Here is a 57,671-nt window from a genome sequence, read left to right as displayed (position 1 = left end):
CCTGTCGGACTCCTGGGTCGGCCAATCGCGCTTCCTGGTCTTCGTCAACCTTGAGAAAGTCACTGCCGCCATCGATGCCCTCGACACCCTGGGCAAGGTCCGGGAGCATCAACTGCGCGCCGATCTTCAAGACAAGACGCGCGCCACCTTGATCTTCGTCGGCTCGCTGGCCGGGGTGGTACTGGTGCTTGGCTTCCTGGCCAACGCCCTAGTGATTCAAAGCATCCGCCGGCCGATCCTGGCGCTGAACGAGGTGATGCAGAACCTTGCCGGCGGCACCCTCGACCGCGCCGTCGAAGGCCAGGAGGCCGCCGACGAGATCGGGGCGATGGCCCGCACCCTGGAGATCTTCAAGCTCAATACCCGGCGAATGAACGAGCTGGAGGTTGAAAAGCGCGAAATCCTGCGCCGGGAAAACGAGGAAATCGCCCAGTCGCTGGCCCAGCTTGACGAGGCGCACCGGGAAATCAGCGCGCTCAACACCCGCTTGAACTCGGAAAACCTGCGCCTGGGCGCCGAACTGGACGTGTCGCGCCGCATTCAGCAGATGCTTTTGCCGCGCGACGAGGAATTGAGCGAGATCACCGCGCTCGATATCGCCGCCTTCATGGAATCGGCCGACGAGGTCGGCGGCGACTACTACGACATCATGAAACACGAGGGCGGCGTGCGCATCGGCATCGGCGATGTCACCGGCCATGGCCTGGAAAGCGGCGTCGTCATGCTGCTCACCCAATCGGCGGTGCGCACCCTGACCACCGATGGCCGCGGCGACCGCGCCAGCTTGGTCGATGTGCTGAACCGCTCGCTGGCGGGCAATATGCGGCGCATGGGCAGCGGCAAGAACCTGACCTTCGCCCTGATCGACTACCAGCCCCGGCCCGAGGGCGGCGGCGCCATGCGGGTGATCGGCCAGCACGAAAGCCTGATCGTCATCCGCACCGATGGCCGGGTCGAGGAACTCGACACCCTGATGCTCGGCATGCCGCTTGGGTTGGTCGACGATATGCGCACCTATCTCGACGAAGCCGCCCTCAGCCTGGAGCCGGGCGATATGGTGGTGCTCTATACCGACGGCATCACCGAAGCCGCCGATACCGGCGATCGCCTGTACGGCATGGACCGCCTGAAGGCCACCTGCCTTGCCCATCGCACCGAAACCAGCGGCGCCATCAAAGACGCGGTGATCGCCGATGTCCGCGCCCATATCGGCGAGCGGGCGGTGCTCGACGACCTGACCCTGATCGTCATCAAGCAACGCTGAGGGCGCGGTTTACGCCCTGATTTTTGCGTGATAGCGTTTCAATTCACACACATCGTCTGTAGTGATAGGGACAAGTCATCGTGAAACCCGGTCCTTTCCCCCCCTTGGCCCAGGCCACCCTGGCCCTGCACGCCGGCACCACCGACGAGTCGGACGGCGCCCAGGTGCTCAATCCCCTGGTTCCGGCCACCAGCTTTTTCACCAAGCCCGAGGCGGTCGGCTTTTCGGCCAATGACATGGCCGAGGACACGCCGTTTTTGTATACGCGCTGGAACAATCCGACCAACGCCCTGCTCGAAGAGCGGCTGGCGGCCCTGGAGGGCGGCGAGGCGGCGGTGGTCTTCGCCAGCGGCATGGCGGCCCTGAGTGGCCTGTTCCTCTCGCAGCTGAAGGCCGGCGATCATCTGGTGATCTCGAGCGTCTGCTACGCCGGCCTCGCCGAGGTCGCCCACGATATCCTGCCCGGCCTGGGCATCGCCACCACCGCCGTCGATACCTCCAACCTCGAGGCCGTGCGCGCCGCCCTGCGCCCGGAAACCCGGCTGATCCATATCGAGACTCCGGGCAATCCGATCCTGCGGCTGTCCGACATCGAAGCCCTGGCGGCGATCGCCCATGCCCACGGCGCCTTGCTGTCGGTGGATTCGACCATGGCCACGCCGATCGCCACCCGGCCGCTTGCCCTGGGCGCCGATTTCGTCGCCCATTCGCTGACCAAATACGCCTGCGGCCATGGCGACGCCCTGGGCGGCGCCATCATCGGCAAGGCCCAGGCGATGGCCGCCTTGCGCAAACACGCCCTGATCCATTTCGGCGGGGCGATCAGCCCCTTCGCCGCCTGGCTGATTCTGCGCGGCCTGGAAACCCTGTCGCTGCGCATGGCCGGCCATCAGGCCGGGGCGGCGGCGGTGGCGGCTTATCTCGAGGGCCACCCGCGCCTGCGCCGGGTGCTGTGGCCGGGCCTGCCCTCCCATCCCCAGCACGCCCTGGCGTGCCGCCAGATGAAAAACTTCTCGGGCATGGTGTCGTTTTCCGCCGACGACGGCCCGGCGCTGGCCCGCCAGTTGGCCGAGCGCCTGCAGGTGATCTCCTATGCGGTATCGCTGGGCAAGACGCGCAGCCTGTTGTTCTACATCCCGACCGAGGCGCTGATCGCCTCGTCGTTCCACCTCGATGGCGACGACGCGCGCAGCTACCGCGACTGGACCGGCGACGGCACCTTCCGTCTGTCCGTCGGCCTGGAGGACCCCGCCGATCTGATCGCCGATCTCGAGCGGGCTTTGGCCCCATAAAGAAGTGGGCGGAAAATCGGATACCGGTTTTCCGCTTACCGCTTTAGGATGGGCCGATGATTCCGATCACCCCCACCATCGCCCTCGACGACGCCGAAATCGAGGAACGCTTCATCCGGTCCTCGGGACCGGGCGGACAGAACGTCAACAAGGTATCGACCGCGGTGCAACTGCGCTTCGATGTCGCCGGCTCGCCCAATCTACCGGGCTGGGTCAAGCATCGGTTGAGCGTGCTGGCGGGCAGCCGGCTGACCGGCGAGGGCGTGCTGGTGCTGACCGCCCAAAGCCAGCGCACCCAGGAAGCCAACCGCCGCGAGGCGGTCGAGCGGCTGGTGGCCTTGATCCAGGCCGCCTGCCATCGCGACAAGCCCCGCCGGCCGACGCGGCCGACCAAGGGCAGCCAGACCCGACGCATGGACGGCAAGACCCTGCGCGGCGCCATCAAAAAGGGCCGACAGTCCAAACCGTCCTTGGATTAACGACGTCCCTGCCCGCTTTCCCGCCAAAGCCCCGAAAACAACGATTGAACGGTCTTTCGGCGGGTGCCCATACTGACCCAGCCCGGGTCCTCGGCGGATGGTTTTCTCCCCTCCTTTTTTCCGACCGGGCTTCATTTTTCCCTCGGGACCGCTCCCATGAAACTGTCTTCTCTTTTGCTCGCCCTGCTTTTGCTGATCGTCGTCGGCGGCGGTGGCTGGCTGGCCTGGAACCGGCTGATGACCCCGCGCCTGCCCGAGGGCATCGTCGTCGGGTCCGGCCGCATCGAAGCGCGCGAGATCACCCTGGCCGCCCCCCTTGGCGGCCGGATCGAGACCGTGCTGATCGAGGAGGGCGCCGTGGTCGAAGCCGGCCAGCCTTTGGCGCGCATCGACAGCCCCACACTGGCCCCGGCGCTGTCGGAGGCCCGCATGCGGGCGGCCGGTGCCCAGGCGGCGCAAGCCGAGATCGCCGCCCCGCTGGCCGAGGCCGAGGCCGCCATGGCCGCCGCCCACCAGGAAATGGAACGGGCCCTGGTGCTGCAAAGCCGCCGTCAGATGTCGCGCCAATCGGTCGAGCAACGCCGCCAGGGCGAAGAGGCCGCCCGCGTCGCCTTGGCCGAGATCACGGCGCGGGCCGAAGCCATCGACCGGGAAAAGACCTTGGCCGAAGCCGAGGTAAGCCGTCTCAAGGCCTTGATGGAGGGGGCCGAGATCCGGGCGCCGATCGGCGGACAGGTGCTTTACCGGCTGGTCGAGCCGGGGGACCGCCTTGAGGCCGGTGATCCGGTTTTCACCCTGCTCGATCCGGCCAAGGTGTTCATGACCTTCTTCCTAGACGCTGAAAACGCCGGGCGCGTTCCCAAGGGGGCGGAGGCGCGGATCGTGCTTGAGGATCATCCCGACCGGGTGCTGGCCGCCACGCTGGCGTTCATCGCCCCCGACGCCCGGGTTCCCTCGGGGGTCGGCGGATCGGCGGCGCCAATGGTTCGGGTCAAGGCCCATCTGGTTCCCGATCCGATGGGTCTACCCTTGGGCAATCTGCGCACCGGCTTGAGCGGTCACGCCTTCGTGCGGCTGACCGACACCTTGCCTTGGCCCGACCGGCGGGCCTTGCGGCCGTAAGCCGCTCCCTTCACAGCCGGCGTTCGGTGTCCGGGTCGAACAGCGAGGCGGCGGTCATATCGAAGGCCAGGGTCGACAACGCTCCCGGACCAACGCCGGGGATGGCCCGTGGGGCGACGCGGGCCGAGGCCGGGGTGCCGCCAAGCTGGAAGAACACCATGGTGTCGGCCCCCGTCGGCTCGATCATATCGACCCGGCGCTCGACCGCCACCAGCCCCGGCGGCAGGCCCGCCGGATCGGCCGCCCCGATGTATTCGGGCCGCAAGCCCAGGATCACCGGCCGGCCAAGGTGCGATCGCCAACCGTTGCCGGGCCGGGCGAGCGGCAGATCAAGCGGCCCCTTGGCCTCGTCCAGGCGCACTGCCATGCCGCCGCCCTGGCTGTCGCCGACCAGCAGGCCCTTGGCGAAATTCATCGATTGGGCGCCCATGAAGCCGGCGACGAACAGATTGGCCGGCCGCTCGTAAATCTCGGCCGGGGTGCCATAATGCTGGATGACGCCCTGATGCATCACGGCGATGCGGCTGGCCAGGGTCATCGCCTCGACCTGATCGTGGGTGACATAAACCATCGTCCGCGCCACGGCGCGGTGCAGGGTCTTGATCTCGTGGCGCATCTCGACGCGCAGCTTGGCATCGAGATTGGACAGCGGCTCGTCGAACAAAAAAATCTGCGGATCGCGCACCAGGGCCCGGCCCATCGCCACGCGCTGGCGCTGTCCGCCCGACAACTGGCCCGGCTTGCGATCAAGCAGCGGCCCGATCTGCAGCATGGTGGCGACCTTGGCCACCGCCCGCTCGCGCTCGGGCTTGGCCACGCCGCGCATGCGCAGGCCGAAGGTGATGTTCTCGCGCACGGTCATCGTCGGATAAAGCGCATAGGACTGGAAGACCATGGCGATGTCGCGGTCGCGCGGCGCCACGTCGTTGACCACGGCGCCGCCGATCACCACCTCGCCCTCGCTGGGGGTTTCCAGGCCGGCGATGATATTGAGCAGGGTTGATTTGCCACAGCCCGAGGGCCCGACAAGAACCAGGAATTCGCCGTCGTCGAGATCAAGATCGATGCCCTTGAGCACCTCGGTGGCGCCAAAGCGCTTGGTGATGCCGCGAATGCCGAGTGATGCCATCGCCCGCTACCCCTTGACCGCGCCGGCCGAAAGCCCGCGGATGAAATACTTGCCCGCCACCGCATAGACCACCAGGGTCGGCAGGGCGGTGAGGATGGCGGCGGCCATATCGACGTTGTATTCCTTCACCCCCGTCGAACTGGCGACCAGATTATTGAGCGCCACCGTGACCGGCTGCCCGCCGCTGACCGTGAAGGACACGCCAAACAGGAAGTCGTTATAGATCTGGGTGAACTGCCAGATGATGGTGACGACGATGATCGGCGGCGACATCGGCAGCAGGATCGAAAAAAAGATGCGGAAGAAGCCGGCGCCGTCGATGGTCGCCGCCCGCACCAGCTCGTCGGGGACGGTCATATAGAAATTGCGGAAGAACAGCGTGGTGAACGACAGCCCATAGACCACATGCACCAGGATCAGCCCTTGGATGCTGCCGGCCAGCCCGGCCAGTCCCAGCACCCTGGCCATCGGCAACAGCACCACCTGAAAGGGAATGAAACAGCCAAACAGCATCAGGGCGAAGATCAGCTGCGAGCCGGGGAAGCGCCATTTGGTCAGGGCATAGCCGTTGAGCGCCCCCAAAACCGTCGAGATCGCCACCGCCGGCACCACCAGCAGCAGGGAATTGAGGAAATAGGGCTTGAGCCCAGCGCATTGCACGCCAACGCAGGCCGAGTCCCAGGCCTTCAGCCAGGGTTCAAACGTCAGGGTTCGCGGCAGGGCGATCAGCGACCCGGCGCGGATATCGTCAAGCGTTTTGACCGAGGTCAGCAGCATGACGAACAGCGGCAAAAGGTAATAAAGCGCAAACAGCACCAGAACCGCGTAAAGACCGATGCGCAGCGCGAGACGCCCCCCGGCGCTTTGGCCGGCGATCGGCGCGGCGCGCGGTGGCGGCGGTGCGGGCAAGGGCGGCCCGGCGTCCCTGATACTGCCATCCCTCATGACCGGCGCTCCCGCAATTCGGAATAGAGATAGGGCACGATGATGGCCATCACCGTCATCAGCATCATCACCGCGCTGGCCGCCGCCGTGCCAAGCTGGCTGCGCTGGAAGGCCATGGCATACATGAAGGTCGCCGGCATATCGGTGGCATAGCCCGGCCCGCCACCGGTCAGGGCCACCACCAGATCGAAGCTTTTCACCGCCAAATGGGCCAGCACCACCACCGCCGACAAGAACACCGCATGCAGCGACGGCAAGATGATGCGGAAATAGACGGTCGGCATGCCGGCGCCGTCGATGGTCGCCGCCTTGATCACCTCTTGATCGAACGACCGCAGGCCCGCCAGGAACAGCGCCATGACGAAGCCCGACGACTGCCAGACCCCGGCGATGACCACCGTATAGATCGCCCTCTCGGGGTTGATCAGCCAGTCGAAGGAAAACCCCTCCCAGCCCAGGCCGTGCATGACCTTATCAAGGCCCAGGCCGGGGTTGAGGATCCATTTCCAGGCGGTGCCGGTCACGATGAACGACACCGCCATCGGATACAGATAGATGGTGCGCAGCACGCCCTCGGCGCGGATCTTCTGGTCGATCAGAATCGCCAACAAGATGCCGATCACCAAACACAAGGCGATGAACAGCCCGCCGAAAACGAACAGATTGCTCACCGCCACATCCCAGCGCGGATTGGCGAACAACCGGGCGTATTGCCCAACGCCGTCCAATTCATAGCGTGGCAGGATGCCCGATTTGGTGAACGAGATGTAAACCGTCCAGCCGATGAAGCCATAGACGAACAGCAAGGCGGCGGCGAACGACGGGGCGATGACCAGCTTGGGGATCAGACGATCAAGGTCGCGCATGGGGGCTCCCCTCCACAACCGGTACCCGCTTTTGCGCCCAAAGCCCTAACGGGCCTGGGCGATGGAGTCGGCGAGATGGGCCACGGCCTCGGCCGAGGATTCGCTTGAATTGAAATGCGCGGTGACCACATCCATGATCGCCCCGCGCACCGAGCGTGGAACGGCCATTTCATGGGCCATGCTTGGCTCCAGGCTATCGGCGGCGATGGCTTTGGTCAGGTCGGCTTGGGATTTCTGGGCGCAAGCGTCGAAATCGGCCAGATCCATGCCCTGACGGGCGGGGATCGAGCCCTTCAGGGTGTTGAAGGTGCGTTGGAACGTTTCGCCCAGCACCAAGCGGGCCAGGGTCTTCTGACCCTCGATCTTATCGGCGCCCTTGACGTCGAACATCACCAGACTGTCGGAATTGAGCAAGAAACCCTTGCCCGGCGCGGCGATGCACAGGAAATCCTTGCCCGGGACCTTGCCCGCGCCCAGGAATTCGCCCTTGGCCCAGTCGCCCATGATCTGGAAGCCGGCCTCGCCGTTGATCACCATGGCGGTGGCAAGGTTCCAGTCGCGGCCCGAGAAGTTGGGATCGACGAAGCCGCGCAGGCGGCGCATCTGGTCGAACACCTTGACCATGGTATCGCCGCGCAGGGCGGCGTCGTCCAATTCGACCAGGGCCTTGTGGTAGAAGGCCGGCCCGCCCAGGCCCAGAACCACCACTTCAAACAAGGTGGCGTCCTGCCAGGGCTGGCCGCCATGGGCCAGCGGAATGATCCCCTTGGCCTTCAGGGCCTCGGCGGCGGTATTGAACTCGTCCCAGGTGGTCGGCACGGCGACGCCGGCCTTGGCCAGAACCGCCGGATTGGCCCACAGCCAATCGACACGGTGGATATTGACCGGAACGGCGACGTAATGCCCCTCGTAGGTCACCACCGACTTCAGCAGGGCGGGCAGCAGCTTGTCCCAGTTTTCGGCCTTGGCGATGTCATCGAGATTGGCGACCACGCCCTCGGCCGCCCATTCCTGGATCGACGGCCCCTTGAGCTGCACGGCCGAGGGCGGATTGCCGGCGATCACCCGCGAGCGCAAAGCGGTCATCGCCGCGTCGCCGCCACCGCCGGCCACCGGCGAATCGATCCAGGTGCCGCCCTCGGCCTCGAACTGATCCTTCAGCGCCGAAACCGCCTTGGCTTCGCCGCCCGCCGTCCACCAATGCAACACCTCGACCGAACCGCCCGCCGCCGCCGGTTTGGGCGCGGCGATCGCCAGCCCGGCGACCAGCGCCAAAGCACTCAAACACGAGACACCGAACCCGCCACCCGTGGTCTTGCGCATGACATTCCTCCACTGGATTTTTTTCCCGGCCGGTCGACCGCCCGCCTAAGGGATCTCAAGGCTGTCATTGAAACAGTTGGTTTAGAGTTTTGCGAGAAAAAGCCATAGGGTTATGGTTTTTTCACGCGAGAGCGGCGAACGGAAAAGGGAACGCCGGTTTTCCGCGTCGTCGCCGCTCTGATCTATCCCTCGTGAAAAACGACCCAGGCGACGTTTTTCTCGCACCGCCGAGAGAATTGGACGACAGCCTCTCCTGAAAAGATGGTCACGAGTCCGCTATAACGCAACTCCACCGTTTGCAGCCGGTCGTCCAGGCCCGCGATGTCAGCCCCCACCCCAGGGAGGGGCTGCGGACTGCCAGAGGTTTTTTTGTGGTTACCGGGGCAACGCCGCGAAGGGATCGATCACCGGCACGCCCAAGCGGTCGAAGTGGCGAACGTTGCGGGTCAGGATCGTCAGGTCGTGGTGTTTGGCCGTCGCCGCGATGGCGATGTCGGCAAAACCCGGCGCCTGGCCTTGCGCCCGCGCCCGGTCGGAAAGCACGCCGGCCAGGCGCGCGAGGGTCGTGTCGAACGGCAGGATGCGGTTGCCATAGAGATGCAGCAGCGCGTCCAGCCATGCCATCAGATCGGCCGCCTTGCGCGTCGCGCCTTCGCGACGCAGCTTGGCGATGCCGTCCTCGATTTCCGCCACCGTCACCGCCGAGAGGAAAAGCTCCGCCGAATGGGCGTCCATCCAGGCGATCAGTTCGACCGGGGCGACCCGTGACGGCGCCCTGGCCGACAGAACGTTGGTGTCGACCAGATACAAGGTTCAGAGCCCGGCATCGCGCAGCGGCGCTTCGTTTCGGGGCGGCAGATCGTCGGGCGCCAGCGGCGCGCTCATCAGCAAACGGCCGAAAGAGGGCACCTGTGAAAGACGCTCCCACTCGGCGAAGCTCAGAACCACGGCCTCCCGCTTGCCATGCCGGGTGATGATAGCCGGCTCGCCGCGCACCGCGTCGTCAACCACCGCCGACAGGCGGGCCTTGGCGTCCCGAAGCTGAATTTCGCGCATGCAGGCCTCCCGTCCTTTTGTGACCACTGTGGTCATATGAGATCCGAGGGACAAGAATCAAGCTTATGGTCGCACCCGGTGTGAAGTCCGGATCACCCCAAATCAATCCTATGCCAATCTCTCGATCGATCTTGGAAGAGGGCACTGGATCGAGAGGGCGCCGTCTGGTCGGACAGATCGGAGGTTGTCCATCCAACGTCCTCGCCCCTCCATGCTGACTTTCACCCCGGCGGTTTTCAGAACGCCGGGGGACTCGGCACCGGTGAATCGGCGCCTCAGCCGGCGGTGATCACCTCGAGGAAGGCCGCGCCGTAGCGGGCGAGCTTGCTTTGGCCGATGCCGTGGATCTCGCGCATGGCGTCAAGGCTGGGCGGGCGTTTGGTCGCCAGTTCGATCAGGGTGCGATCGGCGAAGACCACATAGGCCGGCACGTTTTCGGCCCGCGCCAGCTCCTGGCGCTTGGCGCGCAGGGCGTCGAACAGGGCGCGATCGTCGGCCTCGAGCTGGACGGCCGGAGCACTGGCCCGGCGCTCCTTGTCCTTGCGCTCGCCGCGGCCGGCGGCTTCGAGCACATCGGAGCGCAGCGCGACGCCCGCCTGTCCGCGCAGCACCGCGCGGCCGGCCTCGGTCATCAGCCAGCGGCCATGATTGGCGATATCCAGGCTGATCAGGCCGCCGGCGCTGATCTGGCGGAAGATCGAGCGCCAGACATTGCGCGTGTGATCCTTGCCCACGCCGAAGGTCGGCAATTTATCGTGACCGTACTGGGTGATGGCGTCGGTCTGGGTGCCGACCAGGATATTGATCAGATGCTCGGTGGCGAAGCGCTGGCCGGTGCGCAGCATCGCCGACATCGCCTTCTGGGCCTCGATGGTGCCGTCGAAGCTTTCCACGCCATTGATGCATAGATCGCAATTGCCGCACGGCTCGGTGCGTTCGCCGAAATAGCCGAGCAGGGTCTGGCGCCGGCAGCGCGGCGCTTCGCACAGCGCCAGCAGGGCGTTCAGCCGCTGGATCTCGACGCGCTTTTGCTCGTCGCCGGCCTGACTTTCCTCGATGCGCATGCGGTGCAGGCGGACATCGTCCAGGCCATAGAAGGTCAGGGTATCGGCGGCCAGACCATCGCGGCCGGCGCGGCCGATCTCCTGATAATAGGCCTCGATCGAGCGCGGCATATCGGCATGGCAGACGAAGCGGACATCGGGCTTGTCGATGCCCATGCCAAAGGCGACGGTGGCGACCATCACCAGCCCGTCCTCGGCCAGGAAGGCATCCTGATTGGCGTCGCGCACCGGCTTGTCGAGGCCGGCGTGATAGGGCAAGGCCCGGTGGCCGGCGCCGCGCAGGCCCTCGGCCAATTCCTCGGTGCGCGCCCGGCTGCCGCAATAGATCACGCCGCTTTCGCCCGTATGGGCGGCGACGAACTCGAACATCCGCCGCCGGGTGTCGCCCTTGGGCCGCATGGCAAGGCGCAGGTTGGGGCGATCGAAGCCGCCGATGAACAGGCGCGGCGGCGCCGGGAACAGCCGTCCGGCGATATCATCGCGGGTGGCGGCATCGGCGGTGGCGGTGAAGGCCACCGTCTGCACCCCGCCCAGATCCTCGCGCACCTTGCCCAGACACAGGTAGTCGGGGCGGAAGTCGTGGCCCCATTGGCTGACGCAATGGGCCTCGTCGATGGCTAGGGCCGTCACCCCGCTGTCGCGCAGCAGGGACAGGGTATCGGGGCGGGCCAGCCGTTCGGGGGCGACGTAGAGCAGCTTGAGACGGCCGCCGCGCAACCCATCCATCACGCGGCGATAGCCGTCCATGTCGATCGAGGAATTCAGCGCCCCGGCGGCCACCCCCAGGGCGTCAAGCTGGGCCACCTGATCGCGCATCAGGGCGATCAGCGGCGAGACGACCAGGGTCACCCCCTGGCGCATCAGCGCCGGCAGTTGGTAGCACAGCGATTTGCCCGACCCGGTCGGCATGACCGCCAGCACGTCCTCGCCGCCCAGCACGGCGCGGATGATCGCTTCCTGACCGGGGCGGAAATCCTTGAATCCCCAGATATCAGCCAACAACACGCGGGCGGGATCGGCGGAGACCGCGTCCGCGCAGGGCGAACCGGGGGATGGGAGGGGGGAACCGGGGGATGGGAGAGGGGAAACGTCGGGAACCATCAGGCGTCCGCAGGAAGGGCGAAAAACGACGGGGGAAAAACGAGGGCCGAGTATAGGCGCCGCGATGCCGGCTTGGCGGAAAAAGCGGCCGCGACCGCCTTTTCCGCCGGAACCGGGCGCTTAGAAACCGACCAGCACGCGCTTGCCGATGGTCGTGCCGCTTTCCTGGGTCGCATGGGCGGCCTTCAGCGTCGCCGCCGAGATCGGCCCGTCGGTGGCGGTCAGCGTGGTGCGCAGCGTGCCGTCGTCGATCAAACCGGCGACCTCGCTCAGCAAGCTGTGCTGGGCGATCATGTCCTCGGTATGGAACATCGAGCGGGTGTACATGAATTCCCAATGCAGCGAGGCGCTTTTGGTCTTAAGCAGGGAAAAATCCAGGCCGACGCCGTCATCGATCATGCCGATCCGCCCCTGGGGGGCGATGATTTTGGCCAGGGCCGGGAAATGGCTGGGCGTTTGGGTGGTCGAAAAGATGAAGCCGACCGGGCCGACGCCCAGGGCGTTGATCTGTTCGGCCAGATCGCCGCGATGATCGACCACATGGTGGGCGCCCATGGCGCTCACCCAATCGCGGGTTTCCGGGCGCGAGGCGGTGGCGATCACCGTCAGCCCGGTCAGCCGCCGCGCCAACTGAATGGCGATCGAGCCAACGCCGCCGGCCCCGCCGACGATCAGGATCGAACGGACCTCGCCCAGGGCCTCGGGTGACGACCGGGGAACGCCCAGGCGATCAAACAGCATCTCGTAGGCGGTGATCGTCGTCAGCGGCAGGGCGGCGGCCTCGGCGAAATCCAGACTGGTCGGCTTGAGGGCGGCGAGGCGCTCGTCGACCAGATGGAATTGGGCATTGGTGCCCGGCCGCGTCAGATCGCCGGCGTAATAGACCGCCTCGCCCGGCTTGAACAGCGTCACCGACTCGCCCACCGCTTCCACGACGCCCGCGGCGTCCCAGCCGAGGATCGCCGGGTTCTCCGGGCTGGCCGGGCGGGTCTTGCGGGTCTTGGTATCGACCGGATTGACCGAGATGGCTTCGATGCGAACCAGCAGGTCGCGGGGTCCGGGAACCGGCTTGTCGATCTCCAGATCAAGCAGGGCCTCGGGATGATCGATGGGCAGGGGGGCGTGGGTACCGACGGCTTTCATGGATAGGGCTCCGCGAGAACAAGACTGGGCTAGAGCAAATCCCGAGTGATCCGTTCTCGATCACGACGACGATTTGCTTGACTATCAGTGGGTTAGAGCGGTGTACGGGGACCATGTCTCCCGCACACCGCTCTAACCTGGGGCCGCCGGTCCCGCCGACCAAGGGTGGGGCAGGCGTTTATGCGGCCGGGACCCGATCAGCCGCGAGATACCGCGCCACCCCCTGGCCGGCCGCCCGGCCGGTGGCAAGGCAGGCCGTCAACAGGTATCCCCCGGTCGGCGCCTCCCAGTCGAGCATTTCCCCGCAGCAGAACACGCCGGGCAGGGCGCGCAGCATCAACGACGGGCTCAGTTCGGCGAAGGCGACGCCGCCGGCGGTGCTGATCGCCTCGGCCAGCGGCCGGGGCGCGATCAAACGCAGCGGCAGGGCTTTCAAACGGCGGGCGATCGCCGCCGGATCGGCCAGATCCGCCGGCCCCGCCCCCTCGCGCAGCAAGGCGGCCTGAACCGCACCGACGCCGCAGCGCTTGAGATGGGTGGCCAGCGACCGCCCCCCACGCGGCCGGGCCAAGGCCGCCTCGAGGGCGGCCGGGGAATGATCGGGCATCAGATCAAGGATCAGCGTCGCCCCACCGCCGCCGGCGATCGCCTCGCGCAAAGCCGCCGAGAAGGCATAGATCAGCCCGCCTTCGACCCCGGTGCGGGTGAGCACGCATTCGCCGCGCCGATGCTCGCCGGCGAAGGTGGCCACCACCGGCTTGAGCGGCGCCCCGGCGAAGCGATCGGCCAGCACCGCCGACCAGCCGATATCAAAGCCGCAATTGGCCGGACGCAGGGCGCTGACGGCGATCCCCTTGGCCTCCAACACCCCGACCCAGGCGCCATCCGAGCCCAGACGCGGCCAACTCGCCCCGCCCAAGGCGAGAACGGTGGCCGAGGCTTGGATCCGTTGCCGGCCGGTGGGGCCGGTGAAAGCCAGGGCGCCGTCCGCGTCCCAGCCCAGCCAGCGGTGGCGGGGATGGAAGGCGACCCCGGCCCCGTCCAACCGACGCAGCCAGGCGCGCAACAGCGGCGAGGCCTTGAAGGCTTGGGGAAAGACCCGGCCCGAACTGCCGACCACGGTCGGCTGACCAAGATCGGCCAGCCAGCCGCGCAGGGCTTCGGGGGAAAAGGCCCGGATCATCGGCTCCAGCCGCGGCCGACCCGCGCCGTAGCGCTCCAGAAACCGCTCGAGCGGTTCGGAATGGGTGATGTTGAGCCCACCGCGCCCGGCCATCAACAGCTTGCGGCCCAAGCTCGGCATGGCATCGAAGACATCGACGCCAAAGCCGGCCTCGGCGATCCGTTCGGCGGCCATCAGCCCGGCCGGGCCGCCGCCGATCACGGCGACGCGCCCCTCGGCCGTTCCGCGCTCCGCCATCTCAGCGTCCCCGCTTGACGGCCTGGATCGCCTCTTCCAGGGCTTGGAGGAAGCGCGAGCGATCCTTGGGGGCGAAGGAGGCCGGACCGCCCGACACCGCGCCGGCTTCGCGCAGGTCGCGCATCAGATCGCGCATCGACAGCGCCATGCCGATGGAATCCTCGGTAAAGGCCTTGCCGGTGGTGCCGATGGCCTTGGCGCCCTTTTTCAGGCAGCGCGCCGCCAGCGGGATATCGGCGGTGATGCAGATATCGCCCTCGCCGATATGCTCGGCGATCCAATCATCGGCGGCATCGGGGGTGGTCGGCACGATCACCCGGCGCACCCTCGGATCGTTATGGGGCACCGGAACCGGGGCATTGCCAACCACATGCACGATCAGGCGGTGGCGCTCGGCGACCTTGAAGGCCTCGGTCCGCACCGGGCAGGCATCGGCATCGATAAACACCTCCATCACGCGTCTTCGTCCTTCCCGCTACTTTGCCGGCACGATTGCGTCCGCTCGCCCAAGCCCTCGACCACCGTGCAATCACGCCCCGCCGCCTTGGCGTCATAGAGCAAACGGTCGGCGCTGTGGATCATCGTACGCAAGTCGGGGGCGGCGCAGGTGGAAACGCCGATGCTGATGGTCAGCGACAAATCATCCAGTCCGGGAACCGACAGCGGCGATTGGGCGACAGCAGCGCGCAAGCCATCGAAAAAGGTGAAGGCCTGTTCGGGCGACATGTCGGAGACGAACACGCAAAACTCCTCGCCGCCGAAACGGGCAAGGACATCGGACTTCCGCTGGACATGATCGTCCATCACCCGAGCCAGGGCTTCAAGCACCTGATCGCCGACATCATGGCCGAAACGATCGTTTATTTCCTTGAAATGATCGGCATCGATCATCGCCACCACCGGATGACCGCCGACGCGCAAGGTCGCGGCCAGGGCGCGGCTGGCGACATCGAACAGATAGCGGCGGTTGGGCAGTCCGGTCAGCGGATCGATCTGGGCCGAGCGGGCCAGGGCGGCGATATAATCCAAGGTGTCCATGTTCTGGGCGATGCGGCAGAAGAATTCCTCGCGCAGAAAGGGCTTGTTGATGAAATCATTGGCCCCGTACTTGATGAACCGCGCCGAAAGCGGCGCGCTTCCCCCGGTGGACACGCCGATGATCGCCAGAGCGCTGCGCGAATGGGTTTGGCGCACGCGTTTGATCAATTCGAAGCCATCGATTCTGGGCATGTAATAATCGGTGACCATCAGCCGGATATCGGGGTTCGCCGCCAGCAGGGCCAGGGCCTCCTCGCCGTCGACCGCCTCGATGACATTGAAACGATACAGGCGGAGCAGATCGCCGATATAAGCCCGGGCGGTACGGCTGTCATCGACGACGATGGCTTTCTGGTGGGCGTTGCGGCAAAGCCGGCGGACGATCGCCACCAGATAGTCCAGGCTGGCCAGACTATCCTTGGTAACATAATCGATAATGGCGCTAGACAGGACATGCTCGCGCATTTCCTCGCTGAAGGCGCCGGTGAACACCACCGCGGCCAGACCTTTCCCGGTCACATAATCGACGATCTCGCCGTTCGGCGCATCGGGCAGCACCAGATCGATCAGGCAGAGGAATAGATTGGACCCTTCCTCTTCGATGATCAGGGCGGCCTGGGCCAGGGTTTCGGCCTCGATGATCGGAACGCCCAGTTCCTGACCGATCCGCCGGCGCAGGACATGCATAAAGAAGGGCGAATCCTCGACGATCAGGATCTTTCCCGGCGGCGCCTCTTCGATTTCGATGTCGGCATCGCTGCCGGTCAGCAGATCCATAGGGGGGTGCGGTCTGTCGCGGGAGGGAAACGAATCTTCTGACCCTATGACATCCGATTGGCGGTGACCAGCACGATCGCGAGACCGATCAACCCTGACTTTCGGCGAAGCGGCGGGTCGCCTGAACCAGGGCGACGCGCACGCCCGGTTCCAGGGCGCTATGCCCGGCATCGGGGACCATCACCAATTTGCTCCCCGTCCAGACCCGGTGAAGTTCCCAGGCGCTGACCGGCGGACAGACCACGTCGTAGCGGCCCTGGACGATGGTGCAGGGCAGATCGCGAACCCGGTCGATCTCGGTCAGAAGCTGGCCTTCGCGCAGAAAACCGCCATGGCGCATGTAATGGCATTCAAGGCGGGCCAGGGCCAGAGCCGAGCGGCCGTCCCCCTCGTCGCCCGGGCGCGGGCGCAGGCGGGCGCAGGCGTCTTCATAATTCGACCAGACCCGGGCGGCCGCCAGATGGATCGACGGATCGGCATGGGTCAGCCGACGGTAATAGGCCGCCAGCGGATCGGCGCGTTCGTCTTCGGGCAGGAAGTCGAGGAAGGCGCTCGCCGCTTCGGGGAAGAAACGGCCCATGCCGTTGAGAAACCAGTCGACCTCGAAGCCGCGAAACAAAAAAACGCCGCGCAGGATGAAGCCCAGACAGCGCTCGGGATGGGTTTGGCCGTAAGCCAGGGCCAGGGTGCTGCCCCAGGACCCGCCAAACACCAGCCAGCGCTCGACCTCCAGATGCACGCGCAGCCGCTCCATATCGGCGACCAGTTCCTGGGTGGTATTATCGGCGATCTCGGCGAAGGGCCGCGACCGGCCGGCGCCGCGCTGATCGAAAATAATCACCCGGTAGCGCTCCGGGTCGAAATAGCGCCGACAAAACGGCGCCGTTCCCGCCCCGGGCCCGCCATGGACGAAGATCACCGCGATGCCATCGGGATTGCCGCTTTCCTCCCAATGAATCACATGGGGAGGACGCACACGCAGCCGACCGGTGTGGCGCGGCTCGATCGGCGGATAAAGATCGGCAAGGGGATCGGGACTGTTCATGGTGGTTGGATTCGAACAAGCGTGGGGCCTCCGCCGAGGAACGGGCGCGGAGGCGGAAAGGGCGTTTCATCAATATAGGACTTATTACGCCATTCCCACCCTAATTCCCCGGGTATTCCAGGTCCAGGTTCTCCTTTGGCGATAGGAAGGGGGGCCCATCAAGCGGCCCCTCCAGGGCCATCGGATGGGGCAAATCGAGCAGCGGACCATTGCGCCGCGTCACCCAGCCGCGCACCCGCACCCGGCGCCCGGCCCAGGCCAGGGGATCGCGCCCCGTCGCCAGAAGACGGGCCAGCATCGCCTCGGACAGGCTGACCGTGAAATCCGAGCGCCAATCGGCGCCGAAATTCAGATAAATCCGCCGACCGGCCCGGGCGGCGCTGACGATCCGCCCTTCGACCACCTGAAAGCCGTCGCCGGTCGCCGCCAGCGCACCGGGAGGGGGCGAAGCCGCCGACGCCGGCGGCCAAAGCCCACGTCCCGCCCGCCGCGCCCGCTCTTCAAGGGCGAGCAGCGCGCCGCTCAGGGCGCTTTCCCCCTCGCGGATCACGACCCGGGCCAGACCGGCCTCGACCAAGGCGCCCTGGACCCACCGCCCCTCCTCCGTCACCCCATGGGCATGCAGCCGTCCATAGCGATCAGCCAGCGGGCTTTCGCCGTACAGACGAAGGCTATGGCCAACCACCAAAGCGCCCAGGGCCGCCTGGGCCCGGGCGGCGCCCTCGGCTTCCGGCCCGATGATCTCGGCCAGACGCACGACCTGCCCTCCCCGCAGCACCAGCGTTTCGCACCCCCGCACCTCCAGGCCCTCGCCCGTTCCAAGCAACGGCAAGCCTTCGGGAGCGGAGGCGGCGAGGGCGGAAAGAGTCGGTCCAAAGCCCATCAACAGCGCCAAAGCCCGGCACAAGCGGTGAAGAGGGATCACATCTCAAATCCTTTAAAAGGATCAAAATACCCGCAATAGGTGCCCTTTTGGGACTCATAGTCAACCATTGGCCTAAGCGTTTTACTGTGGTAACCAATGATGCGCAAAAGAGGGGCATTTTCGATTCATTGGTCATAAATCAGTCACTTTCTCCAAAAAATGGTCGCTTCAAAGGACTTGGGCATGACTGTCATGGCAACCGCCTCCTCCGTTCCGGCGCCGACCACGGAGGAGACCCTTGACCCCGAACGCATCATCTCTCTGACGGCGGAGGTGCGGACGACGATGATCGAAAAGATCGCCGAAATCCGCGCCGTCACCGGCCGCACCCGGATCCTCGCCCTGAACGCCCTGATCGAAAGCGCCCGCGCCGGGGAGACCGGGAAGGGCTTCGCCGTCGTCGCGGGCGAAGTGAAAGGGGTGTCCGACGAAATCGCCCAGATCGCCGGGACCTTGCAAAGCGAGTTGTCGGCCCGGGTCGAAGCGCTCGAACGGATCGGCCGGGGCATCGTCGATCAGTTGCGGGGCCAAAGGATGGTCGACCTGGCGCTGAACGCCGTGGAACTGATCGACCGCAATCTTTTTGAGCGAACCTGCGACGTGCGCTGGTGGGCGACCGACAGCGCCGTGGTCGACTGCCTAAGCGCGCCGGACGGCCCGGCCAAGGCATTCGCCAGCAAACGCCTTGGGGTGATTCTCGCGGCCTATACCGTCTATCTCGACTTGTGGATCTGCGATGGCGAGGGGCGCGTCATCGCCAGCGGCCGCCCCGATCGCTACCCCGTCCACGGGCAAAGCGTCGCGACGACCGGCTGGTTCCGCGACGCCCTGGCGACGAAAAGCGGCGATGATTACGCCGTCGCCGATATCACCCGGGTCGCTTCGCTCGACGACCAGCCGGTCGCCACCTACGCCGCCGCCATCCGCGAGGGGGGATTGCCCCATGGCCGGGTTCTAGGCGTGCTGGGCGTCCATTTCGATTGGGGCGCCCAGGCCCGCGCCATCGTCGAAGGGGTCCGCCTGCCCGAGGGGGACTCCTGGCGCTCGCGCGCCCTGCTGCTCGACGCCAAGGGCCGGGTCATCGCCGCCTCGGATGGCAAAGGGCTGTTGAGCGAACAGATCCCCCTGAAAACCGAGGGGCGGACCTCGGGCCATTACCGCCTTGGCGATGGCACCCTCATCGGCTTCCACCGCACGCCGGGTTATGAGACCTATGACGGGCTCGGCTGGTATGGCTGCGTCGTTCAATACCCCATCGGGTAATTTCCCCGGTCCCTTTGGCGGCTTTTTTTAAGACAATTGCCTTCCCTCACACGCCCAACGCGATCTTCGCGACGGCTCCATCCGCTAGGGCCAATTTTTATCTCTTCCAGGTCATTCGCCGGACATCTTGTAAAGCCCCAGGAAAAGCGCTCGTAGCAGGGAAATGGGCCCGGGCGGCGCCCCCGGTTGCCGGCCCGATGATTTCCGGCCAGACGCCCCCCCTGACCACCCCGCAGCACCAGTGGTTCGCCCCCCACGCCTCCAGGCCCTCGTCCGTTCCAAGCCATGGCAAACCGTCGGGACCGCAGGCGGAGAGGGATCACAGCCCGACTCCTCTGAGAAACACCCGCAATAGGTGTTCTTCGGCACACCCTGGTCACCCTGCTCGACAGCGCGGCGATCGCCCCTTCCCGGATGGAACGGCGCGCAAACCTAGACTTAAGACTAGAATTTAAAGGGTGCTTATATCACAAAGTTTGAGCTATTATGAGTTCGGCATCAGATACCTTAGGGGGTCGCCCTGACGCCGCCTTTCGCCCGCTTCAAACGGCTTTTCTAAGTAACCTCAGGAAAGCCAGGGGCAGGCTCTTCCTCTACCGATTTGAAGATCAAGCGCGTTCTTCGCTACAGGATTTTCGTTTCAAACCGCGTGCCTAAAAACAATGGCCTTCCGTCACCCACACGGCACCCCCCCGGCAGCCCAGGTGCGGGGGATCCGATCCGAGGAAGCCCTTTTGTTCGTTGCCGAGCCTTTCATGACTCCCCGGTAAAGCCTCAGAGAGAGCGCCATGACCGTCCCCGCGAAAGAAGGCCGTCATCCCTCATCGCCGACGCGCGACCGGGTCGCCCCCGAAACCATCATCGCCTTGATCGCCGACGTGCAATCGGCCACCGCCGGCAAGATTTCCGAGATTCGCGCCGTGACCAGCCGCACCAAGATCTTGGCGCTAAACGCCCTGATCGAAAGCGCCCGCGCCGGGGAAATGGGCCGGGGCTTCGCCGTGGTCGCCAATGAGGTCAAGGGGGTTTCCGACGAGGTGACGCAGATCGCCAGCGCCCTGGAAAACGAACTCTCGAACAAGGTCGCCCTGCTTGATCGCATTGGCCGCGAGATCGTCGATGACCTGCGCCTGCAGCGGGGCCAGCGCCTGATTGATCTGGCGCTGAACGCCGTGGAGCTGATCGACCGCAATCTTTTTGAGCGAACCTGCGACGTGCGCTGGTGGGCGACCGAGAACGCCGTGGTCGATTGTCTGGCCTTGCCCAGAGCCGAAACCCGCGCTTTCGCCGCCCGCCGGCTGGCCGTCATCCTCGGCGCCTATACCGTCTATCTTGATCTGTGGATCTGTGATGGCGAAGGGCGGGTGATCGCCAGCGGCCGGCCCGAACGCTACCGGACCGAGGGGCAAAACGTGGCCGGCGAGCGCTGGTTCCAAGAGGCCATGGCCAGCGAAAACGGCGAGGACTACAGCCTTGCTGATATCGCCGTCAATCGGGTACTCGGCGGCCAGCCGGTCGCCACCTATGGCGCCGCCATCCGCGAGGGGGACCACAACGATGGTCGGCTGCTGGGCGTTCTGGGCGTCCATTTCGACTGGACCCCACAAGCGCGCACTATCGTCGAGGGCGTGCGCTTCACCGAAGGCGAGGCGGCGCGCTCGCGCGCCCTGTTGCTCGACGCCACCATGCGCGTCATCGCCGCCTCCGATGGTAAAGGCCTGCTTAGCGAGCGCTTCGTCCTGAAAACCGACGGCCGGGCCTCGGGATATTATCAGCTGAGCGACGGCACCCAGGTCGGCTTCCACCGCACGCCGGGCTATGAAACCTACAAGGGATTGGGCTGGTACGGCTGCGTCATCCAGCACCCGGAAACCTGATCGCCACGCCCCATAAGCCAACGGAGGCCCTCTTGGGTGACGGCCGTCTCGTCGGCTTGCACCGCACGCCGGGTTAGGAAACCCATGGTGGGCTTGGTTGGCATGGTCGCGTCGTTCGCTACCCCATCGGGAATTCCCCCGGTCCCTTTGGCGGCTTTCTTATGACAATTGTCTTCCCTCACACGCCCGGCGTGATATTTGCGAAGGGTCCACCCGATGAAGCTAATTTTAGTTTATTCCAGATCATTCGCCGAACTCCCTGTAAAGCCTTAGAGAAAGCGCCATGACCGTCCCCGTGAAAACCAGCGGAACCCCGCCCTCGCCGACGCGAGACCGGGTCGATCCCGAAACAATCATCGCCCTGACCGCTGACGTTCAATCGGCCACCGCCGGCAAGATTTCCGAGATTCGCGCCGTGACCGGCCGCACCAGGATCCTGGCCTTGAACGCCCTGATCGAAAGCGCCCGCGCCGGGGAAATGGGCCGGGGCTTCGCCGTGGTCGCCAATGAGGTGAAGGGGGTTTCCGACGAGGTGACGCAGATCGCCAGCGCCCTGGAAAGCGAGTTATCAACCAAGGTCGCCCTGCTCGACCGCATCGGCCGCGAGATCGTCGATGACCTGCGCCTGCAGCGGGGCCAGCGTCTGGTCGATCTGGCGTTGAACGCCGTCGAGCTGATCGACCGCAATCTCTATGAGCGGACCTGCGACGTGCGCTGGTGGGCGACCGACAGCGCCGTGGTCGCCTGCCTAGAGCAGCCCGCAGCCGAAACCCGGGCTTTCGCCAGCCAACGGCTGGCCGTCATCCTCGCCGCCTATACCGTCTATCTCGATTTGTGGATCTGTGATGCCGAGGGGCGGGTGGTCGCCGGCGGCCGGCCCGAACGCTACCGGACCGAGGGGCAAAGCGTGGCCGGCGAGCGCTGGTTCCAGGACGCCATGGCCAGCGCAAGCGGCGACGACTACAGCCTTGCCGATATCGCCCCCAATCGGGCGCTCGACGGCCAGCCGGTCGCCACCTATGGCGCCGCCATCCGCGAAAGGGGACGGGGCGATGGCCGGATATTGGGCGTGCTCGGCATCCATTTCGACTGGGGCCCGCAGGCCCGCGCCATCGTCGAGGGCGTGCGCTTCACCGAAGGCGAAGCGGCGCGTTCGCGCGCCCTGTTGCTCGACGCCGACATGCGCGTCATCGCCGCCTCCGATGGTAAAGGCCTGCTTAGCGAGCGCTTCGCCCTGAAAACCGAGGGCCGGGCCGCGGGGCATTACCGACAGGGCGATGGCGCCCTGGTCGGCTTCCACCGCACGCCAGGCTATGAAACCTACAAGGGGTTGGGCTGGTACGGCTGCGTCCTCCAGCAGCCGGAAGCCTGATCGCCTCGCTCCATAAGACAACGGAGGCCCTCTGAAACGACGACCTCCGTTGAAACCGGCGACAACGATCAAGGCGACCGTCGATCAGGCGGCGCTTAGCAGCTTTTCGACCTTCTGGGTGGCGGTCGAGGCGTCGATATCCTCGATCGCGGCCAGTTCGCAGGTCAGACGCTCCAGCGCCAGTTCATAGATCTGACGTTCGGAATAGGACTGCTCGGGCTGGGTGGCGTTGCGGTGAAGATCGCGCACCACTTCGGCGATGGAAACCGGATCGCCGGAATTGATCTTGGCTTCGTATTCCTGGGCGCGGCGGCTCCACATGGTGCGCTTGACGCGGGCCTTGCCGCGCAGGGTCACCAGGGCCGATTCCATGACTTTCTTGGTCGACAGGCGGCGCAGACCCGATTCGCGCACCTTGGGCATGGGGATCCGCAATTTCATGCGTTCGCGCTCGAAGCCGATAACCAGAAGTTCCAGGTCGTAACCGCCGATAACCTGTTTCTCGATGTCCAGGACCTGACCCACGCCATGGGTGGGATAAACAACAAAATCGCCGGTTTCATACTGTAGCTGGTTGGACATATCTGTTACTTCTCTCCGTTCTTGAACCCGGCGACTACGATCATTCCGACTGCCCGCTGCCGCATTTCCGAGCGCCCCGATACACTTCCCCGGCGTTTCAACAACGCCCGAGCGCCATTATCCGGAAATAAAGGGAAACCCTTCCACGTTCCGCGCTGCCTTGCCCCCACAGACTCAAAACCGGATCGCCTGATCTCCGGCCCAAGCACTGTCCCCAGAATTCCGCCCGAAAAGACGCTTTATACTCTGGTCCACACAAACTTTATGCTCTAACCTACAACCCTCAGGATCAGCGTCACCGGAAGAAACAACTCCTCCTCCCCCGCACCCCGATCAAGTCGCCCCCCCAAGGATCGGGGGCGTTCCCATCGCGAACGACGCAGAGCGGTCCATGGACGACCGGCGCCCATGACACGAGGTGATTGTCCCATTCCGCCGCAAGGTCGATCCGTCCTTTGGCGGCTTCGACGGTCGGCTTGAGCGCCCGGACCTGCCAGACGCGCGCGCCACAGCCTGCGACGCAAAAGAAATCCGTCACGCTACTGTGCGACGGACTCGAGATTGATATCACAGTTTGGTCAAAAGTGACAGATCAAAGTAACCAAGTCCGCCGTCGGCGCCGTCAAGCGGCGCCGACCAAGACTGGAAGGGCGTTGCTCAAACCGTTCCTTTACCAGGATTTTCGCTGAGCAAGCCGGTCTTGTCGGGCTTGTCCTTCCAGTCATCGGCATCGGCCAAAGCCGGGCCCTTACGGGTGATATTGGGCCAGAGATCGGCAAATTTGCGATTAATTTCAAGCCATTTTCCCGCAATAGCTTCCGAATCGGGGAAAATCGCCTCGGCAGGGCATTCCGGTTCGCAGACGCCGCAGTCAATGCACTCATCGGGATTGATGACCAGGAAATTCTCCCCTTCGTAGAAGCAGTCCACCGGACAGACTTCCACGCAATCCTGATACTTACACTTGATGCAGTTCTCGGTGACGACGTAGGGCATGACTTCAGGCTCCGTCTTTTGCCATGCATGGCAGGACCGACGCCCTTTCCAGGACCGGCGGTCGTGGGTCTATCAAAATGGGAGCGCGCGGAAAACGCGAAAGGCGGCTTTCCGGCGGCGTCCCGGGCGCGTCCCGAGCCGGACCGGGGTCAGCGGAACCAGCGATCTGGGGTCATATCATTCCCGACCAAGCTTCGCCAGCACGCGTTTACGGGCGGCGCCGCTGTCCACATCGTCGACATAGAGCAGACCGGCGACCCGGCGCATCAGATTGGCTTCCAGGTGATCAAGCACGCCGTCGACATAGGCGACCTCCCACAGCATCTCGATCACCTCGATCCGCTCGTCGTAATCGAAGCCGTCTTTCAGGGCGCGCGAGGATCCATACCAGTCGACCGCCTCCTGATGCATCGCCACGCCCTCGTCGATCAGGGCCTCGGCCACCGCGTCGTCAAGGCCGAAGCGACCGGCCAGCAGGCTCCGCGCCCGCGCCCGTTCGTCGGCATCGAACACGCCATCGGCGTATCCGGTCTCGACCAGCAAAAAGGCCAGGGCCCGCTGAAGGGTCTGCGGAGTCGTGGCCCGCTGGCCCGCCTCGTCGGTCGACAAAAGGGAACGCAACTTATCGAACATACCCACTCCGCTTTGGAAAAAAGCCCCGGGCCGCAGGTCCGGTCCGGGCCGGAGTCCTGATGGTGAAGCACATCGTCGCCGCGCCCTGGTTCAGATCGCTTGGGGTTTGCCTTAGCTGGGCTCCGCGCCGCCCGGCATCAAGCCCGAAAAGCGGCCTACTCGTCCTCGGCCCGCCAGCGATCAAGGGCGCGGCGATCCTTTTTGGTCGGCCGCCCGCCGCCGCTTGGTCGCGACAGCCCTTCCATCGTCGGATCGCCCAGACGTTCGGCGGGCTCGGGCTCGTCATAAAGGGTTCTGGCTTCGGGGGCCGGCCCCCGCCGCGCCCCGGCCGCGCGCACCACCACCGTTCGGCGCAGCGGGCCAAGGACCAGGGTCAGGCGGTCCCCCGGCCGCACCAGGGTGGCCGCCTTGACCAGCGACTCCCCCTCGCGCTTCACATGGCCGGCGGCGCATAGGGTTTGGGCCAGACCGCGCGTTTTGCAGAAGCGGGCGTACCACAGCCACTTATCGATCCGCTGCGAAAGCGGGCTATCGATCCCTGGCGATAGCCCGCCCGCCCCGTCTCCGGCTCCGATGCCGGCCTTGCTCATCGACCCATCAGTTCCCTTAGCTTGGCAAAGGGACTATCGGGGTTGATCTCCGAGCGCGCCGGTCGCGGACCGCTGCTGTAAGCGGTGGTCGAGGCGCCACCGCCCCCCTTGCCATCGCCTTTGTAGCCGCCCCCCTTGCCCGATCCGCGACGGGGCTCGCGCGACGCCTTGTCGCGTCCCTCGCCGTCCCGGGGCGGACGATCGCCCGCCGTGTGGGGTCTGGCCTTGCGCTCCTGGGCGGGATCCCCGGCCGAAGCCGCTTCGCCGGCGGGACGCGCCGCCGCGGGCCCACGCCCGCGGCCGCCCTGGGACCGCCCGGGCGCCTGGCCGGCGCCATGGGCATGGCCATGACCGTGGCTGACCTTGCGCCGACGCGGCCGCAAGAACAGCGCCCCGGCTTCCAGCCGCACCCCATAGCCAAGGGCGGTCAGCACGCCAACGCCCTCCTCGGCGCCGATGCCCAGCGGCGGCAGCATATCGGGAGGCAGGTGAACCTCACCCTCGCGCGCCTGGGGCGGCTCGGGCTTGGCCGGACGACCCGTCGGGCCGGCGGCCGCCGTTGCCTCTTCCCCGCCCTCGCCGGCCCGATCCGCCTCGACGGCGGCTTCGGGGGCGGCTTCGGCGGCGGCTTCAGGAGCTTCCGTCGGCTCGGCGCTCGCCTCGGTCGAGGGACCCTCGACGGCGGCGACCGCGACGGCCGGGGTGTCGATGGGCGCGTTACCCGGGGTTTCCGGCGCGGCATCGACGACGGACGTCGGCGTCGTGGCATCGACGACGGACGTCGGCGTCGTGGCATCGACGACAGGCGTCGGCGTCGCGGCATCACCGCCCGCGCCGGCCGAGTCGGCGGCCGTTTCGGGCGCGGCCTCCGCCGGGGTCGCCGACACGTCCGCGGGCTTGCCCTTGGCCGGCAAGGCGTCGCGCACCAACCGGCGCACATCGGCGGCGAAGCGTTCGATCATATCCACCCGCACGGCGGTATCGCCAACCACGCGATAACCGATGGCATGGTAGAACGCATGCGGAACACGCTTGTCCACCGGGAACGACACCCGGCCATCGGCGGGAACGTCGCCGCCATGACGGCCGGCATCGATCCGCCACAGAACCGCCAGCAGGCGCTGGGGATCGGGCTTGAGCAAATCGGGCATGAACAGGCATTCGACGCCAAGGCGCACCCCGGCGCGGGCCAGGGCCTTGCGGTCGGCTTCCGAAAGCGCCCGCACCTGTCCGTCCACATGCTCATTGGCCGCCGAGCGCGACAGCGTGCCCAGATTTTCCGCCAGCTGGAAAGCCAACCCGCGCGCCGCGCCTTTAAGCGGGGCGAGATCAAGGGCGAACAGCGGCTTCAGACGCGTGCCCAGGTGATGCTTCACCCAAGCCTCAAGGCGGGTTTTCACCGCCTCGGCCTGGGCCGCGTCGAGCAGGCTTTCGGCGGGCAGGGTCACCAGCGGCCGCAGCACCTCGGGCCCCTTCTCAAGCCGGGCAACCGGCGCACCCCGCCACAGCAGTTGGCCGGCGGGATCAAGGGAGAAGACCGGATCGTCGTCAGCAGCCAGACGTTGAACCCGCTCGCCGATTTCCCGGCGCAGCGCCTTTTGGGCGGCGTTGAGGACGGCCTTGTCCCCCTCGCGCCCACCCGTGGCCTCGGCATGGAAGGTCAACCCTTCCAACCGGCCCACATCGTGGCCTTCCACATTCACACGGCCATCGGTGGCCGCCACATCAGCGTCGAGCATCGCGCGTTCTCCCAGACGACGCATGAGGGTCGCGGTTCGTCTATCGACAAACCGCTGAGTCAGCTTTTCGTGCAGAGCATCGGACAAACGGTCCTCTATGGCCCGCGTCGCCTCCTGCCAATACCCCGGGTCGCCAAGCCAGTCCCCTTGGTGGGACACATAGGTCCATACCCGTATTCCGGCTATGCGATCAACCAGAGCATGGATGTCGCCGTCGTTTCGGTCCATGCGTTTCGCATGTCCGGCGACAAAATCATCGGGTAATCGTCGATTTCCGGCGGTTAAATGGCGAAAAATCTGTCCAAGCAGCCGGACATGGGTCTCGGCGCGCAGTTTGCGGAAATCGGGAATCCGGCACACGTCCCACAGCAGCCCCACTTTTTGCGGGCCGACGGCGGCCTGGGCGATCTCGGGATCCTGGGCCAGAATCTCCAGGGCCTGCTGGTCCTCGGCCCGTCTTGGCCGCATCAGCCCCTCGTCGGGGGGCGCGGCGCCCAGCGACTTCAGCAAGGCCTCGACCGAGCGGAAATCAAGCCGGGGATTGCGCCAGAAGATCTGGCGCAGGGGGGCGAAGGCATGGGTTTCCACCCGGGCGACCGTATCCTCGGCGATCGGCCCGGCATCGCCGGTGACGCCGAAGGTGCCATCGTTCATATGGCGCCCGGCGCGGCCGGCGATCTGGGCGACCTCCTGGGCGCTCAATCCGCGCTGGCCCTGGCCGTCGAATTTCGACAGGGCGGCAAAGGCCACATGGTCGACATCCATGTTCAGCCCCATGCCGATGGCATCGGTGGCCACCAGATAATCCACTTCGCCCGATTGATAGAGCGCGACCTGGGCGTTGCGGGTGCGCGGCGACAGGGCGCCCATCACCACCGCCGCCCCGCCGCGCTGGCGCCGCACCAGCTCGGCGATGGCGTAGACGTCATCGGCCGAAAAGGCGACCACCGCCGAACGCGGGGGCAACCGCGTCAGCTTGCGATGGCCGTTATAGGTCAGTTGCGAGAAACGGGGCCGGGTGTCGAACTGGCAGCCGGGCACCAGCTTGCGGATCAGCGGCGCCATGGTCTCGGCGCCAAGGAACATGGTTTCCTCGCGCCCCCGGGCGTTGAGCAGGCGTTCGGTGAACAGGTGGCCGCGTTCGGGATCGCCGCACAGCTGGATCTCGTCGATCGCCAGGAAATCGACCCGGCGGTCGATCGGCATGCTTTCAACGGTGCAGATGAAATAACTGGGGCGGGGGGGAAGGATCTTTTCCTCGCCGGTGACCAAGGCCACCCGGGAGGCGCCAACCCGGCGCACGGCCTTGTCGTAATTCTCGCGGGCGAGAAGCCGTAAGGGAAAGCCGATCATCCCCGAGGCATGGCCAAGCATGCGCTCCATCGCGAGATGGGTCTTGCCCGTATTGGTCGGGCCGAGAACGGCGGTGATGCGGGTCGGTGTGCCTGGGTCCGTCATGACAGGCACACCCTCCCGCGCGCGGTCCGAAATTACAAGTGCGCGTTTCGGCCCGCAGCCTCGGCGTAATCAACCGACCCCCGGAGATCCCCCCGAAAGGGCCGGAGCGCCCGCGCCTACTCGGGCATCACCTTGGCTTCGACCTTTTGTTCGGCCCTCTTGCGCTCGGCGATATCACGGAGTTGACGCTCCATGGATTCGAAAGCATCGCGCAAGGCGATGCCCACGTCCTCATGGGCTTTCAGGTCGGCATCCTTTCCATGAGAGCTGACGGCGTTCAGGTCTTCGCCCGGTACCGAAACCTGAACGGAGATAAGGAACGGCTCACCGCGCTTATGAACATGCGAGGTATTTTTATGGTGCATTTCCACAACCACCCGGCAGGCGGTTATGTTTTTATGAAACTGCTCCAGCTTGGCGGCTTTTTCACGAATTCTTTCTTCCACGGCGTCGGAGTGATCGATACCGCGAAAAACGATCTGCACGGGAATTTGCATGGAGCTCTCCCTGGAAATCCCAGCTAAAGGCAACCCCGCCCGCCAAGACGTTGCTTCCGAGACGCCAAGCCCCCGACCCCGGAAGGGGGCGGCCGGCCGTTGGTCCTCGTCGGGCAAGAGCCTTGGGCGGGGTCCACCCAAGCGTAACTGGACGGACGGGACGAGTGTTCCACGAGAGGATGGAGGTTGTCTCCCTTTTTCGCGTTCGTCGCTGTTTTACTTATAAAAATGCCGCCCGAAACAACCGGCGGGTCAACCGCGAAACCGCCCGTTCCCGTAGTGGGCGCCCTTCGTGTCTTGCACTCGACGGCTGTCTGCCTCATATGTCTCGCCGCCGGGGTCAAGCGGGGTAATCTCGCGAAAGGCCCGCATCAGGCAAGCTCGACATCAGCAAGCAGGGATTGAACCGGCCATGTCCGAGGAAACGCTCTCCTTCCAGGCGGAGGTCTCCAAACTTCTCGATATCGTCGTCCATTCGCTTTACTCCGACCGCAAGATCTTCCTCAGGGAATTGATCTCGAACGCCTCGGACGCCTGCGACAAGCTGCGTTATGAAGGGCTGACCCAGCCGGCCCTGCTCGAGGGCGACGGCGCGTTCCGCATTCGGCTGTCGATCGACGCCGAGGCCGGCACCCTGACCATCGCCGATAACGGCATCGGCATGAACCGCCACGAATTGATCGAGAACCTGGGCACCATCGCCCGCTCGGGCACCCAGGCCTTCGCCGAGGCCCTGAAGGCCAAAAGCCAGGCGGCGAGCGGCGATGTCTCGCTGATCGGCCAGTTCGGCGTCGGCTTCTATTCCGCCTTCATGGTCGCCGATAAGGTCGAGGTGGTCACCCGGCGTGCCGGCGAGGCCCAGGGCTGGCGCTGGAGTTCGGACGGCAAGGGCAGCTTTTCGGTCAGCGAGGTCGAGGGCGCGGGCCGTGGCGCGGCGATCACCCTTCATCTGCGCGAGGACGCCCGCGATTTCCTTGACGAGCACCGCCTGCGCGAGATCGTCAAGACCTACTCCGACCACATCGCCATTCCGGTGGATTACGCCGGCAAGGAGGGCGAGCCCGAGCGGCTGAACGAGGCCAGCGCCCTGTGGACGCGGCCGCGCGACCAGATCACCGACGAGCAATACGCCGAGTTCTATCACCATGTCGCCCATGGCTTCGAAACGCCCTGGCACACCCTTCACTACCGGGCCGAAGGCAAGCTTGAATACACCGCCTTGCTGTTCGTTCCCGGCCAGCAGCCCTTCGACCTGTTCACCCAGGACCGCAAGCCCCGGGTGAAGCTGTATGTCAACCGGGTGTTCATCACCGATGACTGCGAAGAGCTTCTGCCGTCCTATCTGCGCTTCGTGCGCGGCGTGGTCGATTCCTCGGATCTGCCGCTCAACGTCAGCCGCGAAATGCTCCAGGACGACCCGCGCCTGCGCAAGATCAAGGGCGGCCTGACCAAGCGTCTGATCGATGATCTGGCCAAGCGCGCCCGCGACGATGAAAGCGCCTATCTGACCTTCTGGGAAAACTTCGGCGCCGTCCTCAAGGAAGGCATCTACGAGGATTTCGAGCGCAAGGAGGATCTGGTCGCCCTCGCCCGCTTCCGCACCACCGCCTCCGACACCCCGGTGTCTCTTGAAACGGTGATCGGCCGGATGAAGGAAGGCCAGTCGGCGCTCTATTACATCACCGGCGACGACGCGACCGCCCTGGCGCGCAGCCCGCAGGTCGAAGGCTTCGTGGCCCGCGGCGTCGAGGTGCTGTTGCTGACCGATCCCATCGATGAATTCTGGGTCAGCGCCGTGCCCAAGGTCGGCGACACCGCCTTGAAGGCGGTCGCCCAAGGATCGGCCGATCTGGAACGGCTGGCGCTGATCGACGGCAAGCAGCCCCCCGATGACGCCGAGCACGCCCCGGCCGAGACCGCCAAGATGGACGCCTTGATCGCGGCGATGAAGGCCGCCCTGGGCACGGCGGTGGCCGACGTGCGGGTGTCCGCCCGCCTGACCGATAGCCCGGTCTGCCTTGTCGCCAAGGAAGGGGCGATGAGCCTGCATCTGCAAAAGCTGCTGCGTCAGGCCAATCAGGGCAGCGAGCTGTCGGGCGACCGGGTGCTCGAGATCAATCCGCGCCACGCCTTGGTCAAAACCCTGGCCGAGCGCGCCGCGACCGGCGGCAGCGTTGACGAAGCCGCCCTGCTGCTGATGGATCAGGCGCGCATTCTGGAAGGCGAGGCTCCGGCCGATGCCATCGCCTTCGCCCGCCGCCTGACCGAGGTGATGGGTAAGGGCCTGATCTAAGCCTGCCACCGACCAGACGACAAAAACCCCGCCCTCCGATCATCGGGGGGCGGGGTGCGTGTCACTCAGCGTCGATCGTCAAAAAAATTATCCGGCCAGGGTCACCCGGCGAGGCGCACCCGGGCGTGGTCGATCAGGGCCGACAGAATCTCGTCGCCGACACCGTCGCTGCTCATCATCGAGCGCATCAGATCGTCTTGGAGAAGATCGCTGATCAAGGGCTCCTCGTCCCAGGCATAGGGCCCGGTGATAAAAGGATCGGGACAGGTACGGGAGAACGACGACGAAAGTCCCTCCTTGGCGGACACCCTGTGCGGCATCGAAAGCAGATCGTCCCGTCGCTTACGCAGTGCTGCCGTGGTCATGTGCTCGTCTCCCATCTTACCCAGAAATCGGTTCGTCACCTGCCGCGCTTTGGCGCCCTACCCGACGGGCCATCGCGCGATCCCCCTTTGACCCAGGGGCCCTTTTTTGACCGGGCGCTCTCTCCCGGATAGTGTCGTTCCCGCCGCGCGGACGAATGTCCTAGTCGGCGAGTCTGCGATCGAGCCGTTTTCCAGTCCGCCACCGGCTCCGCTGGAGCCCTGGGGCGGATCTCTGGCCATCCTATTTTCTATATGATGTCACCGATCCCCGAGGGGAAGACCCTTGACCACCGACTTGTAGCGAGAAAATATTAACTCTGATCGCAAATGAATTGCAAACCTCCAAATGGTGTTGACAAGTCTGCTCAACCCCTACTGGACAACCCGGTCCTTCTCATGACATCTCTCCCAACCGGCCTCCCCGCTGTGGGCGCCCGGCGTGACAATCCCTTGGCCGCCATTGGGTTTATCGTATTGGCGATGGCGCTGTTCGCCATCATGGATACTCTGGCCAAGCTGCTGAGCGCCGGTCAGCCGATCCTGCTGATCGTGCTGTTCCGCTCGCTCGGCGCCCTGATCGTGCTGACCCCGGTCTTTCTCCGCCAGCCCGCCAGCCACCGCCGGCTGATTCAGCCGCGGCTGCTGGCGCTGCGCGTGGTGCTGGGAACGACGGCGGTCACCTTGTTCTTCATGGCCATCGCCAAGATGTCGCTGGCCGATGTGGCGGCGATCAATTTCTCCTCGCCGCTCATGGTCACCCTATTGTCGATCGTTCTGCTCAAGGAACGGGTCGGCCCCCGGCGCTGGTTGGCCCTGCTGGTCGGCTTCGCCGGCGTTCTGGTGATCTTGCGCCCCGGCGGCGGGGTGCTCTCGCAGTACGCCCTCTTCGCCGTCGGCGGCACCTTGTGTTATGCGGTGCTGATGATCATTCTGCGGCTGCAGGGCCAGATCATGACCAGCGCCACCAGTTCCTTCTGGTTCACGCTGTTCTCGCCGCTGCTGGTCCTGCCGGCGATGCCGGCGGTATGGGTGACGCCCGACCCGGGCGATCTGGCGATGTTGCTGATTTTGGGGATGGTCGGCGGGCTGGCGATGCTCAGCATGACCCAGGCCATGCGCCTCGCCCCGGCCTCCACCGTCGCCCCATTTGATTACAGTTATCTGATCTGGGCGGTGGCGGCGGGCTGGTTCCTGTTTGGCGACTTGCCCTCGCCCTCGTCGCTGATGGGATTGCCGCTGATCATCGGCAGCGGGCTTTACATCCTCCACCGCGAAACCATCGTCAACCGTCGGCCCAAGGTCCTTGAGGCCGAAGCCCCTTAATGGGCCGGCGCGGCGGTCAGCGCCTGGGGGCTGGCGACATAAGAGCGCGAGCAATAGGGACAGCAGACCTTGCCGATCGCCGGTTTGATGTGCAGATAAATAGCGGGGTGGCCGAGCGCCCCGCCACCGCCGTCGCAGACGACCGTCAAAGACTCGACGGTCACGGTTTCCGTGACCGGAAAAGTGGGCTCGTGGGACATCGGTGCTCCCTTTCGTTCGGGGGGTCTGACGCGGCGAGCCGAACGCCTTAAGTCGGGCCGTCGCCCTCCGCGGACCCGGATGATACCCCTTGCGATGGTCGGCGCAACGCTAAAACACAGGCCCGCCGCCGGTCGCCAACCCCAGAGAGACCCCAAGGTTTTGATGTCGTCCTCCCCCTCCCTCCCCTCCTCCGCCTCCGTTCCGGCCGCCTTCGATCGCGCCCCCGTCAGCGGTCTGCCCGACAACGCCATCGAGATCGATGCCCTGCGCAAGGTCTATGGCGGCGGCAAGGTCGCGCTGGAGTCGCTGTCGCTGGCCATCCCGCGCGGCTCGTTCTTTGGCCTGCTCGGCCCCAATGGCGCGGGCAAATCGACCCTGATCAACATCATGGCCGGGCTTGTGCGCAAGACCTCGGGCCGGGTGCGGATCTGGGGCAACGACATCGACACCGACGAGCGCGCCGCGCGCTGCGCCATCGGCATCGTTCCCCAGGAACTGAGCTTCGATCCCTTCTTCACCCCGCGCGAGATGCTCGATGTGCAGGCCGGCCTGTATGGCGTTCCCAAGGCCGAGCGGCGGACGCTGGAGATCCTGCGCGCCGTCGGGCTGGAGGATAAGGCCGACGCCTATTCGCGCACCCTGTCGGGCGGCATGCGTCGGCGCTTGCTGGTGGCCAAGGCGATGGTCCATTCCCCGCCGATCCTGGTGCTCGATGAACCCACCGCCGGCGTCGACATCGAATTGCGCCAGCAGCTTTGGGCCTATGTGCGCGACCTGAACGCCCGGGGAACCACCGTTCTTCTGACCACCCATTACCTGGAGGAGGCCGAGGAGCTGTGTGACCGCATCGCCATCATCGATCACGGCAAGGTGGTGGTCAGCGAACCAACGACCACCCTGTTGGGCCGCCTCGATAACAAAAGCCTGACCCTGCGGCTCGCCCAACCGCTTGACGCCCCGCCCCCGGCCCTGGCGGCGCTCGGCGCCGAGTTGCGCGATCCCTATCATCTGGTGATCACCTATCACCCCAGTTCGCTGCCGATGGCCCGCATCCTCGACGCGGCGCGCGCCGGCGGCCTGACCATCGCCGATCTGACGACCCGCGAAGCCGACCTCGAGGATGTCTTCCTGCGTCTGACCTCAAGCCACCACCGGGCCCAGGAGATCGGGTGAGCGGCAATGGAGGCGCCAGGGGATCGCGTTTGGGACGGGCGGCGCTTGTTGCCGGCCTGCTCGGACTGGCCGCCTGCGCCCCGGCGCTGGCGCCCTCGGGCCCGCCCGACGGCTTGGCGGCGATGACCCCCTTGTCGTTTCGCGCCAGGGACGGCATCGTTCTGCCTTTGCGCTCGTGGGAGCCGGCCAAGGGGCCGGTGCGGGCCGAGATCCTGGCCCTGCACGGCTTCAACGATTATTCCGGCGCCTTCGAGACCGCCGGCCCAGCCCTGGCGGCGCGCGGCATCGCCGTTCACGCCTATGACCAGCGCGGCTTCGGAACGGCGCCGGGACGGGGGTTGTGGCCGGGCGGCGACATTCTGGTCCGCGACGCCCGCGAGGCGATCGCCACCCTCCACGCCCGCCACCCCGAACGCCCGCTGTATGTGCTGGGCGAAAGCATGGGCGGCGCCATCGCCATCACTGCCCTGACCGGCCCGGAAGCCCCCCGGGATCTCGTCGCCGGCCTGGTGCTGTCGGCGCCCGCCGTCTGGGGGCGCGACACCATGCCCTGGAGCTACCGGGCGGCGCTGTGGCTCGCCTCGCGGGTCGTGCCCGGGCTGCGGCTGTCGGGCAAGGGATTGAAGCGCTATCCCAGCGACAATCTGCCGCTGCTCTACCGCATCGCCGAGGATCCGCTGTGGATCCGGGCCACGCGCACCGACGCCATGCGCGGCGTTGTCGATATCATGGATCAGGCCTATGCCCGCGCCGGCGCCCTTGGCGGACCGGTGCTGATGCTCTATGGGCTGAACGACCAGATCATCCCGGCCGAACCGATCCGCGAGGTCGCCCGCCGCCTGCCCGGCGAACCGCCGCTCCAGCGCCTTGCCGTCTATCCCGAGGGCTGGCACCTGCTAACCCGCGACCTGCAGGCCGAGGTGGTGCTCGACGATATCGCCGCCTGGATCGCCAACCCCGCCGCGCCCCTGCCCTCGCGGGCCGAGGAGCGGGCCGGGGCCTTTCTCAAAGGCGAGCTGACCTCGATGGAGGAACACGACCAGCGCGCCGATCCCTACCGCCTATGGCAAGCCCGCAAACCCGCCCCCCCACCCCAGGATCCTACCGTCACAGCGCCTCCCTGATGCGTTTGGCGACCTGGGCGGCGCTGCCGGGCAGGCTGAGCAGATGGGCGGGACAGGTTCGGCAGTCGGAGGCGCCAAAGCCCGCGACCGGGATCCCGGCGCCCTCAAGAGCGCGCAGACGGGCGACAAGGGCGCATTCATCGCCGTCGACCACCGCCAGAACCCGCAAGGCGCGCGCCGCCTCGCTCAGCCGGTCGACATGCCAGCGCAGGGTCTTGCCCGCCCGCAGATGACGGGCGCAGCGGGCGCGGATGCCGCCGGGGCCCCGCGCGCTGCCGCAATACACATAGCGGCCGGGGGGCAGGAGGGCGTCGAGGGGCGGGGCCAACGCCACCGGCCGCGCCAGATCGATCAGCAGCAGATAGGCTCCGGCGACGGCGGGCAAATCGGCCGCCTCGGCCGTCCAGCGCGCCGCCCTCACGGCTAAGAAGCGGCCCGCAGGCGATGGGCGGGCAGCAGGATGGTCACCGTCGTGCCCTCGCCCGGGCGGCTGGCGATGGTCAAACACCCCTGATGGGCCTCGGTCAGCTTGCGGGTCAGCGGCAAGCCCAGGCCGGTGCCGCCCTGGCGGCGGGAATAGGGGCTTTCGACCTGACCAAAGGCGGTCATCGCCACCTGAATGCCGGCCTCGTCCATGCCGATGCCGGTGTCGATCACCGAAATCGCCAGACCGTCCCCGCCGGCCAGCCGGGCGGTCACCGCCACCGCCCCGTCTTCCTGGGTGTATTTGACGGCATTGGACAACAGGTTGATCAGCACCTGCTTGAGTCGCAAGGGATCGCACCACAAGCGGGGCAGATCGCCGGTCAGCAGGTTGGTCAAGGCGATGCGTTTGGACGTGGCGCGCGGCGTCACCATCTGGATGGCGCTGTCGACCAGACGGGCGGCATCGACCTCCTCCTCGTCGAGCCCCAGTTCGCCGGCCTCGATCTTGGCCAGATCCAGGATATCGCTGATGATCTCCAGCAGATGCGTGCCCGAGTCATAGATGTTGCGGGCGTAATCCACATAGACCGGGTTATCGAGCCGCCCGAACATCTGATGGCGGGTGATATCGGAAAAACCGATGATGGCGTTGAGCGGCGTGCGCAGTTCATGGCTCATATTGGCCAGAAACTCGCTTTTGGCCCGGTTGGCGTATTCGGCGACTTCCTTGGCATCGGCCAAGGCCCGCTCGCGCCGTTTCAATTCGGTGATATCGGTGCCCAGGATCAGGGTATAGCCGCTTGAGGTCGCGCTCTGGCGTATCAACAGCCACCGCCCGTCCTTGCCGCGGACCTCGATCGGCGCCGGACCGGGCGTTCCGCCCTTGATCCCGCCCTGCGACTCGGTGATCGCCTGGACAAACAACCGGCGGGCGACGATGGCGGCGCGCAGTTCGATAAAGCTCAGGCCGGGATGAAGGATGTCCTCCAGGTCGGGCAGGGCGGCCCGGCAGGCGGAGTTGATCAAGACCAGAATACCCTGGGGGTCGAACAGCAGCATCGCCGCCGACATCAGTTCGGTGGCCTCAAGCAGATGGCGCTCGGCGGCCCGCGCCCGGTCCTCGGCTTCGCGGCGCGAGGTGATATCGCGGGTGAACAGCGTCACCCCCATCGCCTTGCCATCGCCGTCGACCACCGGAAAAACCACCATATCGAGCCAACGCTCGCCCCAGCGCTCGATGCCGTTGACCGGCAGCAGGGTCGCCAGCACTTCGCCAAACAGGGCGCGTCGCTCCGTCGCCTGCGGAGCGTCGAGGAACTCATAGAAGCTGCGGCCCGCCGCCGCCCGCGCCGTGGTGCCCAGCAACCGGGCTCCGGCGCGGTTGATGACCCGGATGGCACCATCGGGATCAAGCAGGAAAATCGCATCGGTGGTGGCGTTGATCAGCGAACGCAGCCGGGCCTCGTTCTCGGCCTTGGTCGCTTCCCAGTCCACCCGTTCGGAAATGTCTTGGACCAGCACAAGGATCTGGTCGGACTGCCCCTTCGGTCCATCGCGCATCACGCCCAGCGACAGGGTGACCGGCACCACCCGGCCATCGGCGGCGACCAGCCGCAGATTGGTGGTGCTGGCCTTGTCGTCGTTCCGCAGCAGACTGGCGAAAAAGCGTTCGTCACGGCCGCGGTCTTCGGGGTGGACGCTATCGGACCAGCGCTTCGCGGCCAACCCTTCGAAGGGAACACCCAGCAGCCGGCACATCACGCTATTGGCCTGTCGCCAGCGGCGCTCGCCATCGAGCATCGCCATGCCGATCGGCGCCAGATCGAAAAGCGAGCGGAAGCGGTCGGCGGCGCAGGGCACCGTCGCTTCGGCCCGTCGGCGCAGCGGACAGCCATCGGCCCCGGCGATGCCATCCAGGGTGACCAGCACCAGCCCGGCCACCCCTTCCAGAACGCCAACCCCCAAGGTGGCCTGAACGAGAACGCCATCGGCGCGCAGGAAAGCACAGCGCCGGCGCGAGGGCGGAGGGCTGGCCGGGCCGCCGGCCGTCGCCGCCGCGTCGGCGATCGACACGTCAAAGGGGGCGGGATGGTCGAGCACGGCGTCGGCCGGCCGGCCCAGGGCCTCGAAGAAGGCGGCGTTGCCCTCGAGAACCCGGCCGTCGCGGGCCATGATCACCGCCGCGGGCAGGGTCAGGGCGTCAAGAATGGCGCGGACCATCGGGTGGCTGCGCAAGACGGCAAGAGACTGCGGAGAATGGTCCTGCCGACCCACATCAGCCTCCATTTTTTCAAGACGAAAAGAGGACCATTTGATCATATCCCACGCCCCTTCGCCAGGAAACGATGGAAAACACCCCGCTCCGGCCAAGGGGTGAAGGCCGCCGACTTGGACGATCCCTTCACCGGTGATTACCGGTCGGGGGTGGGTTCCGGTCGACGCCAGGGGCGGTTCATGCTAAACGCCCTGCCATCCACAACATCGGTTCTTCCCTCGCCATGGCCGCCCCGGACACCCCTCCCGATTCCCCTCCGCCGATCTCCGCCGTCGAGATGCCCTCGGGCAAGGATGCGGGCACCGAGAACTTCCCGGTGGGCTCGGTCCTGTTGCCCGCCCGCTTGCGTCCCCATGTCGCCCGCTTCTATGCCTTCGCCCGGGCGATCGACGACATCGCCGACAGCCCCGATCTTGACGCCGCCGCCAAGATCGACCGCCTCCAGGGGTTCGAAGAGGCGATCACCGGACGCGACACCACCGACCCCGCCTATGCCAAGGGCCACGCCCTGCGCGTCAGCCTGGAAGCCACCGGGGTACCGGCCATCCATGGCGTCGAACTGATCGCCGCCTTCAAGCAAGACGCGGTGAAGGGCCGCTACGCCACCTGGGCCGAGATGATGGACTATTGCCGGCTGTCGGCCGCCCCGGTCGGTCGCTATCTGATCGATCTCCACGGCGGGTCGCGGGCGGGCTATGCCTCGTCCGACGCGCTGTGCGTCGCCCTTCAGGTCATCAATCACCTTCAGGACTGCCAGGATGATTTCCGGGTGCTCGACCGCGTCTATCTGCCCGCCGACTGGCTGGCCGCCGAGGGCGCGTCGGTAAGCGACCTGGACCGCGCCGCCTGCACACCGGGCTTGCGCCGGGTGCTCGACCGCTGCCTGGAGGGAACGCGCCGGTTGCTTGACGCCGCCCGGCCGCTGCCCGGCGATATCATCGACCGCCGCCTTGGCCTGGAAGCCGCCGTGATCGTTTCCATCGCCCAAACGCTGACCGGGCGCCTCGCGCGCCAGGATCCGCTGGCGCAGCGGGTGAAGCTGGGCAAGGCGGCGACGGCGTTCTGCGCCGCCCGCGCCTGTGCTGCCTACCTCATGGTTCCGGGAGCTTACCGATGATCCCCCCCCTGCAGCTGTCGCCCTTGGCCCTGGTGGCGCTGCTGTCGCTGGCGGCCTGGGCGGTGGTTCTTCTAACGCGCCGGCGCTTCTGGCGCTGCGACCAGCGTTTGGGCCAGAATACCATGGCGCCCGGCGCCGCCCCGGCCGTGGTCGCCGTCATCCCGGCGCGCGACGAGGCCCACACCATCGGCCAAACCGTGCGCTCGCTGCTCAATCAAAGCTATCCCGGCCGTCTGGTGGTGGTGGTGGTCGACGACTCCAGCAGTGACGGCACCGCCGATGCGGCGCGGGCCGGCGCCGCCAGCGTCTATGATGGCCCCTCGCGGCTGATCGTCGTTCCCGGCAAGCCGCTGGAAGCGGGGTGGTCGGGGAAGCTCTGGGCCGTCCACCAGGGGCTGGAGGTCGCTGCCCAGGCGGTTCCCGAGGCCCGCTATGTCTTGCTGACCGATGCCGACATCGAACATATCCCGGGCAACATCGCCCGGCTGGTCGGCAAATGCGAACGCGATGGCTTGGTGATGGCCTCGCTGATGGTCAAGCTGCGCTGCGAAAGCGCCTGGGAACATCTGCTGATCCCGGCCTTCATCTTCTTCTTCCAGAAGCTCTATCCCTTTCCCTTGGTCAATGATCCCGATCGGCGGGTCGCCGGCGCGGCGGGGGGATGCATCCTGGCCAGGCGCGAAACCCTTGACGCCATCGGCGGCGTCGCCGCCGTGCGCGGCGCGCTGATCGACGATTGCGCGCTGGCCGCCCTGCTTAAGGAAAAGGGCCCGATCTGGCTGGGACTGGCCGGGCGGACGCGATCGCTGCGTCCCAATGATGAGTTGGGCGATGTCTGGCGGATGGTCGCGCGCACCGCCTATGTCCAGCTTCACCACTCGCCCCTGCGGCTGATCGGCGCCGTGATCGGCATGACGCTGCTTTATCTGGTGCCGCCCGTCTCCCTGATCGTCGGCATCCTCAGCGCCGATTTCCCCGCCGCCGTCGCCGGGCTGGTCGGCTGGATCGGGCTGGCGATCATTTACCGGCCGACCCTCCATCTCTACCGCCGTCCGCCGATGGCCGGTCTCGCCCTGCCTTTGGCCGCCCTGCTCTATACGCTGATGACCATCGATTCGGCGCGGCGCCATTACGTCGGGCGCGGCGGCGAATGGAAGGGCCGGACCTATTCGGGGGACGCCAGCGCCGGCGCCGATCCCGGACCGCGCAGCCCGGCCGAGCTGGCCGCCCATGTCGAAGCGATCACCAAGGCCTCGGGCACCTCGTTCTATGGGGCGATGCGCATCCTGCCGCGCGAACGCCGTCTGGCGATGTATGCCATCTACGCCTTTTGCCGGGTGGTCGACGATATCGCCGACGGCACCGCCCCCGAGGCCGAGAAGCGGGCCGAGCTGGCGCGCTGGCGCGACGAGATCGAGGCCCTTTACGCCCGTGGCGGCAAGGGGCCCGAGCATCCGGTGGCCCGCGCCCTTGACGGACCGATCCGCCGCTTCGCCCTGCCGCGCGAAGACTTCCTGGCGGTCATCGAAGGGATGGAGCTTGATGCCGGCCCCCGGGTGCGCATTCGCGACATCACCGAGCTTGAGCAATATTGCGACTGGGTGGCCTGCGCCGTCGGCCGGTTGTCCAACCGCATCTTCGGCGCCGATCCGGCGTTGTCCGACGACGTGGCCCGCCACACCGGGCTGGCGCTGCAGTTGACCAACATCCTGCGCGACGTCGTCGAGGACGCCGAGCGCGACCGGCTTTATCTGCCGCTCAGCCGGCTGCGCGCCCATGGCCTGAAAACCACCAAGGATATCGACGCCGTGCTCGTCCATCCGGCCACGGCCAAGGTCTGCGCCGAACTGGCGAGCAAGGCGGCGGCCGAATTCGCCGAGGCCGACCGCGCCCAGGCCGCCTGCGATCGCAAGACCATGCGCCCGGCGATCATCATGAAAGAGGTCTATCGCCGCATTCATGCCGCCTTGATGGTGCGCGGCTGGGCCCGCCTGGGCGAGCCGGTCAAGGTCTCCCGGCTGACCAAGCTCGGCATCGCCCTGCGCCACGGCTGGCTGTGAAGGCGCCGATGCCCCACCCCGCGCCGAACGCCGCCGCCCCCCGCGTCCACATCATCGGCGCCGGCATGGCCGGTCTGGCCTGCGCCGTGCGCCTTGTCTCGCACGGGAGGGCGGTCAGCCTGCACGAGGCGGCCGGACAGGCCGGCGGCCGCTGCCGCTCGTTCGTCGACGCCAGCCTCGACCGCCTGATCGACAACGGCAACCATCTTTTGCTGTCGGGCAACCGCGCGGTAAACGCCTTCCTGGCGACCATCGGCGCCAGCGATCGCCTGGACGGCCCGGAGCGGGCGCGCTTTCCCTTCCTTGATGTCGAAACCGGCGAGCGCTGGTGCCTGACCCCCTCGGCCGGACCCGTGCCCTGGTGGCTGCTGCGGGCCGACCGGCGCATTCCCGGGACGCGGGCCCGGGATTATCTGGAAGGGCTGAAGCTGGCCCGCGCCAGCGACGCCGACCGAGTCGCCGATCTGCTGACTCCGGGCACCCCGCTGTATCGCCGCTTCTGGGCGCCTTTGACCGTGGGCGTGCTCAATGCCGCCCCCGAGGAGGCGGCCGCCGCCCTGCTGTGGCCGGTGATCAAGGAGACCTTCGGCCGGGGCGAGGCCGCCTGTCGGCCGCGCATGGCCCGCAATGGCCTGTCTGACAGCTTCGTCACCCCGGCGCTGGCTTGGCTGACGGCGCGCGGCGCCGAAATCGCCTTCAACCACCGTCTGCGCGCCATCGAGTATGGCGACGGCCGGCCCGCCGCCCTGGTCTTCTCCGAAGAAACGCCGCTGCGTCTTGGCCCGGCCGATCAGGTGGTGCTGGCCGTACCGCCGGCGGTGGCCGCCGGTTTGCTGCCCGGCCTGACGGTTCCCGAAGGCAGCCGCTGCATCGTCAATGCCCATTTCCGCCTGGACCATGCCCCCGAGGGCTTCGCCGACGACTTTGAAGGACCGCTCGGCGTCATCGGCGGCACCGCCGAATGGCTGTTCGTGCGCGGTGATGTCGCCTCGGTCACCGTCAGCGCCGCCGACGCCCTGGCCGCCCTTGACCCCGACGAGATCGCAGCAAGGATCTGGCGCGATGTCGCCCTGGCCCTTGGCCTGGACGCGGCCGCCCGGCCACCGGTGCGCATCATCAAGGAAAAGCGCGCGACCTTCGCCCAGACCCCCGATCAGCTTTGCCGCCGCCCGCCAACCCGCCCGCCGGGGTATGGGTTGTGCTTGGCCGGGGACTGGACACACACCGGGTTGCCGGCAACCATAGAGGGTGCTTTGCGGTCGGGCGAGGCGGCCGCCGATGCTGCGCTGCACTGGCGGTTCACTTGACTTGAGCTAAGCTTATGCCCAAAAAGACATTCAACCGAGGAGATCGCGCCTTACGGGCAAAGGTTTCCTTTATATGAACACCAATGAAGAGTGAATGCGACCATGGACGCGACCGCACCCCTTCGGGATCCCGGCGCGCCGAGCGCGGAAAACTGTTCCGTCGATCGGCGGGAACTTGACGATGTCATCGGCGAATCCTGCCGCTGGCTTGGCGAGCGCCAGAATCAGGACGGCCATTGGGTCTTCGAGCTGGAGGCCGATGCAACCATCCCTGCGGAATATATTCTGCTCAACCATTTCCTTGACGAGATCGACGATGCGCGCGAAGCCCGCATCGCCAGCTATCTGCGCGCCATCCAGGGCAAGCATGGCGGCTGGCCGTTGTTCCACGACGGCGATTTCGACATGTCGGCCACCGTCAAAGCCTATTACGCCCTGAAGCTGACGGGCGATGGCGTTGACGAGCCCCATATGGTGCGCGCCCGTCAGGCGATTCTCGAGCACGGCGGCGCCGAGCGGACCAACGTCTTCACTCGCTTCACCCTGGCGATGTTCGATCAGGTTCCCTGGCGCGCCTGCCCGGTGACGCCGGTCGAAGCGCTTCTGTTGCCGCGATTCGCCCCCTTCCACTGGAGCAAGGTCAGCTACTGGTCGCGCACGGTGATGACGCCGCTGATGATCCTCTATTCGCGCCGCGCCCGCGCCGTCAATCCGCGCGGCATCGGCGTGCGCGAGCTGTTCCGCCGCGACCCCGAGGTCATCCGCGACTGGCTGAAGAACCCCACCGGCCATTGGATCGGCGATGCGCTGATCCAGATCGACAAGGTGCTGCGGGTCATCGAGCCGGCGATCCATTGGGCCTTCCGCGATCGCGCCGAGAAATGGGCGCTCGATTTCATCGAAGAGCGGCTGAACGGCCGCGATGGCCTGGGCGGCATCTATCCGGCCATCGCCAATACCCTGATGGCCTATCACACCCTGGGCTACGCCAAGGACCATCCGGGCTATCGCATCGCCCGCGAGGCGGTGGACGGCCTTTGCACCCCCCATGCCAAGGGCGAATACGTTCAGCCCTGCCTGTCGCCGGTCTGGGACACCTGCCTTGCCAGCCACGCCATCCAGGAAGCCGGGCAGAGCGCCGGCGACCGGGCGGTGGACCAGTCCAACGCCTGGCTGCGCGAGCGTCAGGTGCTTGACGTGGTCGGCGACTGGAAAAGCAACCGCGGCCATCTGCGCCCGGGCGGCTGGGCCTTCCAGTACAACAACCCCCATTACCCCGATGTCGACGATACGGCCGTGGTGGTGATGGCCTTGGCGCGTTCGAAGGAAGACGAGGCCAACCGCGAGGCCATCGCCCGGGCCGAGGAATGGATCATCGGCATGCAGTCGTCCAACGGCGGCTGGGGCGCCTTCGACGCCGAGAACGAACACGACTTCCTCAACCATGTTCCCTTCGCCGATCACGGCGCCCTGCTTGATCCGCCGACCGTCGACGTCTCGGCCCGCTGCCTGGGCATGCTGGCCCAGCTTGGCCGGCCCAAGACCGATCCGGTGGTGGCACGCGGTCTGGATTATTTGTGGCGCGAACAGGAGGCCGACGGCTCGTGGTTCGGCCGTTGGGGCACCAATTACATCTATGGAACGTGGTCGGCCCTCAACGCCTTCAACGCCGTCGAGTGGGACATGACCGACCCGCGCATCTGTAAGGCGGTGGATTGGCTGAAAAGCCGCCAGCGCGACGACGGCGGCTGGGGCGAGGATTGCGCCACCTATTGGAAGGAGCGGCGCTCGGTCAGCAAGGCCAGCACGCCCAGTCAAACCGCCTGGGCGGTGCTTGGCCTGATGGCGGCCGGCGAAGTCGACAGCCCCGAGGTCGAACGCGGCATCCGCTATCTGCTCGAGGCGCCGCGCGACGGCGGCAAATGGGAAGAAGAGCTTTATAACGCGGTGGGCTTCCCCCGGATCTTCTACCTGCGCTATCATGGCTACTCGGCTTACTTCCCGCTCTGGGCCCTGGCGCGCTATCGCAACCTGACCAGCGGCAACTGCAAGCGGACCATCCACGGCATGTGATCCCCGCTCCGGGGATCACCCGGACAAAAAAGGGGGGAGGAATGACCGTCGAGCAGATGTCCTCCCCCACCGTTCCCGCCCTGCGCTCGGTGGGCCTTGTCACCGGGCTGGCCCTGGAGGCCGCCCTGGTGCCGGCCAAGGCCTCGCCCCGGCTGATCCCGCTGTGCGCCGGTCCCGGCCCGGCCGCCGCCGCCCGGGCAAGCTGGCGTCTGATGGAGCGCGGCTGTTCGGTTCTCGTCAGCTTCGGCACCGCCGGCGGCCTGGATCCGGCCCTGCCCCCCGGCACCTTGATCATTCCCGAAGAAATCCGCCTGATCGGCGATCAACCACCCCTGCCCGTCGATTCGACGCTGCGCCGCCGGCTGCTGGCCGCCTGTGAGCGCGCCGGCCTGCCCGTTCACGCCGGCCCGCTGGTCGGCTCGGACCTGCCCTTGCTCAGCCCCGCCGAAAAAGCCCGGGTGGCCCAACTGAGCGGAGCGGCGGCGGTGGATATGGAAAGCCACCGGGTAGCCGAAATCGCCCTCGACGCCGGGCTGCCTTTCCTCGCGGTGCGGGTGATCGCCGACCCGGCCGATCGCAGCGTGCCGCGCTGGGCGATGAAGGGCATCAACGAAAAGGGCGCCACGGTGGTGGCGCCCATTCTGCTGGCCCTGGCCCTGGCGCCCTGGCGGCTGCCGGCCCTGATCACTTTGGCCCGCAGCGCCGCCCGGGCCCGTCATACCCTGGGCCGGGTAGCCTGCGGACCGCTTCTCGATTTACTCGGCCGCTGACGACTGGGCCTCGGCCGCCGCCTTGGCCTTTTTGGCGGTCGCCGGGGGAGCCTTTTCCAGCTCGGCCTTGACGACGCTTTCAAAGACGTATTCGGCCGGGCGCTGACCTTCGAAGGAAATCTCGGGGGCCATCGGCCCCTCGGTGCGCACGCCGCGCAGGGCCACGGCCAGCGCCTTCAGCGGATGGGCCACCGTATCGGCCACCGCCGTCGGCTCATAGCCGCAGTGCATCATGCAGTTGGCGCATTTCTCGTAACGCCCGGTGCCATAGGAGTCCCAATCGGTGGTCTCCATCAACTCGCGGAAGCTGCCCACCGTGCCTTCGTTCAGCAGATAGCAGGGCCGCTGCCAGCCGAAGACGTTGCGCGTCGGGTTGCCCCAGGGCGTGCAGTGGTAGGTCTGATTGCCGGCCAGGAAATCGAGATAGAGGCTGGACTGGTTGAAGCGCCAGGACTTGTCGCGCAGCTTGAACAGGTCGCGGAACAGCTGCTTGGTCTTCTGCCGGCCGAGGAACACGTCTTTCAGCGGCGCCCGCTCATAAGCGAAACCGGCGGCGACCGTCACCCCTTCGACGCCAAGCTCGTTGCTGGCATAGCTGATGAATTTGGCGATGCGCTCGGGCGGCACGCCTTCGAACAGCGTGGTGTTGCAGGTCACGCGGAAGCCCTTCTCGCGCGCCAGCTTGATCGCCTCGACCGCTTTGTCGAAGACCCCCTCCTGGCTCACCGCCTTGTCGTGATGCTCGCGGTCGCCATCAAGATGGATCGAGAAGGTCAGATAGGGCGAGGGCTTGAAGTCGTCCATCCGCTTCTTCAGCAGAAGGGCGTTGGTGCACAAATAAACGAACCGCTTGCGCGCCGTCAGCCCCTCGACGATCGGCACGATGTCGCGGTGGAGCAAGGGCTCGCCGCCGGCGATCGACACGATCGGCGCGCCGCATTCATCCGAAGCGCCCAGGCAATCCTCAAGGCTAAGGCGACGGTTGAGGATGCTGTCGGGGTAATCGATCTTGCCACAGCCCGCGCAGGCGAGATTGCAGCGAAACAGCGGCTCGAGCATCAGCACCAGCGGATAGCGCTGATTGCCCGAAATCCTCTGGCGCATCAGATAGGCGCCGATGCGGATCTGCTGAATGAGGGGAACGCCCACGACGATATCCTTATACCTTCGCCCGCCGGCATCCGCGCCTTCGGGAACAATCCTGTTACACGCCCCGTGCTCCGGCCTTGGCTGGAGGACGGCGGCTCTTTCCTGGGTGGCGAACGGAAAACAAAAGCCGCCGTCCGCCGGGGCCCGGCTGCGGGCCCGCGCCCTAGGGCAGGGAGCGCGAAATCTGGTCCGCGCTTCCTGCTCTAAAATCTTGATGGTCAAGCAAATCGCCGGCGCACTCTGGTTAAAGAATGCTCGGGGATTTGCCCTAGGCGACGCTTTCGTCGGCCTTTATGCGTTCGCCGTCCTGCAGGATGCGGGGCAGCTTGAACTGGGTGTGTTCCTCCACCCCGGCCTGTTCGATCACCTCGACCCGGCCGAAGTCCCCCAAGCGGTCGATCAACCCCTGAACCAGGGCCTCGGGGGCCGAGGCGCCGGCGGTGACGGCGACGGTGGCCACGCCCTCCATCCATTCCGGGCGCAGGGCTTCGGCATCGGCGATCAGGAACGACGGCTTGCCCATTTCGGCGCCGATCTCGCGCAGCCGGTTGGAATTGGAGGAATTGCGCGAGCCGACGACCAGCAGCAGATCGGCCTCGCGGGCGATCTCGCGCACCGCCGACTGGCGGTTCTGGGTGGCATAGCAGATGTCTTTGACATCGGGACCGACGATGGCGGGAAAGCGCAGCTTCAGGGCTTCGATCACTTCGCGGGTATCGTCGACCGACAGCGTGGTCTGGGTGACATAGGCCAGATTCTCGGGATCGCGCACCACCAAGCCATCCACATCGGAAGCGGCGCTCACCAGATAGACGCCGCCGGGGATCTGGCCCTGGGTGCCCTCGACCTCGGGATGGCCGGCATGGCCGATCAGAACGACCTCGCGGCCGCGCGCGGCGTGGTTCTGGCCTTCCTTATGGACCTTCGACACCAGCGGACAGGTGGCGTCGACCACCGGCAACTGGCGCTGCTTGGCGTCGTTGATCACCGCCTTGGACACGCCGTGGGCGCTGAACACGGTGACCGCGCCATGGGGCACTTCATCGAGCTCGTCGACGAAAACCGCGCCGCGCGCCCGCAGGCTGTCGACCACATGCTTGTTGTGGACGATCTCGTGGCGGACATAGACCGGCGGCCCGTAAAGCTCCAGGCACTTATCGACGATCTCGATGGCCCGGGTGACACCGGCACAAAAACCGCGTGGATTGGCCAGGATGACGCGGATGGGCTTCTCGTCGCTCACGTCGCTGGTTCCTTCGTCTGGACGCTCGGGTTGCACAAGGCTTTCCCCGGACCGCAGGGGGGTCCCAGGGCGCCGATCCCCGACAGGGGGCACCCCCCAGGGGGCCCAATCAAGGTTGGGAGATCGCGATCGAAGCCGGCCCCAAAGGCCGGGAGGGGCGATTCCTTGGGAACCGCGCCGGCCAGCCGGGCCGCGATGCACAATAAGGGGTTTGGGCGGGGGAACGCAATGGCAGGGAAACCCCAATCTTCGTTGGGTCTTGGGAGCGCATCCCTCCCTGGGCCTTTGCCCGGACGGACCGTTTCGACCGCGCCGAGCGGGCGCGCCATCCTATACGCCCCGCCCGGCCGATGCTATGGTCCCCACCCCGGTCTTCCGCCCCGGCACGGCGCGGGACCTTTCCTTTCGTCTCCCCTTTTGCGCAAAAGAACCGGATTTGACCATGACAGTCCTCGTGACCGGAGCATCGGGTTTCGTCGGCGCCGCCGTCGTGCGCGCCCTTCTCGCCCGGGGGCAAAACGTGCGCGCCCTGGTGCGCGACACCTCGCCCAGGCGTAACCTTGAAGGACTGCCCCTTGAAACGGTGATCGGCGATCTGACCGACACGGCCTCGCTGAGGGCCGCCGCCCGCGGGGTGGACGCGCTGTACCACGTCGCCGCCGACTACCGGCTGTGGACGCTTGACCCTCCGGCGATGTTTCGCGCCAATGTCGAGGGCTCGGTCGCCGTCATCCGCGCCGCCGCCGAGGCCGGGGCGAAACGCATCGTCTATACCAGCAGCGTCGCCGTGATCAAACCCAAGGCCGATGGCACCCCGGCCGATGAGACCACGCCCACCCTGGCCTCCGACATGATCGGCCCTTATAAGCTGTCGAAGTTCGAGGCCGAGCGGGCGGTGCAGCGGCTGATCACCAACGAAGGCGCGCCGGTGGTCATCGTCAATCCCTCGACGCCGATCGGTCCGCGCGACATAAAACCGACACCGACCGGGCGGATGATCGTCGAAGCGGCGCTGGGCAAGATGCCGGCCTATGTCGATACCGGCCTCAACGTCGCCCATGTCGAGGACGTGGCGGAAGGCCATCTGCTGGCTTTTGATCGCGGAGAGATCGGCGAACGCTATATTCTGGGCGGCGAGGACATGAGCCTGCGCGACATCTTGTTCACCATCGCCCGGCTGACCGGCGGCAAGCCCCCCCGGGTCAGCCTGCCCCACGGGCTGATCGTACCCTTGGCCTGGGCGGTGGAAACCCTGGCCCGGCTGCGGCGCTCCGAGACCGAGCCTTTCGTCACCCTTGATGGCCTGCGCATGGCGCGCAAGCACATGTTCTTCTCGTCGGCCAAGGCCAGAACGGCGCTTGGTTATGCCCCGCGACCGGCCGAACAGGCCCTGGCCGACGCCCTCGTCTGGTTCCGCGCCAATGGCTTTCTCGATCCCCGTTGAGGCTGTCCCCGGGCCTTTGTTTCCGTTCCGCGTTTGACCCTCCAGGATTTCCGATGACCGCTTCCCAGCCCCCCGCCCAGGTCCCCCCGCCGGCGCGTAACGACATCATCACCCGGGCAACCGTGGCCTGGGTGGGCTTCGCCCATCGCCGACCGTGGACGGTGCTGGCGATCACGGTTTTGCTGATGGCGCTGTCGGGATGGGCGGCGGCGACCCGGCTGGGGATGAGCACCGACACCTCGGCCATGCTGTCGCCCGACCTGCCGTTCCAGCGCGATCAGGCCCGCTTCTCGCAAGCCTTTCCCGATCTCGGCGGCGGGCTGGTGGTGGTGATCGACGGCCAGACGCCGGAACTGGCCGATCGCGGCGCCCATGCCCTGGTCGAGGGGTTGGCCCTGCGCCGCGACGTCATTCTTGATAGCGTCGACATCGCCGGCCTGCCGTTCTTCCGCCAGAACGGCCTGCTCTACCTGCCGCTTGATCAACTCGACAAGCTTTCGACCACCCTGGTGCGGGCGCAGCCCTTCATCGCCGGCCTGTGGGCTGACCCGTCGTTGCGCGGACTGGCGGCGATGATGGATCTGGCCTTGGGCCAAGGGGCGGACGCGCTATCGAAGCAAAAGCCCGGGGAAGGCTTCGCCCTCGCCCCCATCCTCGATGCCATGGCCGAGGTCACCGCCGCCACGGCGCGGGGAACCTCGGCCCATATGGCTTGGTCGAGCGTGCTGGGGGCGCCCGCCGTCACCGGCACGCCGGGCCGGCGCTTCGTGCTGGTCAAACCCGTGCTCGATCACAGTTCGCTGGCGCCGGCGGCCGGGGCGATGAACGCCATTCGCGCCGTAGCCGAAAGCCGCGATCTGCGGGCGGCGGCGGGCATCACACTGCGCATCACCGGCCCCGCCGCCCTTGATCAGGAAGAGCTGGCCAGCGTCAGCACCGGCATGGACCGCGCCGGGCTGGTCACCACGGTCCTGGTCGCCATCATCCTCGCCGTCGGCTTAGGCTCGGGGCGGCTGATCTTCGCCACGCTGATGACCATGGGCGCCGGCTTGCTGATGACCATCGGGTTCGCCGCGGCGGCGGTGGGTACCCTCAATCTGATCTCGGTGGCCTTCGCCGTGCTGTTCATCGGCCTGTCGGTCGATTTCGGCATCCATTTCGGGCTGCGCTACCGCGAGGGCCGCGATCGCGGGCTGGAAAACGGTCTGGCCCTGGAGGGCGCGGCGCGCGGCGCCGGACGGTCCCAGTTCCTGGTCGCCCTCGCCGCCGCCTTCGCCTTCTTCGCCTTCCTGCCCACCGATTACCTGGGGCTGGCCCAGTTGGGCCTGATCTCGGGTGTGGGCATGTTCATCGCCCTGCTGATCAATCAGTCGACCCTGGCCTCGTTGATGACCCTGATGCCGGCCAAGCCCCGGGGCAACTGGCGGTCCGAAAGCCGGCCGACCAGCGGTCTGGCCCAGGTGCCGCGCCGCCATCCGCGCGTCGTGCTCGGCCTCTTCGTCGTGCTGGCGATCGGCGCCCTGGCCTTGCTGCCCCGGGCCCGCTTCGATTTCGATCCGCTCAATCTCAAGGATCCGCGCACGGAATCGGTGGCGACCTTGCTTGACATCATGGGCGACCCCGGGCTCGACCCCTATTCGATCAACGTCCTGGCCGCCAATGCCAGCCAAGCGGCGGTGCTGACCGAGGCGCTCAAGGCCCTGCCCGAGGTGCGCGGCGTCGCCTCGCTGCCCGCCCTGGTGCCCGCCGATCAGGACGCCAAGCTGGCGGTGATCGATGATCTGGCCTTCGTCCTCGGCCCCTCGCTGTCGGTCGACCCGCGCGACCCGCCGAGCGCGCCCGATCTCGCCGCCGCCCGCGACCATTTGGCCCGCCGGCTGGCCCAGACCTCGCAGGGCAGCGGCCCGCTGGCCACGGCGGCCGGGCGGCTGGCGGCGGCGCTGTCGTCGCTGCCCAATGACACCGCCTTGCTGCGCGCCCTTGACGACCGCCTGCTTGACGGCCTCGCCCACCAGTTGGCCCTGTTCCGCGATGGCCTGAACGCCCAGCCGGTCAGCGCCGACGATATCCCACCCGAACTGCGCCGGCGCTACATGGCCGCCGACGGTCGGGCGCGGCTGGAGGTTTTCCCCCGCGCCACCGCACGCGATTACGCCACCCTGGCCCGGTTCGTCGAAGCCGTGCGCACGGTGGCCCCCGACGCCACCGGCGCCCCGGTGCTGATCATCGAAGCCGGGCGCACGGTGATGGGCGCCTTTGTTGAAGCCGCGGCGATCTCGGCGGTGCTGATCGCCATCATGCTGGCGATCAGCCTGCGCTCGGGCCGCGCCGTCGTCCTGATCTTCGCGCCGGTCATCCTGGCCGGGACGCTGACCATCGGCGCCTCGGTGCTGGCCGGTCAAGCCTTCAACTTCGCCAATGTCATCGTCCTGCCGCTGCTGGTCGGGCTGGGCGTCTCGGGGGGGATCTATGTGGTCGAACGCACCCGCGAGGAGCGCGATTCGGGAACGGCCCTGGCCAGCAGCACGCCGCGGGCGGTGATGTTCAGCGCCTTCACCACCATCGCCTCTTTCGGATCGATCGCGCTGTCAAGCCATCCGGGCACGGCCAGCATGGGCATCTTGCTGACCATCGCCCTTGGCCTCAGCCTGCTCTGCACCCTGGCCTTCCTGCCGGCCCTGGTGGCGCTTTGGCCCGAGCGACGGCGCCAGCCGTCGCTCTGAACTCGGCCTCCTGGCGACGGCGCCAGCCGTCGCTCTGAACTCGGCCTCCTGGCGACGGCGTCAGCCGGCGCTCTGAACTCGGTCCCCTGGCGACGGCGCAAGCCGTCGCTCTGAACTCGGTCCCCTGGCGACGGCGCAAGCCGGCGCGTGGGGGCCTGACCCCGATCAGCCGCCGGCCTTGAGAAGGGCGGCGGTCTGGGTTTCCAGGGCTTGGGACAGGGCGTCGACGCCACCCGAGGACAGCAGGGCGGCGTATTCCGAGCGGCGGACCGCCAGTTCGCTGATGCTGCCCTTGAGCAGGATATCGACCACTCGCCAGGGCGCCCCCTTGCCGCCGACCATGACATAGATCAGATCGACGGCTTCCATCGACGACGAGACGATGTGGGTGCGCACCAAGGTGGTGCCGCGCGGCCCCGGCTCCTCGCCCAGGGTTTCGAAGCGCTCGTCGGAATAGCCGGTGAAGCGCTTGGCATAGGTCATCACGCTCATGCGGGTGAAGGCCTCGGTCAAGCGCGCCCGGGCCGCCGCCGAGGCGTCGCGCCAGGACGGTCCGGCGACCAGCGCCGCCATCCGATCGAAATCGAAGGTGGCGCGCGCGGCCGGATCGATGCGATCGAATCGCCCCGCCACCCCAAGCGTCTTGGCCTCCTTCATCACTTGCAAAAGCGTTCCGTGGTAGGCCTCGATGCGCTGGCTCGGCGTCTCATCGGCTCGAACCGCCTGGCTAAAGACCAGCAGCACCCCAAAGATCAGCGGAAAGACGACCAGCGAAAAGGGCGAACGACCGGGATGAACACTCATAAAGGGCGCCTTCTGCGAGGGGGGGCGGGATAGGCCCGGGTGCGCAACGGTAGGAAGGGATTAGGGCGGCATTTTGGCAACAGATGCGCCGTCTTTCCCACACCTATCCGCATCGCTATTGCTCCAATCTGGGGAAAAGCGTAAATGTCGCCAAGGGACTGCCGTAACAACCCCAGCGTCCAACAGGCAAATTCGGGGCCGTTCCGAACGAACCGCCGAGTCGAGGCGCTCTTTTGTGCCAGCAGCGCCGATCTTGGCCGGCGAAGCCGTTTTGGCCCCGTTTCCGTTTCGGCGTATCCGCATTTTTTCGCCGCTTTTTTTAGTTGTCCGTCTGTTTACCGCCATACCTCTTTCGAATGGAAGCCCTATGACCGACCCGATCAAAGACATCACGCACCGCCTCGGGGGCCGTTCGATGGGGGGCGTGACAGTGCTTGCCCTGATGTCCCTGACCGCCTGCGCCGGCGTTGACGAGTCATCCTCCGCCAATGCCGCCTCGGTCGACAAAGGGGCCGTGCAGTTCGCCGCCGCCGAACCGACCACCGACGCCCAATTCGCCCCCTCGTCCCAGCTTGCCCAGGCCCAGCCGGCGCAGCAGGGCAAGACCCAGATCAACGCGGGGCAGGAAGGCGCCGTCAGCGATCCTCTCGAACCGTGGAATCGCTACGTCTTTTCCGTCAATGACGTTGTCTATACCTTCGCCCGTCCGTGGATCGCGCCCTATATGGTGCTGCCGCAGGAAGGCAAGGATACCGTCGACAACTTCCTTCACAACCTCACCTCGCCGGTGATCCTGGTCAACGACCTGCTTCAGGGCGAATTCGACCGGGCCTGGACCACCACCAAGCGCTTCGCCATCAATTCCACCACGGGCGTCCTCGGCTTGATCGATGTCGCCGAAGACTATGGCATGGCCAAGCACGACGAGGATTTCGGCCAGACCCTGGGCACCTACGGCGTCGGCGACAGCCCCTATCTCGTCCTGCCGCTGCTGGGCCCGTCCAACCCGCGCGACGGCATCGGCCGGGGCGTCGATACGGTCACCGATCCGCTATTCTGGGTCGGCACCACGGCGATCAGCGCCGGCCGCATGTATGGTACCTTCTCCAATGAATACGGCGGTCATGTGAACGAGATGGACTCGTTGCGCGAGACCTCTCTCGACTATTACGCCACGATGCGCAGCCTCTACACCCAGATGCGCCGGGCGAAGGTCAAAAACATCGAGACCCCCGACTCGGAAGAAGCCAATATCGATTACTTCTCCCACGTCGACGATCCCCAGTAAGGCGTTTTAGCCTTCTTGAATTGGAAAAGGGCCGCATCCCCGGGATGCGGCCCTTTTCTTAATGAATACAGCGAAGGGTGATTTTTACGCCTTCAGGGCGCCGGCGTCGATGGTGGCGCTGGTTTCAAGCTTGAGGGCGTCGAGGACGGCGGTGGTGATGGCCTGGGCGTCGATGCCGGCCTTGGCGCATTGGACCTCGGGCGCGTCGTGCTCGAAGAAGCGGTCGGGGATATGCAGGGCGCGCAGCTTGAGGCCGCCGTCGAGCAGGCCCTGGTTGGTCAGCCAAGTGGCGACATGGGCGCCGAAGCCGCCGATCGCGCCTTCCTCGACGACGATCAGCACCTCGTGGCGGGCGGCGAGATCGGCCACCAGTTCCTCGTCGAAGGGCTTGAGGAAGCGGGCGTCGGCCACCGTCGGCGTCAGGCCGCGCGCCGCCAGGATCTCGCAAGCCTCCAGGCACGACTGCAGCCGGGTGCCGATCGATAGCAGGGCCACGCCCTTGCCCTCGCGCACGATGCGGCCCTTGCCGATCGCCAAAGGTTGGGGATCCTCGGGGATCTCCACCCCCACGCCCTCGCCGCGCGGATAGCGCAGGGCGATCGGGCCGCTGTCATGGCCGGCCGCCGTCACCACCATGCGCGCCAGCTCGGCCTCGTCGGCGGCGCACATCACCACCAGATTGGGCAGGCAGCCGAGGAAGGCCATGTCGAAGACGCCGCCATGGGTCGCCCCGTCGGCGCCGACGAACCCGGCGCGGTCGATGGCGAAGCGCACCGGCAGCTTCTGCAAGACCACGTCGTGGACCACCTGATCATAGCCGCGCTGCAAAAAGCTGGAATAGAGGGCGACGAAGGGCTTCAGCCCCTCGCAGGCCAGACCGGCGGCGAAGGTCACGGCGTGCTGTTCGGCGATGCCGACATCGAAGCAGCGCTGCGGATAGGCCGTGGCCAGCTTGTCAAGGCCGGTGCCGCCGGGCATCGCCGCCGTCACCCCGACGATCCGATGGTCCTTGGCCGCCGCCGCCACCAGCTGCTTGCCAAACACCGCCGTATAGGACGGCGCCTGCGGCTTGGCCTTTTCCTGAACCCCGGTCACCACGTTGAAGCGCGACACGCCGTGGTATTTGTCGGGCGCGTTCTCGGCCGGGGCATAGCCCTTGCCCTTTTGCGTCACCACGTGGATCAGCACCGGACCATCGCGCCCGGCCTCGCGCACGTTGCGCAGCACCGGCACCAGATGGTCCATGCGATGGCCGTCGATCGGCCCGACGTAATAAAAGCCCAGCTCCTCGAACAGCGTGCCGCCGCCCGTCACCATGCCGCGGGCGTATTCCTCGGCCCGCTTGGCCGTGCGCTCCAGGGCGTCGGGCAGGCGGGCGACGATCTCCTTGGCCAGGGTGCGGATCGACAGCCAGCTTTTCGAACTGAGCAGCCGCGACAGATAGGCGCTCATCGCCCCCACCGGCGGGGCGATCGACATGTCGTTGTCGTTGAGGATGACGATCAGCCGCGATTTGGCCGCCCCGGCATTGTTCATCGCCTCATAGGCCATGCCCGCGCTCATCGAGCCGTCGCCGATCACCGCCACCACGTCGCGGGCGTCGCCGGCCAGGGCCGAGCCGATGGCCATGCCCAGACCCGCCGAGATCGAGGTCGAGGAATGCCCGGCGCCGAAGGGGTCATAGGGGCTTTCCTCGCGCAGGGTGAAGCCCGACAGCCCGCCGCCCTGGCGCAGGGTGCGGATGCGATCGCGCCGCCCGGTCAGGATCTTGTGGGGATAGCACTGATGGCCGACATCCCAGATGATGCGGTCGTCGGGGGTGTCGAACACGTGATGGAGGGCCACCGTCAGCTCGACCACCCCAAGCCCCGAGCCCAGATGACCGCCGGTCACCGAGACCGCATCGATCATTTCCGCCCGCACTTCGCGCGCCAGCTGCTCCAGCTGCGCCACCGAAAGACCCCGTGTGTCCGAAGGACCGCGGATCGTGTCCAAAAGCGGCGTTATCGGTCTCGATGTCACGGCGGAATTCTCCTCGTATGAAAACCGTCCCTTGACGGGGGGAAACACCCCCGGGGGGCTTCAGCTTTTGCGGTCGACGACGAAACGGGCAACGGCGCGCAAGCTCTTATCCTAGGCGATCCGAACTCGTCGAGGCAAGCGAGGTTCAGGCCCGAAAAGGGAAGGGGCAGGCATGCTTAGACCGCGCCAAGGGCGGCGGGAGGAGTGGAAGATCGGGTAATAAATGGAAAGTCCACACCATGAAGATGGAAAGGGCCGATAGGAAGGACTGGTTTGCCCGTCTGGCGGTAGTTATACTGCACTCGCTTCCGTCAGCCCTGGGAACAGGGGTTGGCTGCCCGGCGCCCCCGCACCGCAAAGCCTGCCAAACCGGTCCCGGTTTTCGCTTAACGGTCTGATTTCAAGGTAGAAATCTGCATCCGGTCTCAAGACGATCGTTCCTGACATCACCGTGGCGAGCCCTTCCCTTCCGGGTGGGACGCGCGGTCGGGCGTCGTGGACTCCCGGGGCGAGGGAAGAAGGACAAGAGGGAAGACGGCGCGTCTTTTTTAAAAAAATAACGGACGGTCCCCGAAAACCGGGGCAACACCCGTCCGGCGCCGCCTTTGGGTAACGGATCCAATACAGGAAGACCCGTATGCACGAGATCATCCGCCAACTTGACGCCAAGCGCGCCGCGGCCCGCCTGGGCGGGGGACAACGCCGCATCGACAGCCAGCATAAGAAAGGCAAGCTGATCGCGCGCGAACGCATCGACCTGCTGCTTGATTCCGGCTCTTTTGAAGAGTGGGACATGTTCGTGGAGCACCGCTGCCACGACTTCGGCATGGCCGACAGCAAGATCCCCGGCGACGGGGTGGTCACCGGTCACGGGACCGTCAACGGCCGGCTGGTCTTCGTTTTCAGCCAGGATTTCACCGTGCTGGGCGGATCGCTGTCGGAGACCCACGCCGCCAAGATCTGCAAGATCATGGATCAGGCGCTGAAGGTCGGCGCCCCGGTGATCGGGCTCAATGATTCCGGCGGGGCGCGCATTCAAGAAGGTGTGGCCAGCCTGGCCGGCTATGCCGAGGTCTTCCAGCGCAATGTTCTGTCGTCGGGCGTCATCCCGCAGATTTCGCTGATCATGGGCCCCTGCGCCGGTGGCGCGGTCTATTCGCCGGCGATGACCGACTTCATCTTCATGGTCGAAGACAGCGCCTATATGTTCGTCACTGGTCCCGAGGTGGTCAAGACGGTGACCCACGAGCAGGTGACGGCCGAGGAACTGGGCGGCGCCATCAGCCATACCACCAAATCCGGCGTGGCCGACCTGTCGTTCGAGAACGACGTGGAGGCCCTGCTGCAGCTTCGCCGCTTCATCGATTTCCTGCCGTCGTCGAACCGCGAGAAGCCGCCGGTCCGCCCCACCGACGATCCGTGGGACCGCTATGATTTCTCGCTCGACACCCTGATCCCCGACAATCCCAACAAGCCCTACGACATGAAGGAGCTG

The 57,671-nt window shown here is 66.4% G+C and carries 47 protein-coding genes (2 of these 47 cut by a window edge); 20 read left to right on the top strand and 27 right to left on the bottom strand.

Annotation, left to right across the window (positions count from 1 at the left end):
• The 4 genes from RRU_RS00500 to RRU_RS00485 form a co-directional block, all read left to right on the top strand.
• Positions 1 to 1,264, top strand: the 3' portion of a protein-coding gene (locus RRU_RS00500) for a PP2C family protein-serine/threonine phosphatase (RefSeq protein ID WP_242601294.1). It extends 746 nt beyond the left edge of the window; the window shows 1,264 of its 2,010 coding nt (coding positions 747-2,010); the start codon falls outside the window, past its left edge; it ends in the stop codon at positions 1,262 to 1,264.
• 80 nt (positions 1,265 to 1,344) lie between these two features.
• The gene (locus RRU_RS00495) at positions 1,345 to 2,556 is read left to right on the top strand and encodes a trans-sulfuration enzyme family protein (protein WP_011387859.1); all 1,212 of its coding nucleotides are present in this window, start codon (positions 1,345 to 1,347) and stop codon (positions 2,554 to 2,556) included.
• A 56-nt stretch (positions 2,557 to 2,612) separates the two neighbouring features.
• Positions 2,613 to 3,035 (top strand): alternative ribosome rescue aminoacyl-tRNA hydrolase ArfB, encoded by a 423-nt coding sequence (arfB, locus tag RRU_RS00490; protein WP_011387858.1) that lies wholly within the window; start codon positions 2,613 to 2,615, stop codon positions 3,033 to 3,035.
• A gap of 156 nt (positions 3,036 to 3,191) precedes the next feature.
• Complete coding sequence (locus tag RRU_RS00485) at positions 3,192 to 4,157, top strand: HlyD family secretion protein (RefSeq protein ID WP_011387857.1); 966 nt, start codon at positions 3,192 to 3,194, stop codon at positions 4,155 to 4,157.
• Positions 4,158 to 4,167: 10 nt separating this feature from the next.
• Here RRU_RS00485 and RRU_RS00480 read toward each other — a convergent pair whose 3' ends face one another.
• From RRU_RS00480 to RRU_RS00420, 13 genes are all read right to left on the bottom strand, one after another.
• Positions 4,168 to 5,286 carry an ABC transporter ATP-binding protein gene (locus tag RRU_RS00480; protein WP_011387856.1) on the bottom strand — a complete coding sequence of 373 codons (1,119 nt, stop codon included), beginning with the start codon at positions 5,284 to 5,286 and terminating at the stop codon, positions 4,168 to 4,170.
• Positions 5,287 to 5,292: 6 nt separating this feature from the next.
• Positions 5,293 to 6,231 carry a carbohydrate ABC transporter permease gene (locus RRU_RS00475; protein ID WP_011387855.1) on the bottom strand — a complete coding sequence of 313 codons (939 nt, stop codon included), beginning with the start codon at positions 6,229 to 6,231 and terminating at the stop codon, positions 5,293 to 5,295.
• On the bottom strand, positions 6,228 to 7,097 hold the full coding sequence (locus RRU_RS00470; protein WP_011387854.1) for a carbohydrate ABC transporter permease: 870 nt from the start codon (positions 7,095 to 7,097) through the stop codon (positions 6,228 to 6,230). Before RRU_RS00470 ends, RRU_RS00475 begins: the two co-directional genes overlap by 4 nt.
• A gap of 45 nt (positions 7,098 to 7,142) precedes the next feature.
• On the bottom strand, positions 7,143 to 8,420 hold the full coding sequence (locus tag RRU_RS00465) for an ABC transporter substrate-binding protein (RefSeq protein WP_011387853.1): 1,278 nt from the start codon (positions 8,418 to 8,420) through the stop codon (positions 7,143 to 7,145).
• A 375-nt stretch (positions 8,421 to 8,795) separates the two neighbouring features.
• On the bottom strand, positions 8,796 to 9,230 hold the full coding sequence (locus RRU_RS00460) for a type II toxin-antitoxin system VapC family toxin (RefSeq protein ID WP_011387852.1): 435 nt from the start codon (positions 9,228 to 9,230) through the stop codon (positions 8,796 to 8,798).
• 3 nt (positions 9,231 to 9,233) lie between these two features.
• Entirely contained in the window at positions 9,234 to 9,476 is a 243-nt protein-coding gene (locus RRU_RS00455; protein ID WP_011387851.1) for a type II toxin-antitoxin system Phd/YefM family antitoxin, read from the bottom strand.
• Between the two features lie 275 nt (positions 9,477 to 9,751).
• Entirely contained in the window at positions 9,752 to 11,545 is a 1,794-nt protein-coding gene (gene recQ / locus RRU_RS00450) for a DNA helicase RecQ (protein ID WP_014625867.1), read from the bottom strand.
• 216 nt (positions 11,546 to 11,761) lie between these two features.
• Positions 11,762 to 12,784 carry a zinc-binding alcohol dehydrogenase family protein gene (locus tag RRU_RS00445; RefSeq protein ID WP_011387849.1) on the bottom strand — a complete coding sequence of 341 codons (1,023 nt, stop codon included), beginning with the start codon at positions 12,782 to 12,784 and terminating at the stop codon, positions 11,762 to 11,764.
• Positions 12,785 to 12,962: 178 nt separating this feature from the next.
• Positions 12,963 to 14,204, bottom strand: coding sequence for an NAD(P)/FAD-dependent oxidoreductase (locus RRU_RS00440; protein WP_011387848.1), 1,242 nt, complete (start codon positions 14,202 to 14,204; stop codon positions 12,963 to 12,965).
• A gap of 1 nt (position 14,205) precedes the next feature.
• On the bottom strand, positions 14,206 to 14,658 hold the full coding sequence (locus RRU_RS00435) for a YaiI/YqxD family protein (protein ID WP_011387847.1): 453 nt from the start codon (positions 14,656 to 14,658) through the stop codon (positions 14,206 to 14,208).
• The gene (locus tag RRU_RS00430; protein ID WP_011387846.1) at positions 14,658 to 16,019 is read right to left on the bottom strand and encodes a diguanylate cyclase; all 1,362 of its coding nucleotides are present in this window, start codon (positions 16,017 to 16,019) and stop codon (positions 14,658 to 14,660) included. The genes RRU_RS00435 and RRU_RS00430 overlap by 1 nt, the downstream gene beginning before the upstream one ends.
• Before the next feature lie 88 nt (positions 16,020 to 16,107).
• A complete protein-coding gene (gene pip / locus RRU_RS00425; RefSeq protein ID WP_011387845.1) occupies positions 16,108 to 17,064 on the bottom strand; it encodes a prolyl aminopeptidase in 957 nt (318 codons plus the stop codon).
• A gap of 100 nt (positions 17,065 to 17,164) precedes the next feature.
• Positions 17,165 to 17,989 (bottom strand): thermonuclease family protein, encoded by an 825-nt coding sequence (locus tag RRU_RS00420; RefSeq protein WP_011387844.1) that lies wholly within the window; start codon positions 17,987 to 17,989, stop codon positions 17,165 to 17,167.
• Positions 17,990 to 18,172: 183 nt separating this feature from the next.
• Between RRU_RS00420 and RRU_RS20105 the strand changes: the two genes are divergently transcribed.
• From RRU_RS20105 to RRU_RS00405, 3 genes are all read left to right on the top strand, one after another.
• Entirely contained in the window at positions 18,173 to 19,252 is a 1,080-nt protein-coding gene (locus RRU_RS20105) for a methyl-accepting chemotaxis protein (RefSeq protein ID WP_011387843.1), read from the top strand.
• Positions 19,253 to 20,040: 788 nt separating this feature from the next.
• Positions 20,041 to 21,129 (top strand): methyl-accepting chemotaxis protein, encoded by a 1,089-nt coding sequence (locus RRU_RS20100; protein ID WP_011387842.1) that lies wholly within the window; start codon positions 20,041 to 20,043, stop codon positions 21,127 to 21,129.
• 283 nt (positions 21,130 to 21,412) lie between these two features.
• Positions 21,413 to 22,501 carry a methyl-accepting chemotaxis protein gene (locus tag RRU_RS00405; RefSeq protein WP_011387841.1) on the top strand — a complete coding sequence of 363 codons (1,089 nt, stop codon included), beginning with the start codon at positions 21,413 to 21,415 and terminating at the stop codon, positions 22,499 to 22,501.
• Positions 22,502 to 22,585: 84 nt separating this feature from the next.
• On the opposite strand, the gene RRU_RS00400 is transcribed toward RRU_RS00405, so the two are convergent.
• The 6 genes from RRU_RS00400 to RRU_RS00375 form a co-directional block, all read right to left on the bottom strand.
• Entirely contained in the window at positions 22,586 to 23,083 is a 498-nt protein-coding gene (locus tag RRU_RS00400; protein ID WP_011387840.1) for a CarD family transcriptional regulator, read from the bottom strand.
• A 657-nt stretch (positions 23,084 to 23,740) separates the two neighbouring features.
• The gene (gene fdxA / locus RRU_RS00395) at positions 23,741 to 24,079 is read right to left on the bottom strand and encodes a ferredoxin FdxA (RefSeq protein WP_011387838.1); all 339 of its coding nucleotides are present in this window, start codon (positions 24,077 to 24,079) and stop codon (positions 23,741 to 23,743) included.
• A 177-nt stretch (positions 24,080 to 24,256) separates the two neighbouring features.
• Complete coding sequence (locus RRU_RS00390) at positions 24,257 to 24,712, bottom strand: TerB family tellurite resistance protein (RefSeq protein ID WP_011387837.1); 456 nt, start codon at positions 24,710 to 24,712, stop codon at positions 24,257 to 24,259.
• Between the two features lie 155 nt (positions 24,713 to 24,867).
• A complete protein-coding gene (locus RRU_RS00385; protein WP_011387836.1) occupies positions 24,868 to 25,302 on the bottom strand; it encodes an RNA-binding S4 domain-containing protein in 435 nt (144 codons plus the stop codon).
• Positions 25,299 to 28,499 (bottom strand): helicase-related protein, encoded by a 3,201-nt coding sequence (locus tag RRU_RS00380; RefSeq protein WP_011387835.1) that lies wholly within the window; start codon positions 28,497 to 28,499, stop codon positions 25,299 to 25,301. The genes RRU_RS00385 and RRU_RS00380 overlap by 4 nt, the downstream gene beginning before the upstream one ends.
• Before the next feature lie 116 nt (positions 28,500 to 28,615).
• The gene (locus tag RRU_RS00375) at positions 28,616 to 28,996 is read right to left on the bottom strand and encodes an HPF/RaiA family ribosome-associated protein (RefSeq protein ID WP_011387834.1); all 381 of its coding nucleotides are present in this window, start codon (positions 28,994 to 28,996) and stop codon (positions 28,616 to 28,618) included.
• 412 nt (positions 28,997 to 29,408) lie between these two features.
• Here RRU_RS00375 and htpG point away from each other — a divergent pair, with 412 nt between their 5' ends.
• Complete coding sequence (htpG, locus tag RRU_RS00370; RefSeq protein WP_011387833.1) at positions 29,409 to 31,289, top strand: molecular chaperone HtpG; 1,881 nt, start codon at positions 29,409 to 29,411, stop codon at positions 31,287 to 31,289.
• Between the two features lie 101 nt (positions 31,290 to 31,390).
• On the opposite strand, the gene RRU_RS00365 is transcribed toward htpG, so the two are convergent.
• Positions 31,391 to 31,654 carry a hypothetical protein gene (locus RRU_RS00365; protein ID WP_011387832.1) on the bottom strand — a complete coding sequence of 88 codons (264 nt, stop codon included), beginning with the start codon at positions 31,652 to 31,654 and terminating at the stop codon, positions 31,391 to 31,393.
• A 396-nt stretch (positions 31,655 to 32,050) separates the two neighbouring features.
• Here RRU_RS00365 and RRU_RS00360 point away from each other — a divergent pair, with 396 nt between their 5' ends.
• Positions 32,051 to 32,977 carry a DMT family transporter gene (locus tag RRU_RS00360; RefSeq protein WP_162470590.1) on the top strand — a complete coding sequence of 309 codons (927 nt, stop codon included), beginning with the start codon at positions 32,051 to 32,053 and terminating at the stop codon, positions 32,975 to 32,977.
• Here the strand turns inward: RRU_RS00360 and RRU_RS00355 are convergent.
• Entirely contained in the window at positions 32,974 to 33,177 is a 204-nt protein-coding gene (locus RRU_RS00355) for a zinc-finger domain-containing protein (RefSeq protein ID WP_014625863.1), read from the bottom strand. The two genes, RRU_RS00360 and RRU_RS00355, sit on opposite strands and share 4 nt — an antisense overlap.
• Before the next feature lie 163 nt (positions 33,178 to 33,340).
• Between RRU_RS00355 and RRU_RS00350 the strand changes: the two genes are divergently transcribed.
• A complete protein-coding gene (locus RRU_RS00350; protein ID WP_011387830.1) occupies positions 33,341 to 34,351 on the top strand; it encodes an ABC transporter ATP-binding protein in 1,011 nt (336 codons plus the stop codon).
• Positions 34,348 to 35,475 carry an alpha/beta hydrolase gene (locus RRU_RS00345; protein ID WP_011387829.1) on the top strand — a complete coding sequence of 376 codons (1,128 nt, stop codon included), beginning with the start codon at positions 34,348 to 34,350 and terminating at the stop codon, positions 35,473 to 35,475. The genes RRU_RS00350 and RRU_RS00345 overlap by 4 nt, the downstream gene beginning before the upstream one ends.
• Here the strand turns inward: RRU_RS00345 and RRU_RS00340 are convergent.
• On the bottom strand, positions 35,459 to 35,896 hold the full coding sequence (locus RRU_RS00340; protein ID WP_011387828.1) for a GIY-YIG nuclease family protein: 438 nt from the start codon (positions 35,894 to 35,896) through the stop codon (positions 35,459 to 35,461). The two genes, RRU_RS00345 and RRU_RS00340, sit on opposite strands and share 17 nt — an antisense overlap.
• A 2-nt stretch (positions 35,897 to 35,898) precedes the next feature.
• Positions 35,899 to 38,175, bottom strand: a complete 2,277-nt coding sequence (locus RRU_RS00335; protein ID WP_237703810.1) for a PAS domain-containing protein — start codon at positions 38,173 to 38,175, stop codon at positions 35,899 to 35,901.
• Between the two features lie 224 nt (positions 38,176 to 38,399).
• Here RRU_RS00335 and hpnC point away from each other — a divergent pair, with 224 nt between their 5' ends.
• From hpnC to RRU_RS00310, 5 genes are all read left to right on the top strand, one after another.
• On the top strand, positions 38,400 to 39,293 hold the full coding sequence (hpnC, locus tag RRU_RS00330) for a squalene synthase HpnC (protein ID WP_011387826.1): 894 nt from the start codon (positions 38,400 to 38,402) through the stop codon (positions 39,291 to 39,293).
• Complete coding sequence (gene hpnD / locus RRU_RS00325; RefSeq protein ID WP_011387825.1) at positions 39,290 to 41,353, top strand: presqualene diphosphate synthase HpnD; 2,064 nt, start codon at positions 39,290 to 39,292, stop codon at positions 41,351 to 41,353. The genes hpnC and hpnD overlap by 4 nt, the downstream gene beginning before the upstream one ends.
• 8 nt (positions 41,354 to 41,361) lie before the next feature.
• Positions 41,362 to 42,660, top strand: a complete 1,299-nt coding sequence (hpnE, locus tag RRU_RS00320; protein WP_011387824.1) for a hydroxysqualene dehydroxylase HpnE — start codon at positions 41,362 to 41,364, stop codon at positions 42,658 to 42,660.
• A gap of 102 nt (positions 42,661 to 42,762) precedes the next feature.
• Positions 42,763 to 44,733, top strand: a complete 1,971-nt coding sequence (gene shc, locus RRU_RS00315; protein WP_011387823.1) for a squalene--hopene cyclase — start codon at positions 42,763 to 42,765, stop codon at positions 44,731 to 44,733.
• Between the two features lie 41 nt (positions 44,734 to 44,774).
• Positions 44,775 to 45,503, top strand: a complete 729-nt coding sequence (locus RRU_RS00310; RefSeq protein ID WP_011387822.1) for a purine phosphorylase — start codon at positions 44,775 to 44,777, stop codon at positions 45,501 to 45,503.
• On the opposite strand, the gene hpnH is transcribed toward RRU_RS00310, so the two are convergent.
• A complete protein-coding gene (gene hpnH, locus RRU_RS00305) occupies positions 45,489 to 46,652 on the bottom strand; it encodes an adenosyl-hopene transferase HpnH (RefSeq protein WP_011387821.1) in 1,164 nt (387 codons plus the stop codon). The genes RRU_RS00310 and hpnH overlap by 15 nt on opposite strands.
• Positions 46,653 to 46,920: 268 nt before the next feature.
• Positions 46,921 to 47,895: a 4-hydroxy-3-methylbut-2-enyl diphosphate reductase gene (gene ispH, locus RRU_RS00300; RefSeq protein WP_014625862.1), complete on the bottom strand. Its 975-nt coding sequence runs from the start codon at positions 47,893 to 47,895 to the stop codon at positions 46,921 to 46,923.
• A gap of 442 nt (positions 47,896 to 48,337) precedes the next feature.
• On the opposite strand from ispH, the gene hpnA reads away from it, so the two are divergent.
• Both hpnA and RRU_RS00290 read left to right on the top strand, forming a co-directional pair.
• The gene (hpnA, locus tag RRU_RS00295) at positions 48,338 to 49,339 is read left to right on the top strand and encodes a hopanoid-associated sugar epimerase (RefSeq protein WP_011387819.1); all 1,002 of its coding nucleotides are present in this window, start codon (positions 48,338 to 48,340) and stop codon (positions 49,337 to 49,339) included.
• A 53-nt stretch (positions 49,340 to 49,392) separates the two neighbouring features.
• Positions 49,393 to 52,062 (top strand): MMPL family transporter, encoded by a 2,670-nt coding sequence (locus RRU_RS00290; protein ID WP_011387818.1) that lies wholly within the window; start codon positions 49,393 to 49,395, stop codon positions 52,060 to 52,062.
• Between the two features lie 165 nt (positions 52,063 to 52,227).
• Here the strand turns inward: RRU_RS00290 and RRU_RS00285 are convergent, their stop codons facing one another.
• Positions 52,228 to 52,866 (bottom strand): HpnM family protein, encoded by a 639-nt coding sequence (locus RRU_RS00285; protein ID WP_011387817.1) that lies wholly within the window; start codon positions 52,864 to 52,866, stop codon positions 52,228 to 52,230.
• Positions 52,867 to 53,281: 415 nt separating this feature from the next.
• On the opposite strand from RRU_RS00285, the gene RRU_RS00280 reads away from it, so the two are divergent.
• Positions 53,282 to 54,154 (top strand): MlaA family lipoprotein, encoded by an 873-nt coding sequence (locus tag RRU_RS00280; RefSeq protein ID WP_011387816.1) that lies wholly within the window; start codon positions 53,282 to 53,284, stop codon positions 54,152 to 54,154.
• Positions 54,155 to 54,238: 84 nt separating this feature from the next.
• Here the strand turns inward: RRU_RS00280 and dxs are convergent, their stop codons facing one another.
• Positions 54,239 to 56,176: a 1-deoxy-D-xylulose-5-phosphate synthase gene (gene dxs / locus RRU_RS00275; protein ID WP_011387815.1), complete on the bottom strand. Its 1,938-nt coding sequence runs from the start codon at positions 56,174 to 56,176 to the stop codon at positions 54,239 to 54,241.
• Positions 56,177 to 56,813: 637 nt separating this feature from the next.
• On the opposite strand from dxs, the gene RRU_RS00270 reads away from it, so the two are divergent.
• Positions 56,814 to 57,671, top strand: partial view of an acyl-CoA carboxylase subunit beta gene (locus RRU_RS00270; protein WP_011387814.1) — the 5' portion only. The gene runs 675 nt beyond the window's last position; only the first 858 of its 1,533 coding nucleotides appear in the window; it begins with the start codon at positions 56,814 to 56,816; its stop codon lies beyond the right edge, outside the window.

Source organism: Rhodospirillum rubrum ATCC 11170 (genome assembly GCF_000013085.1).
In the GTDB taxonomy this organism is placed as follows: Bacteria; Pseudomonadota; Alphaproteobacteria; order Rhodospirillales; family Rhodospirillaceae; genus Rhodospirillum; species Rhodospirillum rubrum.
The sequence above is the reverse complement of the archived record's forward strand: the minus strand, read 5'-3'. Positions and strand labels throughout refer to the sequence as shown.

Bases quoted from the DNA above. Each gene is read 5' to 3' on its own strand.
- RRU_RS00455 (WP_011387851.1), bottom strand. From the start codon at position 9,476: ATGCGCGAAATTCAGCTTCGGGACGCCAAGGCCCGCCTGTCGGCGGTG.
- RRU_RS00280 (WP_011387816.1), top strand. From the start codon at position 53,282: ATGGGGGGCGTGACAGTGCTTGCCCTGATGTCCCTGACCGCCTGCGCC.
- RRU_RS20100 (WP_011387842.1), top strand. From the start codon at position 20,041: ATGACCGTCCCCGCGAAAGAAGGCCGTCATCCCTCATCGCCGACGCGC.
- pip (WP_011387845.1), bottom strand. From the start codon at position 17,064: ATGAACAGTCCCGATCCCCTTGCCGATCTTTATCCGCCGATCGAGCCG.
- RRU_RS00290 (WP_011387818.1), top strand. From the start codon at position 49,393: ATGACCGCTTCCCAGCCCCCCGCCCAGGTCCCCCCGCCGGCGCGTAAC.
- hpnC (WP_011387826.1), top strand. From the start codon at position 38,400: ATGGCCGCCCCGGACACCCCTCCCGATTCCCCTCCGCCGATCTCCGCC.
- RRU_RS00400 (WP_011387840.1), bottom strand. From the start codon at position 23,083: ATGTCCAACCAGCTACAGTATGAAACCGGCGATTTTGTTGTTTATCCC.
- RRU_RS00310 (WP_011387822.1), top strand. From the start codon at position 44,775: ATGACCGTCGAGCAGATGTCCTCCCCCACCGTTCCCGCCCTGCGCTCG.
- RRU_RS00475 (WP_011387855.1), bottom strand. From the start codon at position 6,231: ATGAGGGATGGCAGTATCAGGGACGCCGGGCCGCCCTTGCCCGCACCG.
- RRU_RS00480 (WP_011387856.1), bottom strand. From the start codon at position 5,286: ATGGCATCACTCGGCATTCGCGGCATCACCAAGCGCTTTGGCGCCACC.
- hpnD (WP_011387825.1), top strand. From the start codon at position 39,290: ATGATCCCCCCCCTGCAGCTGTCGCCCTTGGCCCTGGTGGCGCTGCTG.
- RRU_RS20105 (WP_011387843.1), top strand. From the start codon at position 18,173: ATGACTGTCATGGCAACCGCCTCCTCCGTTCCGGCGCCGACCACGGAG.
- RRU_RS00445 (WP_011387849.1), bottom strand. From the start codon at position 12,784: ATGAAAGCCGTCGGTACCCACGCCCCCCTGCCCATCGATCATCCCGAG.
- RRU_RS00285 (WP_011387817.1), bottom strand. From the start codon at position 52,866: ATGAGTGTTCATCCCGGTCGTTCGCCCTTTTCGCTGGTCGTCTTTCCG.
- hpnA (WP_011387819.1), top strand. From the start codon at position 48,338: ATGACAGTCCTCGTGACCGGAGCATCGGGTTTCGTCGGCGCCGCCGTC.
- arfB (WP_011387858.1), top strand. From the start codon at position 2,613: ATGATTCCGATCACCCCCACCATCGCCCTCGACGACGCCGAAATCGAG.
- RRU_RS00380 (WP_011387835.1), bottom strand. From the start codon at position 28,499: ATGACGGACCCAGGCACACCGACCCGCATCACCGCCGTTCTCGGCCCG.
- RRU_RS00440 (WP_011387848.1), bottom strand. From the start codon at position 14,204: ATGGCGGAGCGCGGAACGGCCGAGGGGCGCGTCGCCGTGATCGGCGGC.
- RRU_RS00485 (WP_011387857.1), top strand. From the start codon at position 3,192: ATGAAACTGTCTTCTCTTTTGCTCGCCCTGCTTTTGCTGATCGTCGTC.
- RRU_RS00390 (WP_011387837.1), bottom strand. From the start codon at position 24,712: ATGTTCGATAAGTTGCGTTCCCTTTTGTCGACCGACGAGGCGGGCCAG.
- htpG (WP_011387833.1), top strand. From the start codon at position 29,409: ATGTCCGAGGAAACGCTCTCCTTCCAGGCGGAGGTCTCCAAACTTCTC.
- fdxA (WP_011387838.1), bottom strand. From the start codon at position 24,079: ATGCCCTACGTCGTCACCGAGAACTGCATCAAGTGTAAGTATCAGGAT.
- RRU_RS00385 (WP_011387836.1), bottom strand. From the start codon at position 25,302: ATGAGCAAGGCCGGCATCGGAGCCGGAGACGGGGCGGGCGGGCTATCG.
- RRU_RS00470 (WP_011387854.1), bottom strand. From the start codon at position 7,097: ATGCGCGACCTTGATCGTCTGATCCCCAAGCTGGTCATCGCCCCGTCG.
- RRU_RS00360 (WP_162470590.1), top strand. From the start codon at position 32,051: ATGACATCTCTCCCAACCGGCCTCCCCGCTGTGGGCGCCCGGCGTGAC.
- RRU_RS00430 (WP_011387846.1), bottom strand. From the start codon at position 16,019: ATGGATCTGCTGACCGGCAGCGATGCCGACATCGAAATCGAAGAGGCG.
- RRU_RS00435 (WP_011387847.1), bottom strand. From the start codon at position 14,658: ATGGAGGTGTTTATCGATGCCGATGCCTGCCCGGTGCGGACCGAGGCC.
- RRU_RS00405 (WP_011387841.1), top strand. From the start codon at position 21,413: ATGACCGTCCCCGTGAAAACCAGCGGAACCCCGCCCTCGCCGACGCGA.
- RRU_RS00365 (WP_011387832.1), bottom strand. From the start codon at position 31,654: ATGACCACGGCAGCACTGCGTAAGCGACGGGACGATCTGCTTTCGATG.
- shc (WP_011387823.1), top strand. From the start codon at position 42,763: ATGGACGCGACCGCACCCCTTCGGGATCCCGGCGCGCCGAGCGCGGAA.
- hpnE (WP_011387824.1), top strand. From the start codon at position 41,362: ATGCCCCACCCCGCGCCGAACGCCGCCGCCCCCCGCGTCCACATCATC.
- RRU_RS00355 (WP_014625863.1), bottom strand. From the start codon at position 33,177: ATGTCCCACGAGCCCACTTTTCCGGTCACGGAAACCGTGACCGTCGAG.
- RRU_RS00350 (WP_011387830.1), top strand. From the start codon at position 33,341: ATGTCGTCCTCCCCCTCCCTCCCCTCCTCCGCCTCCGTTCCGGCCGCC.
- RRU_RS00465 (WP_011387853.1), bottom strand. From the start codon at position 8,420: ATGCGCAAGACCACGGGTGGCGGGTTCGGTGTCTCGTGTTTGAGTGCT.
- RRU_RS00375 (WP_011387834.1), bottom strand. From the start codon at position 28,996: ATGCAAATTCCCGTGCAGATCGTTTTTCGCGGTATCGATCACTCCGAC.